The organism is Acetobacter sp. DsW_059, assembly GCF_002153695.1.
Classification (GTDB): domain Bacteria; phylum Pseudomonadota; class Alphaproteobacteria; order Acetobacterales; family Acetobacteraceae; genus Acetobacter; species Acetobacter thailandicus.
In genome coordinates, this window is the sequence record NZ_JOPI01000026.1 from 1 (window position 1) to 43,857 (window position 43,857).

Consider the following 43,857-nt stretch of genomic DNA (forward strand, 5'->3'; position numbering starts at 1 on the left):
AAAGTCAGTCTTATTCAGTGTGGGGTTCTGTCCATAGATGCCTGTCTGGTTCAGGGCGGTAATGGCCAGGGCAGCCTTGCTGACAGTATCAGTAGCCTGATAGGTGATTTGATAACCCTTTGCCGTGGCGCCGGTGCCATACATGGCCCCCGTTGTTCCGGCATTGCTCGTCGATGAGAGAAGCGGGCTATACCATTTCAGGTTGCTTGTATCCACGAGGGACGATGCGTTATTGCTGTTCTGATCTGTGAAGGTGAGACTACTGACAGAAAAGGCACTCTGCCCGTAAGTCTGTGCCCCTGTGCTGCTGATCACAATATGGGGCAGGGCGGCAAGTATCGGATAAGGCGAACCTGAAACCCAGGCACCCGGATCGGTGAAGCTGTAAGGACTGCCGCTAACCATCGGCCCTTCGGTCAGCCACTGCACAGTAGTCAGGCCTTTGCCGCCCGACATGTTGCCCTCTCCAATGCTCGCCGTGGTGCCGGAAGTACTGGTGTCAAAGTAGGCATTGCTGATCGTGCCAGAATCATTCTTACCGACCAGACCGCCGCCACTTCTGCTGCCGGTTACGTTCCCTGTTGCGTAGGCATTGTTGATCGTGCTAAACTGATTCTCACCGACAAGGCCGCCACTTGTGACGCCGGTCACGCCCCCCGTCGCGTAGGCATTGCTGATCGTGCCATAATTATTCATGCCGACCAGACCGCCGCCACTTCTGCTGTCGGTTACGTTCCCTGTTGCGTAGGCATTGCTGATCGTGCCCTCATTCATGCCGACCAGACCGCCACTTCTGCCGCCGGTCACGTTCCCTGTCGCGTAGGCATTGCTGATCGTGCCCTCATTCATGCCGACCAGACCGCCTGCGTTGTAGCCGCCGCCGTTCACGTTCCCTGTTGCGTAGGCATTGCTGATCGTGCCACTATCCTCACCGACAAGGCCGCCAGTCATGGCTATGCCGGTTACGTTCCCTGTTGTGTAGACATTGCTGATCGTACCATCACCAATGCCGACCAGACCACCTGTGTAGTTATTTGTACCGGTCACGTTCCCGGTCGTGTAGGCCTCACTGATCGTGCCCTGATTATTCATGCCGACCAGACCACCTGTCTCGTTATTTGTGGCGTTCACGTTCCCTGTCGCGTAGACATTGCTGATCGTACCAAAATTATTCGCACCGACAAGGCTGCCTGCTGTTGAGTACGCGGCTGTGTTTGTGCCGGTCACGCTTCCTTTTATAAGGCCGACATTGCTGATGGTTCCGCCCATCAGCTGCCCGAATAGCCCCACATCGTCGGCACCACTATTAATCACGAGGTTTGAGATGGTATTACCCAGCCCGTTAAAGGTGCCGTAAAAGCCACCGGGCGTCAGAGGCGTGAAATTACTGATACTGCTCATGTCGAGCGGTCTGGCCAGAGCGTAATAGCCCGATACGCCAACGGCATTCTGTAAATCGCCGGGGCTGGTAATCAGCGTGTAGCTATGACCATCGATGGTCAGCGGGCTGTTGCTCGTTGTGCTGGCGGCGGTCAGGGAGGAACTGGTGAACCGGACGCTGGAGGTGCCGAAGTTCAGAGTTCCATCTCCTGTGCCAGTGCCACCGATGTTGTTGTTGGTGGTCAGGGTCAGCTTACCCGCGCCGCCCACGGTGATATCGGCATTGAGAGTGATGGAGTGATAGGAGGACAGGATCAGGCGGGCCGCGCTGTTCCAGCTCAGAGCGGCGTTGAGCAGAATATCTCCATTGCCCGCACTGCTCGTGCCAGTGCCAGCGATGTTGCCGGTGGCGGCCGAGGTTTGCTCGGTTACATTGGTACCGCTGTTAAGTGCGCTATTGATGGTGCTGGCCGCGTTACTGTCGATCGTCAGGTCATCAGGGTCGAGCAGCCAGCTGCCACCAGGCCCGGCACTGATGGTAGCAGCTCCCACGGCCAGTGTGTGGGCCGAGGTCTCGATTGTGCCGCCAGCTCCTGTGCCTTTTCCGGTTGCTTTCAGGGTAACGCCCGAAGCCAGGGTGGTGCTGCGGGCCAGGTTGGTGCCGCCCATGCTGTCGGTGCCAACAAGGATATGCCCCCCCTTACGTCCGGCTTTGCTGGCCGAGGCATTCAGCACGGCTTTACCGCGAAGGTTCACGGCCCTGCCATTGGCGCGGATGATACCCCCTGAGCCATCGGCACTGGTGGCCTTTAGCGTTGTGCTTTCAACTGTTACTGTGCCGTGAGGTGCGCTCAGCCAGACCTGCCCGTTCACCCTTGTGGTGCCGGTGGCCTGCACCAGCCCCTCACGGTTGCCCGCCAGCGCGTAGACATTGCCACCGGCCGAGGCCAGCGTGGCGGCGGCAGCCCTGATCCGCCCGGTGTTGGTTACGTTGCCTTTTGCCTTGCTGTCTGCCACGATATAAATGCCCGACGGGCCATCGACCTCGCTCAGCACCACCTGATTGCCCGCCAGCAGAGCCGCCGTGCCGCCCGCAGCACTGACCGTACCTTTGTTGGTGACGCTGGCCCCCACCAGCACTACATTGCCGCTGGTGCTGGTGATTTTGCCCGCATTGGTGACAGTGCCGGCAGAGCTGCCGGACAGAATGACGTTGCCCCCCTTCATGAACGTACTGTTGGGCGTATCACGCGTGGAGGCGATAAAGCTGCCGCCGGTCACTACTGTTCCGCCAGGCCCTATCACTACGCCATTGGGATTGATGAGGAAGACCGTGCCGGTGGCGCCTATATGCCCCAGCAGGGAGGAAGTCTGCGCACCCGTTACGCGGTTGAGAGTGGCGCCACTGCCGTTGTTGAACCGGACCGAGGCGCCTGCTCCGACGGAGAAGCCCTGCCAGTTAATGACCCCGCGTGCGGATGACTGGTCGATTGTAGTGGTGCCCCCTGTCGTACTGATACTGCCAGCCCCCGCTACATAGGTGCCGCCCGTGGGCAGGGCCTGTCCCCAGGCAAAGCCGGGGGTGAGGGCGGTTATGCCAAGAAGAAGCGTGCGGGTTGTCAAAGTCATCAGTCAGTCTTCAGTTCTGTGGGGCTGGATATGGAAGAGGTGCTTCTGCAGAGTGGAAATGATCAACGAACCGATTTCATTAAAGATGATCGGCTAAACACAATATTTCCTTGTTTTTGATTAGTTTTTATATCGTATCAAGATTGATTTTGCGGTATCCCCAAAAATGCGACAAACGCGATGTTGGGGGCAGCAGGCAACTGACTGTGTCATCGCATGGGAAGGATAAGTGCAGAGGTGGGTATGACAGGCGATATACCGGTTTATGAAGCTCAGGCGCTCGCTGGATTGCCGCATTTCATGAAATGTCTGGCTTTCTGCAATCAGGCATTACTGAGTATTCACAAGCAGATGCCGCGTGAAGTGCGTTACGTGGCCGATGTAAGACGATGGGTTTTGACGCATGCGGCTCTTTTGTTACATTTTCAGCGACGGGTTGACCCTTCAGCTCCCCCGCTGACCGCAACCAACCTGTATGGTTTGATTGAAGATAGCAGTATGGTCAGCCCGAATACGGTTACAAATTACCTCAAGGAAGTTCAGAATTTTGGCTATATAGAAGCCATTCCCAGTCAGGATGGCCGGGTGCGCGCCTATCAGATGAGCGCTTTTTCTGAGCAGATGTTCCATGTCTATCTTAGCGTCAATTTGCAGGCGCTTGACCAGATTGACGGAGCGGGCAGGAGTGAGGTTACACGTGTAACGCCAGAAATCCTTAATCACATGCATCCGATTTTTGCCAGATTAATGCTGCAGGATGCTTTTTTAAGAGCCCCACCGCAGTCTATTGTACAACTTGTCAGCACAACGGTTGGCATGTCCGTTCTGAATGAAATGACCAAGACTGTAACAGAATCACCCGCAGGCGACATAGAACGGATAGAAATTGTCCTCGACAGTGCCAATGCTATGGCGCAGCGTTATGGTGTTTCGCGTGGGAATATCGCGCGGCTTCTGAAAAAAATCGAGGCAGAAAACGATTTCGGTAAAACAGGCCGAAAAAGCTGGATATCAGCCCGGCTTGTACGCGACTACCATCAGTGGCAGGCTCGTAAATTTGCCCATGTTTCTTACGCCTATGTTGAAGCTTGCCGGCAGTATAACACGACGAGTGCCGCAGCCTGAGGGGGAAGAGGTAAGGTCATTACTGAGAGTATGATTTTTAAACTAAAAAACATAAGCACTGTTCTTTTGTAGAAGTGTCACGATTTGTGTCGGTTAAAAATTATCCTCTGATCGGTAATCATAAGTTTTTCAAAGGCTGTTTTTCCAGAAAACAGAAGGATTTGATATCATTTGACGGAGTTCTTTGCTGACAGCCAGCATGTGTGGCTCGCGTGGTCCTTTAGCTGCACCGGTTCCACTGGCATCCACAATACCGTAACGAGCTGTAGTTAACCGGTTGAGGTGGTTCCATTCTGTAAAGCCTGAGGGGAGTACACGCGGGTCCATCCTGCATTCTTTATAAACGACGGTCGCGTAGTCGCGCCATGGCCGCCCAAGACTGATTTCCTTAACATCATTGTCGGCAGTAATGCTGCACTGATGAAACAGATAGCCGCTGGGTTGATCCGCACTACGCCGCCCCTGGGCCGTGAGTATGACAAATGGGCGTCCGAGGGCGTGTAATTCCACTCTTTCGAACCAGGCAAGAGCATCGCCAAAAATAAAATCCACTGCACCATCAATCCGGCTATCCTGATAAAGCTGGCGTGCAGGGCGGCAATCTCTGTCCTCTCTGCATCCGTGACCGGCTGCCAGAAGTGTATCCTGATAGCCTGTAAGATGCAGATCAGAAAAATGCTGACGGTCTCCTGTTGCTGAAAGAGCCAGAGCCTGGGCGTCTTTCGTAATGTCCGGATGCTTCCAGTGGAAGCGGTTAGTGATTGTCAGATGCTCGAGCGTGTCACCATCGCCTTCGGCAAAGACGATTGCAGATTTTCCGGTGCCACCACTTTCAAACGCGGCACGGTCCCCCTCAATCACTGTCTCCTCACGCGTGCGTCCCATGCCGATCAGGTGCATATCAGGGCGTGTAACATGCACTACCTCGCGATACGTGCCGGGATAGATCGCAATGGTGGCTCCATCCGGAGCTGCTGAAAGAGCATTCTGAATACTGGTAAAGCTTTTTCCACTACCGACAGTATAAATAGTTTTCGGAGAGTTTTCGGGGAATGGGACGAACTGAGCTGAGCAATCAGGGGCTCCTTCCTGTAAGGGGCCTGTATGCAGCTGGGTATTACTGATATCCCACTGGTTTTTTTCAGGAAAATGCACACCATCAAGCGTAATATCAAGCGCATGTTCCTTATCAAACCCATGCGCTACCAACTGGCCACCGTCACTCGTTACGTGTCGCAGAGTGATATCACGATAGACAGGAATAGCAGATCCGACAGCTTCTTTATCATAACTGGTATCGAAATTTACAGCCCACCGGTTTGCGCGCATGCATACATCCTCATAGAGGACGTGCTCTACCAGTCCACCTCGCGTTACATCGCTTTTAATGCGAATGCCTGAGGTTGTTCCGTCCAGTGTCAGATTGCGGACCAGAATATCATGCACACCATTTTGTGTTTCGCTGCCAATAGACATACCGTGACCCTTGTAGAAGTGGTTGTCGGTGATGGAGATGTTATGTGTTCCTCCATTTGGCCCAGCTTTAATGGCAATGTTATCATCGCCTGTACGGATAAAGCTCTGAGTGATGGTAACATCCTCAGAATTACCAGGATCAATGCCGTCGGTGTTGCGGGCGCTGGCTGGTGCGTCGATTTTTACGCCCCAGAAGGTCGCTCTTTTTACCCCATTCATAGCAACATGAAAATTAGGAGAATTGCGTAAAGTTACACGGTAGAAAGTGACATCGTGGGTGTTGTTAAGTTGAATGAGGCGTGGGGCATTCTGATGTTTATGCTCGCGTTGCGCGCGACGTGCCAGTTGCCACCATGTTTCATCTTTACCCTCTATTACCTGGCCGCCGTTACCATCGATAACCCCATCGCCATAAATGCCTCCACCGCTATAGTCCCGGAATGTCAGAAAAGGCTTGCAGCCTTTCCCTTTGTTGTCGAGGGTGCCGCATGCTCCTGTGCCACGATCATAAGCCTGAGGGTCTGAAGTGGCAGCTAAAATAACCCCTTTATCCAGCCAGAGCGACACGCCTGATTTCATTTCCAGTGGGTTACTAACAAAGAGACCTTGGGTCAGATGAACTGCCTGACCTGAAGGGCAGTGATTAATGGCTTCCTGGAGGTTGTGCGCATCGGGTATATCGTCTGATGTGAGCTTTACGCAGACATGGGCAGGCAGTTCTGGCTCACGAATGTGGCGACGATCCTGTGCATTTCCATGGCCTGGCATACCGAGTAATAGGGCCGCAAGAATAAAGAACGTAGCGTGACTTATCGAAAGGGAAGCTTTTTTCGCCATACATCACCATTTTTTAATCATCTGGCGGGAGAGAAGATCTTCTGGTTATTGTAATTTATTTCTGACATCAGAGTTATGGGAAGTTGATTTTCCTGATGGCTCTTATGAGGGTTTTTTCCGTTTAGGTGCTATAGGTTATAAATGTTAAATGTATGCCTTCTGAGTGTGGTAATCTCATGTCAAAGGAGGTCCGGGCACAGGGAGAACAGGATCTCAGTGCGTTTTGCCTATGAGTGGCATGACGAGGAAGAGCGGTGTTTCCGGTCCTATGGCAACGAGAAATAGGAATTCGATGAAAATGGCCTGATACGTCGTCGTATTGCCTTCATCAACGATCTGCCGTTCGGTATCGGTGCTCAGCTTTTTCATTGGCCGCAGGTCCCCGCAACCAAATCATATACATCAGGTACAAAATGCTCCGGTTTTAAACCTCCGGAGCAATAAACGCGTCCAACGCAATCCCCTCAGGTTATTTGCCAGATGGGCCAGAAACAATAAGGTTTAATGACCAGCACCTCGATGTCGCTATAATCTGATGCGTTCTACTTCATCAAGTGAGATATCGTCTCGTCTGCGGTCATAAAGCTGCGTCGTACGGGTGGAGGAGTGGTTGGCCATAGCGGCCGCATTTTCGAGGGTACCACCATTTTTAAGGTAAGTGGTTACGCCAGTGGCCCGAAATGTATGGTTGCCTATTGCTGTCTTGATACCGGCGGCTTTTGCCCGGCGCCTGACCATGGCGTAGGCATCAGGCTGTTCCAGGCGGTTTTGAGAAAAATGCTTTGTTCCGCGTTTAACTGTACAAAAAAGCCAGCTTTTTGGGGTATCTGACAGTCCTGTACCGTCAAGGTAAGCATGCAGATACTCTTCAAGTGTGTGGTGGCATGGCATGGCATGTTGTTTTCCACCTTTTTCGTTCAGACGTACCCACAGGCGGCGATTTTGAATAAAGACATCCTCTACCCGCATAGATAAAGCAGCACCAATGCGCGCGAATGAAAAAACCATGAGTGCAATTAAAGCTCTGTCCCGCAGGCCCGAACTGGTTGATATATCTATAGAATCCAGTAAGGCGCGTGCTTCATGAGCTTCGAGCACAGGTGTTTTACCAACGCGCACACTATGTGCAGGCCCACGTACAGAGGCTGCCGGGTTTGTTGGTATAATCTGCCCGGTTACCAGCCAGTCAAAAATATGTTTAAGGGCAGCCAGTGCCTGCTTCACACTGGGTGCTGACACTCTGCGGTTTTCCAGCTCCACCCAGGTTGCAACATGCAACGGAGTGATGTCGGGCAGATGGCGGATATGATGGTCATCACACCAGGACAGAAAACCGGAAACAGCTCTTGCATAAGCCCGCCGCGTATTAGGATTGCGTATTTGCGCGGCAAAAAATTCCATAAAGCGCTGGCGGGCACTGTCTCCCGCTGTGGCGATCAGTGCCGGCAGTACCGGACCACGAAGCGCGGGAGAGGTGGGTAGCGCCATACAGATCACATTTTCCGTAAGTTGTTATATCTGACGAAAGCATAACACGGAATGTATTCTGAATATCATTCAGTTTCAGAATTCTTCGTAAAAAGAAGGATCCTGATTAAAGGTGCGACCATCAGGGCGAGCCAGAGAAGCAATAGCCTTCATATCCTCATCAGAAAGGATGAAGTCAAAAATTGACATATTTTCAATCTGATGTTTACGACCCGAAGCTTTAGGAAGAGGAATACATTCAAGCTGATGGTGCCAGCGCAGAATAACCTGCGAAATGCTTTTATTCAGTTTTTGCGCGATAGTGTTCAGAACAGGGTTTTGCAAAATATCATTAGCACGCCCCAGGGGACTCCAGGATTGTGTGACGATATGATGTTTTTTGTGCCAGGCACGTGCTTCGGCCTGTGGAAAATAAGGGTGCAGCTCAATCTGATTAACTGAAGGGAGTACGCCTGTTTCATCCTGCAGGCGCTGAAGATGTTCCGGTAAAAAATTGCAGACGGCAATAGAGCGCACATAGCCGCGTTTTTTGGCCTCTATCAGTGCTTTCCATGCTTCGACATATTTACCCACTTTCGGGTTCGGCCAGTGAATGAAGTAGATGTCGTAATATTCAACATCAGCACGGTAGAGAGATTCCTCAATCGTTGCCAGAGCCTCATCATAGGCATGGTGCCGGCCTGGCAACTTTGAACTGATGCGGAGATCTTCACGCTTGTGCCCACACTCGCGCAAGGCTCTGCCAAGAGCACCCTCATTCTCATAGTTGAAGGCACTATCCAGCCCGGTATAACCAACATCAATAGCATTTTTCATTGCTTCAACGCCGGAGGCACCATTAAGTTTATAGGTGCCAAATACGATAGCTGGCAGTGTCGTGCCATCGCTCAGAGTAACTTGTGGCAGAGTCATTTATCATTTCCCTGAATGTGATAAGTGAGAAGTCCGGATCATCCGGTGTTATCGCCGGTTTTTCCATTCGTTGAGCTTATTCACCATAGCCTGTGCCGACATACTCCTGGCTTCGCCCAGTGCCAGCGTACCGTCACTGTTAAGCACTTTGCCAGCGGGGGTGATAACCAGAACAAGAGGAATGGCTCTAATTTTAACGCCAAATTTTGCAGCAATGTCTGTATTGTACTGAAAATGATCGACGTTAATATTTGCGATGGCAAAATTCTTATTTACCCATGGTGCAACGGATGCATTTTTTAAAGCGCCTTCAAGCATCAGGCAGTCAGGGCACCAGTTAGCACCAAAAATCAGCATAACCAGTTTGTCTGTTTTTTGTGCTTCTTCAAAGGCGTCCTTTACTGCCTGCGGTGCAGCCTCAGGAGAAGCGTAAGGATGAACTGCAGCGGCAAACTTCAGGTCGCTAATCTGCGGAACATCACCACCGCTTTCTGCATGTGCGTAAGCAGGCAGAGTTGCCTGAGCTACGACAAGAGACAGGGCTGCTGTGAAGAGTTTAATCGTTTTATGGGACTTTGAGCGTAATGGCCGGAAACGAAAACTGGACATAAAATACCTGTAAATTAAGTTGATAAGTAATTATTCAGGCTGCAGAATAAACAGGCGTGAGCAATAGGGACAAACAGTCTGCTGGTCTCCTATTTTCAGCCATACTCCAGGGTGCCCCAGAGTATCAGAGCCTCCATTGCAGTATATTTTGCGGGAATCGACAACAATAGTCTCGATATAGCCCAGTCGCGGGCGTGGTGTCTGGTTTTCTGCCTGAATAAGCATAGGGCTGTTCCTTGTCTTCTGGCCAGGCCAGATCTGTTTCTGGTATTGCACTCTTGTCTGGCATGATACCCCTGCAGACAAAATGTTTCCATTCACTCTTCTTCCCATATCCGTGAGCGAAGAGTCTCTGAGTATTTTTACAATGTTAAAATCATGGTGTCAGAGGGTCATTGCCGGCTGTGTTATGGCCTGGATGTTCATAGCGCTGAGTGGCTGCACGACAGGCGTGCCCCCTGCGCCAAAGCCTCCGCTACGCTGGCAACAGGCTGCTGTGCTTGTCGCACCGGACCATATATTTACCATGAGTGATGGCGCAGCGTTGCCGGCGCGTATCTGGAAAGCACAGGGGCAGCCAAAAGCTGTGTTGCTTGCCTTGCATGGTTTTAATGATAGTCGCGATGCATGGGAAAGCCGGGCTTCGTTTTTTACGCAGTCCGGGGTAACGGTCGCAGCTCCTGATCAGCGTGGTTTTGGTGCCGCACCACAACGTGGTGCATGGGCAGGTACTGCGCGGATGGTTGCTGATACACGAGAACTGATTGACCAGCTAAAAAAAATGTATCCCCGTACGCCTATATATCTTGCCGGTGAAAGTATGGGAGGGGCGGTGCTTATGGTGCTTATGGCTCAGCCTGATGCCCCTGCTGTTGCCGGGACAATTCTGCTCGCTCCGGCAGTGTGGAACCCGGGTTTTACAGCTGATATGCTGTTATCAGTTTTTGCATCGCTGTCGCCGCATACCCTTGTGCCTGAACAGAGTGCCTCTGTGCATGTGGTAGCTACAGATAATATGGCCGCTCTTATTCGTCTTTATTATGATCCGCTGACACTTCGTACAACACAGTGGATAGCATTGCGGGGGCTTGTAACCCTGATGCAGCAGGCAGCGGCTGCGGCAAAGCATGACCGGGGTAACATACTATGTCTCTATGGCGATAATGATCAGCTTGTGCCGGCTTTTGCTATGGCACGTGTCTGGCATGATTTATCTGTCAGGAGAGCTGAGAAAAAAGATGTACGTTTTGACATGATCCCTGGGGGACATCATCTGCTGCTCAGAGATCAGGGAGGTGAGCGTGTGGCTCATGATATGCAGAGCTGGATGACAACACCGCAGAGCTGGCTGCCTTCAGGGGGAGATGTCAGTGCAGGTGTATGGTTTGCAGAACAGAAGGGGCTGCGTGGCCCGGGTAAGGGGAGTATACCATTTTTTATACCCGCCAGGCTTGATGAGGTTGTGACGCCCTGACGTAAAGGTCTTTCCTCTGGCTGGCAGAGGAAAGACCCTGGTGTTCTGTTACCAGATTTTTACGCGCTGAGAGGGTGCGAGATAGAGCGCATCCCCTTTTTTGACATTCCATGCTTTATACCATGCATCGATGTTGTGCATGGGCAGGTTTACACGAGCTTCCGGCGGTGAGTGCGGGTCAACCACCACCAGGCTTTTAACTGTGTTTTCACGCAGTTTCTGGCGCCAGACCTGTGCCCAGCCGAGGAAGACTCTCTGGTCACCTGTCAGGCCATCAATAACCGGAGCTTTCTCACCATTCAGTGAGGCGTGATACGCATCAAGCCCCAGGGTCAGGCCGCCCAGATCAGCAATGTTTTCGCCCATAGTCAGCTTGCCATTGACATGCACACCAGGCAGCACTTCAAAGGCGTCGTACTGAGCACCCAGACGGGCTGCCAGTTTCTGAAAGCGCTCTGTGTCCTTTTTAGTCCACCAGTCACGCAGGCGACCATGTTCGTCAAACTGCCGCCCTTCATCGTCAAACGAATGGGTCATTTCATGACCGATAACGCCACCAATGGCACCGTAGTTAATGGCGGCATCGGCCTTTGCGTTAAAGAATGGCGGCTGCAGAATAGCTGCGGGGAAAACAATCTCGTTAAACAGCGGGTTGTTGTAGGCATTGACTGTCTGAGGGGTCATATCCCATTCATCACGGTCAACTGTTTTACCCAGGTGGCTCAGTTCATAAGCCCACTCGAAAGCAATGCCATTTTTGACGTTGCCGTAAAGGTCTTTCAGGTTCACTTCAAGGCCGGAATAGTCACGCCATTTTTTGGGGTAACCGACCTGAATTTCCAGGCTGTCGAGTTTGGTCAGAGCAGCCTGACGTGTTGCTGGCGTCATCCAGCTGTTGTGCTGCAGGCGGGTGTGGAAGGCTGTTTTGAGGTTTTCAGTCAGCTGCTCCATAGCTGCGCGGTCTTCTGCCGGGAAGAATTTCTCAACATAAACCTTGCCTAATGCCATGCCCATTGCTGAATTTGTAGCGCTGACACCGCGCTTCCAGCGTGCTGGCAGAGCAGGCTGACCGCTCAGAACTTTATGGAAGGTGAAGCTTGCCTGAACAAATTCGTCAGGCAGATAACCGGCAGCGTTGCTGGCGGTGTGAAATGCCTGCCATGAGCGTAGCAGTTCGGGGGCAGTGCTGGCGAGAACAGCTGCTTCTCCGGTAATGGCTGAGGGCTCCTGTACGATAATGGTGCTGGCTTCAAGGCCTTCAGCTGGCAGGCCGGCAGCAAGCATCCAGCTTTTCCAGTCAAAGCCAGGCGCGGTTTTAATCAGATCGCTGACTGTCATCGGGTTATAGGTTTTGTTTGGGTCTCGCATATCTGCGCGGGCCCAGTGTGCCTCAGCCAGTTTTGTTTCAAAGGCAATGACAGCATCTGCCGTTTTAGAGGGCTCTGGCCATCTGATGAGGGTAAGGATTTGCGTGATATAGGCCTGATACGCTTTTCTCTGTTCTGCAAACTGAGGTTTCAGGTAGTAGTCACGGTCGGGTAGTCCGAGACCGCCCTGATCAAGGTAGACTGAGTAATGCGTTGGGTCTTTTGAGTCAGGTGAAACGCTGAGTGAAAACGGAGAGGTCGTAAAAGATGTGAAAGCTGAGCCTGACAGTGTGGCAAAGCTTTGTGCATCGGTAAGAGAACGAAGGGTTTTCAGGTCTTTTTTAAGAGGGCTGATGCCGCGTTTTTCAACGGCTTTTTCGTTCATAAAGGATGCGTAAAATGTGCCGAGCTTTTCATCTGTACTATGCGGTGTTTTAACCGGGTGTGCAGAAAGTTCGTCCAGAATGCTCTGCACGCGCTGACGTGAAAGTTCAGCCAGAGCATTAAACGGTCCATAGCTGGTCATATCTGACGGAATAGTCAGATCTTTCAGGTAAGTACCATTTGCATATTCGAAAAAATTATTGCCCGGGATGATAGCGGTATCACGACCACTCAGGTTAAACCCCCATGGAGCAAATGACGAGGCCGGCATAAGCACTTCCGGCGCTGCGGGAGGCGTGTCATCAGCGTGGGCGGGAGTTAAACTACAGCCAATCCCTATTCCGACAGTGGCAAAAAGAGCCAGTTTGAGAGAGGAACGGGTATGACGCTTAAAGGCTGCCATGATATCTCCGTAAGTTAGACGCAACGTTGCATAGTTAAAATGCTTTTCACAACACGGGTTTTAAGAAAAAACCAGTCACGAAGATGTAATTTAAACATATTTCAGCGGATGTGCCTATATGATGAAAATATATTACGCCTGAGATATTAATTTTTCTGCATCGTTATTGTTTTCCCGGAGTTCGTTAAGCAACAGGGAGGGGATATGTTATCTCTTATAGTGAAAGCGGGTGGTCCCGGGTCTTTCGTGGTGTGGCAAACTATATTTAATCACCTCATGCCTGAACTGACTGTTATTGACTGGCACGACAAAACGGCTGACCTGGCCAGTATTGACTATGCTTTTGTCTGGCAGCCTGAACCCGGACGGCTTGCGCAGATGCCCCGCCTTAAAGCGATACTGAGCGTAGCAGCCGGAGTTGACCATATTCTGACAGACCCCGATCTGCCTGCAAATTTACCGGTTATTCGTATGGGAGGGGAGGAAACTGCTGCACAGATGCAGGATTATGTGCGCTGGGCTGTCTTTTCTCTTCTGCGCGAGGCACCGCGCTGGCACAGCACACAGCATAAGCAGATATGGGCGCGTCAGGGTATGCCCCCGGTGCGCCTGTCCTCTGAGACGCCGGTTGGTATTATGGGGCTGGGGGCGCTGGGTTCAGCTGTTGCACAAAGCCTGGTGCAGGCTGGTTTTCCCGTTGTCGGGTGGTCGCAGCATAAAAAATCTTATGATCATATTACCAGCTACGCCGGAACTGCAGAGCTTGAAATATTTTTGCGCAGCTGCAGCATTCTGGTGTGTTTGTTGCCCGAAACATCTTTGACCCGCGGAATTATAACCTACGATGTTTTAAAACAGCTTCAGAAACCAGCGGGGCTGATTAATGTGGGGCGTGGCCGGCTTGTCGTTACGAGTGATCTTTTGCGAGCACTTGATGATGGCACGTTGCATAATGCCGTGCTTGATGTGTTTGAGCATGAACCGCTGCCCGCAGAGTCGCCTTTATGGTCGCACCCCGGAGTGCTGATTACGCCTCATGTGGCATCAGAGGCTTCTCGCACCGCACGGGCAGATTATGTTGTCGGGGTTATTCGTGCTTTTGAGCGGGGGGAGGATGTGCCTTTGCGTTATGACCCACAAAAAGGTTATTAAAAAACTCCTGGACAGTGGATATATATGCCCGAAAGCCAGCAGAAAAGGCCGCTGTTATGACTATTGATATCCCTCTTATGCTTTCGTTTCTGGCTGCTGCAACAGTGCTGACCGTTATACCGGGTACTGATACTGCGCTGATGTTGCGCTCTGTTGCTGTGGGCGGGCGTCGTGCTGCGGCACAAACCGGGCTGGGTATTATTATCGGCCTGCTGATCTGGGGGCTGGTGGTTTCACTGGGGCTGGGCGCAGTGCTTAAAGCCTCAGAACTGGCATATGAAGGCGTGAAATGGGCGGGCGCAGCCTATCTGACATATCTTGGTGTGTTATTTTTGTTTCGCCCGCGTGAGGCCATGGCTCAGGCGGAGGGGGCTGCAAAATCCATTTCAGGTTCGGCTGGTCAGTTTTTACGTAAAGGCTTTCTGACTAATATGCTTAACCCTAAAATTGGGGTCTTTTATATTACATTCCTGCCGCAGTTCGTTCCTTCTGGTGCGTCTGTCGCAGCATACTCGCTTTTTCTTGCTCTTATTCATTGCGCCATGACAGTGCTGTGGTTTGTTGTGCTGACAGCAGCGGCTTTGCCTTTAAGTCACCTGCTTAAAAAGCCAGCTACAGTGAAAGTGCTCGACCGCATTACCGGTTGTTTGTTTATTGCATTTGGGCTTCGTCTGGCCTTGTCGCGTGCTGACTAGCGGATGGTGTTATCGTGGGTTTACCAGCCAGCTGATACGACGCGCCATAAAGGTGAAAGGCATGGCGAGAACACCCATCACGGCAAATACAATTAATAAAATCATAGGAATAAAAAAGTTTTCATCAGTTGCATTCTGTGGTGGGAATTTAAAAGAAAGAACTGAAATTAAAATCCCTGAAATTGAAAAAAAGTAAGAATAATTAAGTAATTTTCGTGTTTTTTTTAACAGTAAAATTCTTTTTTCTTTATTTTTATTCTGAATACCTCTTCTTGCTGTTATCTGTATATATCCTACAAATATTGCTGAAGCAATAATTGCAAAAAAAATAGAAAATTCTTTGTGATAATTTATAAATCTTAAGTACAGAGGTGAGATCGTAGAAATTATTCCCATTCCTAAGGGCACAGAGTATCCTATGACAAGAACACGATTTTCGTTGGGTTTTGTTCCGATCTGGTCATCAAGTAGAATGTTTTTTATAAAATAATCAAACTCTTTTATTTTCTTTCTTATGCTCATTACTGTTTCTTTGCTGATATAGCATGGAAAGAGAAATTCCTGATGTGTCTGGCAATAAGATCATTATTGCCTGGGTCAAGAGCATCATTCACCATAGAATCTACCCCATACATGGTTAATCCGGTTGGAATAACCTCACTTCTTACCGTTCTCATAACGGCTATTTGTAGAGCACGACTTGCTTTTTCTGCGCGTTGTCTTGCTCGCTCAGAAATTTCCGCATACTTTTTACTATAAGTAGCTGCGTGTGAAGCTGTTATAGCGTCTTGTGCATCGTCAGCTATACGTGCTGTTCGAGCCGCATTTTGTGCCGCAATTTTGGCTGTATTATAAGACGAAGAAGCTTGTTTCTCTGACGAAACTCTAATCATCCTGAGTGTGTCCGGGGTTTTTGTTATACCTTTATATAAAGTAGAAAATCCATCAGGCAGGGATATTATAAGTGCACCCCAGCGACTTATAGTGATAAAATTATTTTCTTTAAAGGTCGTAGCTTGTTCTTTTTTGTCAGATATTTCTAGTGCCCATATGATACCGTCTGTCCCTAATAAAATTAGACCACCCAAAAGTGCAAAGCCAGCTATAACACCTGAGCCATAGGTTACGGTAAGGCCGACTGCAACAGCGTCAAAAATTACACCAGTTGTATCGCTGCCATGTTCGTGGAGTATTTTACGCGTCAGAGGCGACTGGTTAATTGCTGATCTGATTTCGTTCTTTATTTCCTGATAGCCATCTACCTCCATTCTTGCGTTTTGCATGGTCGCTTCGCCATACAAAGCAAAGCCTTGTTTAAGTGTGTTACAGACTTTACTAAAGAAGCCGGCATGTTGAGGTGGTGACGCAGGTGGCAGAATAAGAACAGGATTCCACTCAATTACAATGCTCAGTCCGTTCCCATCCTGATCGTAGCGAGGCAGGCGTAACGGCACCAGCTGATCTTTATTGAGAGCCCAGAAAATACCTGTTGTTAAATCATGAAGGCTTTTATCTACAAAAGTTATGAGGTGCAAAGCCGCATCGTGCGGGCCAGTAAAAGGTCCCCAGAGAGATGAAAATTTTCCATCGGTCGGAGTTGATATTGGCTGGTTGGTGTTCTGCGACATGGAGGCCTGTCCTGTATTTTAATAAGGCTCACTCCGCGCATGAACACACTGGCCATGGCAGGTGATATCTCTTGTGCTGTTTACGTCATAAATGAAAATTAGTTAATGTATAAAATTATCTGGCGTAATTTTTATGATAAATGTTGAACGATTACTTTGTTTTCTAAGTGGGCAGAAGGTTACTCCTGCTCCTGTGGGTGACACATCCCGATCAGGTTAGTTATTTTGTCCGCTCTTGAAAAAAAAGAGGTTTACGATCATTGTCCGCACAATGGTGTTCCGTGAGGAATGAAAAGGGAAGAACGGTGCATGGCTCAGGCTGTTAATCCGTCGCTGCCCCCGCAACTGTAAGTGAGTTTATCATACCTCTGCTGCCGGTTTGCCGGCAGCCTCCACCGGCTGTAACAGGTGCGGGAAGGAGCAGGGTATGATGTTGGTCTGAGCTATGCGTAAGCAGGCTTTTCAGGCTGACAGCCCATAAGCCAGGAGACCTGCCATTATATAAAGCCAGCCTTGTTAATCTGGTGGTTTTATAGCGAAATCCGATGCAGTGTTACATCTGGCGGGGTGCCCGGTTTGTAACCAGTGTGTAGCGATATGCTATGCATGCTCTCAGTCTTTTTCTGTCATGACTGGGGGGCTGCTTTTTTCTGCACCCAGGTTGTGTCTGGCCCTTGCTGCGCGGGGCTGTGTGTCAGGAGACAGAATGTCAGCGTCCTCTTCATCAGCAGATATGCCGGATATCCCCATCCTGCATGTGTGCCTTACCTGTCGCCGTGGTGGCCCGGCCATGGACCGCCCGCCTGGTGCACAGCTGTACGATCGTTTGCTGGCTTTGACTGATGCAGAAAAAGTGCAGGATCCCGCATTAATTCCTGCTGCTGAAATCAGAGGTGTTGAATGTCTGGCATCGTGTGATCGCGGGTGCACAGCTGCAATTGCCATGAAAGGGCGCTGGACCTGGCTTATGGGCCACCTTGGCCCTGAAAAAGCCGAAGATATACTGACATATGCCCGTTTATATGCTGCCAGTAAAAAGGGTACGGTTATGCCATCGCGTCGCCCGGCAGCCTTGTCTGATATGGTGCTGGGGCGTGTCCCGGCGTGTCTTTATGAGAGAGAGGATGAACAGTCATGAATAAAGCACTTCCTTCGCGCGTTCCGGTTACTATCATCAGTGGTTTTCTGGGGGCAGGTAAAACCACGCTGTTGCGGCATATTTTGCAAAATGCCAAAGGGCATCGCATTGCTGTGGTGGTTAATGAGTTTGGCTCTCTTGGTGTAGACGGTGAAATTTTGCGTGGCTGCGGTATTGAAGGCTGTCGCGATGATGATGTCGTTGAACTGGTGAATGGCTGCCTGTGCTGTACCGTCGCTGACGACTTCCTGCCGGCGATGGAGGCATTGCTCGATCGTGCGGATCCACCAGAGCATGTCGTGATCGAAACTTCAGGCCTGGCACTGCCAAAACCGTTACTGAAAGCCTTTGGCTGGCCTACGATAAGAAGCCGTATGACGGTTGATGGTGTTATAACCGTGGTTGATGCGCCTGCTATTGCCACCGGCCGTTTTGCTGATGACCCGGAGGCCGTTGCCCGCCAGCGCGCAGCTGACCCGTCTCTTGACCATGACAACCCTCTGGCTGAGGTGTTTGAAGACCAGCTGAACGCTGCTGATCTGGTTGTGCTGAATAAAACAGACCTGACTGATGCAGAAGAGCTGGCAAAAGTTGAGGCAGAGATCCGCCGTCTGGCTCCGCGTCCGGTGCAGATTATCCGTGCAGCAGAGGGTCGGGTAGATCCTTCTATCCTGCTGGGTATTGGCGCTGAAGCTGAGGCAGACCTTGATGCACGTCCTTCCCATCATGATGCGGAAGAGGGTGAGCATGAGCATGATGATTTTGAGAGTTTCGTTGTTGAAGTGCCTGAGCAAAAAGATGTTGAGACATTTCTGAGTCGTTTGCAGGATGTTGCCGCGCGTTTTGATATTTTGCGTATGAAAGGTTTTGCTGCCGTGCAGGGTAAAGCCATGCGTCTGGCCGTGCAGGGTGTTGGTACGCGTTTTCGTTACGAATTTGACCGTTCGCTGCCTGCAGCTGGGGCGCGTACTGGCCAGATTGTGGTCATTGGCCAGAAAGGGCTTGAGGAAGCCGCCGTGCGCCAGGCTCTGGCAGGCGTATAATCCTTAAAGGCAGGCTGGCACGTTATGCACCTTCTTGTTCGTGAAAACCGCACACTTGATGAACAGGACCAGGCAGAAGATCTGGGGCTTGATCCCGCAGAGCTGATTGTTCTTTCGTTTACTGAGACAGATCTTCTGGGGCTGCGTGACGCGATTACCCGCCGGGCCGCGGAGCATGCCGGGCAGAGCATGCATGCCAGTATACAGGTCGTGCCACTGGCACGCCTGCGGCATCCTATGTCTGTCGATTTATTTATCGATACAACACTGAGCCAGGCGCGTTGTGTGGTTGTGCGCCTGCTTGGGGGGCTTGATTACTGGCGCTATGGTGCCGAGGAGCTTTCGGGCTGGTGCAGGGCAAAGGGCGTGCCACTTGTGTTTTTGCCTGGTGACTGTGTGCATACCCGCCGGAAAGAGGGGGAGGCAGAGGAAGATGATCCTTTGCTGGCCTCTCTGTCCACGATTGATCCGGAGCAGAGAAAACGCCTGATCGGTTTTTTTCGCTATGGCGGGCCACGCAATATGACCTGTGCGCTGGAGGTCATGGAGGCCATTGTCAGGGGCGTGCCTGATGCAGGGCAGGCGCCTGAACCGCTGCCAGACTGGGGCGTTTATCGTACTTTTCCTGCTGCTCCGTCACCGCTTCAGCTGCCGTCTGGCTGGTGTGCTGCCTTGCCGGAGGGAGCAGCAGCCAGAGTTGTCGTGGTGTTTTATCGCGCCCATTTGCTGGTGGGTGACCACAGCGCGCCTGAAGAGCTGGCGCGTCAGTTGTCACAGCATGGTTGTCGTGTCGATATGGTGTTTGTCACATCTTTGCGGGATACAAAAGTAGCCGGCGCGCTTAATGACTGGCTGGCGCAGGTACACCCTGATTGTCTGGTGAATGCTACGGTATTTTCCTCCCGTGACAGGGATGGGCAGTCTCCTCTTCTTTCAGCCGGTGTGCCTGTTATTCAGCTGTTGCAGCCTGGCACAACCCAGGGACTGTGGCAGGCAAGCGCCAGAGGGCTTTCACGTGCTGACCTGGCCATGCAGGTTGTTTTACCTGAGCTTGATGGCAGCATTGCGAGTTTTCCCGTCTCCTTCCGTGAGGAAACTGCGCCTGGTCAGCCTGCATCCCGCCAGATTTATGCTCAGGGTACAGAGCAGGCTGTTGCGCGTATTATGGGCTGGTTACGCCTGCGTTGCCTGCTGCCTGAGCACAGGCAGGTCGGGCTTGTGTTGTCTGACTATCCTGGTGGTGGTGTGCCTGGTGCGCAGGGCTGTGACACAGGTCACACTGCTCATGCCGTCGGGCTTGATAGTTTCGCCAGCCTTTCTTCCATCCTGAGGCTGATGCAGGCTGAGGGGTATGAAACAGGCATACTGCCCACGCAGGCAGAGCTGGTGCAGATGATGACACAACAGGCACCCCGGCCTGTTCTTTCTCTTGATCAGTACAGGCAGCTGACAGAAAAACTGCCGCCGGCCTTTATGCAGAGTGTCTGTGCGGCCTGGGGTGAACCGGAAGATGATTCCGCGGTGCATCAGGGTGTGTTTTATCTGCGTGTTGTGTCATTCGAAGCGATTACACTGGCCGTGCAGCCTGACAGAGGACGCGCGGCTGACCGTAAAGCGCAGTATCACGACCCTGATAGTCCGCCTTGTCATGCTTATATCGCGTTTTATCTGTGGTTACGTGTTTGCCGCCATCTTGATGCCATGGTGCACCTGGGTACACATGGCACACTTGAGTGGCTGCCAGGTAAAGCGGCAGCGCTCTCGCCCTCTTGCTCCTCTGCGGTGCTGACAGGTGGTCTGCCGGTTATTTATCCGTTTATTGTCAATAACCCTGGTGAGGCAGCTGCAGCCAGACGGCGCCTTGGGGCAGTAACAATCGGACATATGACGCCGCCGGTGATGCAGGCTGGTCTGTCAGAAGATATGCAAATCCTGGAAAGGCTGATTGATGAGTATGCTGAGGCTGACGGGCTTGATTTCAGGCGCGGGGCCTTGTTGCGACAGGAAATTCTTGAGCGCGCAACCCGTACCGGGGTCCTGGCAGAGAGTGGCGTACGTCCCGGGGATGAAGACGAAGACGAAGCACTTGCCCGCCTTGATGCCTATTTGTGTGATGTCAAAGATTTGCAGATCCGTGATGGTCTGCATATTTTTGGTCAGCGTGCACCTGGTTATGACACTCTGGTCGATACGATTTCGCAGGCCTGTGGTCAGGGGTATGACCGTGACGATATTGCCCGGCGTGTGGCTTTAAGTGCAGAAGCAGAGGCGAATGCTCTGCGTGATGCGCTGGCAGGGCGCCTTGTGCCGGCGGGGCCGGCTGGGGCGCCAACGCGCGGGCGGGCTGATGTGCTGCCCACCGGGCGAAATCTTTTTACTCTCGACCCGCGTGCCCTGCCCACACCCTCTGCCATGCAGCTTGCTGCAAAAATGGAAAAATTGCTGCTTACCCGTCATTTGCAGGAGCAGGGTGAGTCGCTGACGCATCTGGTTATGGATTTATGGGGGTCTTCTTCTTTGCGTACAGGAGGAGAGGATATGGCTCTGGCCCTGCGTCTGATGGGGGTTGAAATAACCCGTAAAACCGGCACGGGGCATGTGCAGGGGTTTGAAATTATACCACTGGCGGTGCTCGATCGCCCGCGTGTTGATGTTACATTGCGTATATCAGGTTTGTTTCGTGATGCTTTCCCTGATCAGATTGCTTTGTTTGACCAGGTCGTTTCTGCTGTTGCCGCGAGAGATGAGGCCGCTGAGTGGAACCCGCTTGCCGCTTCGGTTAAAGGGCTTGAGGGAGATGCCATGAAGCAGGCAGGTGCCCGTATATTTGGTGCGGCTATGGGGAGCTATGGCACTGGTGTCGAAGCGCATCTGCATAATGGTACATGGGGCAAAGCCGATGAGCTTGGGCAGGCCTGGCTGAAGGGCTCCGCCTGGACATATGGCGGCGGGCGTGATGGCCAGCAGAATATTGAAGGTCTGGCTGCTTTGTTGCAGCGTGCGAATGCTGTTTTGCATGTGCAGGATTACGCTGAAACAGATATGCTCGAAAGCCCTGAAAATGCTGCACATGAGGGCGGACTTGCCGCAGCGGCGGCATCACTCGGGGCGCGGCCGGCATTGTGGCATGGTGATACGTCCCGGCCTGATGCTCCCCGCCTGCGCGCGACTGAACAGGAAGTTGCCCGTATTGTCAGAGGCCGGCTTGCTAACCCGCGCTGGATAGAAGGCATGCAGCGGCACGGATATGCCGGAGCGGCCGAGATGACACGCGGGGTCGAGGCATTGCACGGTTTTGCAGCAACGGTGCCGGCACGCTTTGACAGACAGTTTGACCTGGTCTTTGCCCGGACTTTAGGTGATGAGAGTTGCAGTGCCTTTTTACAAAAGGTTAACCCTGCTGCGTGGGAGGCTATGCGAGCATGGTTTACGTCAGCCATGCAGCGTGGATTGTGGCACCCCCGCTCTAATAGTGTTGCTGCCGCGCTCGAGGGTTCAGGAGAAAGTTCCATATGACAGTACGTGCCCTCATGGTGGCTGCTCCACGTTCAGGAGGGGGTAAAACAACACTGACAGTTGCTCTGCTGGCGGCTTTTAAGCGCAGAGGGTTGCGGGTGAGTGCGATTAAAACAGGTCCTGATTATATCGACCCTGCTTTTCATGCGGCTATTACGGGCCGGTATGGCCTCAACATTGACAGCTGGTGTATGCCTCCTGATTTACAGGCCTGCCTGCTGCAGGCAGCAGGACATGACGCTGATCTGGTTATTGTTGAATCAGCTATGGGGTTGTTTGACGGTCTGACCGGGCCGGAGGGCGCACGTGGCTCCCCTTCAGATATCGCAGCACGTTTTGGTATTCCTGTTTTGCTGGTGCTTGATGTGTCAGGGCAGGGGCAGTCTGTCGGGCCGATTGCTAAAGGCTTTGCTTCATGGCGCCCCGATGTGACAATTGCCGGTGTTGTTCTTAATCGTGTGGCATCGCCGCGTCATGTCAGGCTGACGACAGGCGCGATCGAGGCCGCTGGTCTGGCAGCATGTGGTGCGCTGATGCGTCAGGCTGGTCAATCATTACCAGAGAGGCACCTTGGGCTGGTGCAGGCGCGTGAGCATGGTGCCCTGACAGACTGGATTGAAAAACTGGCAGATAAAGCGGAGCAGGAGCTGGATCTTGATTCTGTGCTGGCTCTGGTTGCCCCGGTGGCTGCAATGCCTGTGACTGCTGAATTGACACGGCATGCTGTTTTATCGCCGCCAGGGCAGCGTATTGCTGTGGCGGAGGATGATGCATTTTCTTTTCTCTACGGTCATCTGGCCATGTTCTGGCGTCAGGCAGGGGCAGAGCTGGTGCCTTTTTCGCCGCTGGCAGATGAAGCACCTGATGAGAGCTGTGACGTATGCTGGCTGCCTGGAGGATACCCCGAGCTGCATGCCGGAGGACTTGCGCAGGCCAGACATTTTATAAGTGGCCTTCAGCATTTTTCTCGCACCCGCCCGGTGCATGGTGAATGCGGTGGTTATATGGTGCTGGGGCAATGCCTTGAAGATGCAGAAGGAAAAAAGCACGCTATGTCTGGTTTGCTTGCGCACAGTACATCATTTGCACGGCGCAAATTAAATCTTGGGTATCGGGAGGCAACATTGCGGGCAGACACGGTGCTTGGCAAAGCTGGCAGCCGTTTGCGAGGGCATGAATTCCATTATGCTTCTGTGCTGGATGCGGGAGAGGATGCCCCGCTGGCTGATCTGGTAGCAGGCGATGGCACACCACTTGGTGCATGCGGAGGCAGGCGAGGTCTGGTGTCCGGATCATTTTTTCATGTGCTGGCCTGCAATGACACGGCTTTCTGATGATCGGCTCTGCATGATATGATGCTAGCATAGACCGCACATCCGGCTGGTTGTTATGATCGTGGCAGAATGAAGTGTGTCTGTAGCAGAAAAGCAGATCATTTTTATTCTGACACAGAGGTTGTAGCAGGCAGGAAAATCCTGAGGAGAAAGAGTGTGCAGCGTTTTTCTGTGTTACTGGCCCGGCATGCCCCCGTTATGGTCGCAGAGGGTATGTGCTATGGTCGTCAGGAGGTGCCTCTGCGCCCCGGCTGGGAGAGGCTGACTGCTGGTTTGTCTGTGCTGGCTCAGGGGGCTTCGTGTCAGGTGGTATACAGCTCACCCGCGGCCCGATGCCGTGATATGGCTGAGAAGCTCGTCAAAACTACCTGTATGGAGCTGCGCATTGACCCGCGTCTGGCTGAACTGGATTTTGGTGAGTGGGAAGGACAGTGCTGGAGCGAGATCAGCCGTATACAGCTGGATGCATGGGCCGCTGATCCGGCAGGTTTTGCACCCCCCGGGGGCGAGAGCGGGTTATCCCTGATGCAGCGCATAACCGCAGTCTGGCAGGATATTAAAGAAAGTGGTGTTTCATCATGCATTTTATCCCACGGTGGCCCTTTGCGTCTGCTGACCGGACTGGCTGCGGGAGAAAAGCCACAACTGCTTTCGCCATCTATACCACAGGGCTTTGCAAGGTTGTTCAGTGTGATTTAACGATGTATAGTCCTTGAAATCTATAAATTTCCGGGAAAAGAGTATTTATGAGTAATCTTTCTTTTTCTGTTGTTTCAGAAAATATTTTATTAAATAAATAAGATCAGGATTTACTATGACTCAGACGCTTTCGTCTTCATTGCAGGGTGCAGAGGCACATCACCGTGAAAAAATGCGTAAGCGTAAAGAGGTTCAGGACCGTGAGGTAGCGTCAAAAACTCTCGAAAAAGGGTTGCTGATGGTGCATACCGGGCCGGGTAAAGGTAAATCAACGGCAGCGTTTGGTATGGCTTTGCGGACACTGGGTTACGGGCGCCGTGTTGCTGTTGTGCAGTTTATTAAAGGCGCCTGGGATACGGGAGAGAGGCGTGCTCTTGAACGTTTCGATCCCCTTGTTTCCTGGCATGCGCCGGGTGAAGGATTTACCTGGGAGACGCAGGATAAGGCACGTGACATTGCAGCCTGCGAAGAAGCCTGGCGTTTTGCGGCTGATGCGCTTGCTAACGCTGATGTCGGGCTCGTTGTGCTTGATGAGCTGAATATTGCCCTGCGTTATGAGTATCTCTCTTTGCCTCATATTCTTGATGTGCTGAAGGCGCGGCCGGAGGGGCAGCATGTCGTGATAACGGGGCGCAATGCCAAACCTGAACTGACCGAGGCTGCGGACCTGGTGACCGAAATGACTCTTGTTAAACATCACTTTCGCAGTGGCGTAAAAGCTCAGAAGGGAGTGGAGTTTTGACAGCGCGTGTTCTGATGATTCAGGGAACAGGGTCAGGGGTTGGAAAATCAACATTACTGGCTGGTCTGGCACGGGCTTTTACCCGCCGTGGGCTGAAAGTTTTGCCCTTTAAACCGCAAAATATGTCGAATAATGCAGCCGTGACGGCAGATGGCGGAGAAATAGGGCGGGCGCAGGCCCTTCAGGCGCTGGCGTGCGGTGTTCAGCCCGAAGTGGATATGAACCCGGTTTTGCTCAAGCCTCAGGGGGAGACAGGCGCGCAGCTTGTTGTGCATGGGCATGTGCTTGAAACAGTAGAAGCGCGTCAGTATCAGTCCCGTAAAGACCGGCTGATGCCTGAGGTGCTGAAAAGCTTTTGGAAGCTGGCAGCGCAGGCTGATCTTGTCCTGGTTGAAGGTGCAGGATCTGCATCCGAAGTGAATTTGCGGATAACTGATATTGCCAATATGGGTTTTGCGCAGGCCGTGCAGGCGCCGGTTGTTCTGGTTGGCGATATAGACAGGGGAGGCGTAATTGCAAGCCTCGTGGGGACACAGGTTGTGATTGCTCCGGAGGATGCTGCGCTAATTAAAGGCTTTATTGTCAATAAAATGCGCGGAGATACTTCGCTGTTTTATGACGGCATGGAAGTCATTTGCGGGCACACAGGCTGGGCCGCTCTCGGGCTTGTACCTGATCTGCCTGCTGTGCGTTATCTGCCTGCTGAAGATGCTTCTGATCTGAATACGGATCAGAGCAGAGAGGATATCCACACTGAGGAAGGCGGTGGAGAGGGTTATACTGTTCCCCGTTTAAGAGTGGTTGTGCCTTTGCTCCCTCTTATTGCAAATTTTGATGATCTGGATCCTCTGCGTGCAGAGCCTGCTGTTGATCTGATAATGGTCAGACCAGGGACACGTTTGCCTGAGTGTGATCTCGTAATTTTGCCCGGTTCTAAAGGGAGTTTGTCTGACCTTATGGTGTTCCGTTCAGAGGGCTGGGAGCATGATTTGCAGGACCATCTCGCCCGTGGCGGGCATGTGATGGGTATTTGTGGCGGGTATCAGATGCTGGGCCACCATATTGCCGATCCGAAAGGCGTTGAGGGGGATGTTGAGACAGTTGCAGGGCTGGGGCTGCTTGATGTGGAAACAGTGCTGACAGAATCTAAACATCTTGTTGAGAAAAAAGGTATTGTGAGTGGTATGCAGGCCAGCGTCTCGGGCTACGAGATGCATCTGGGTGAAACAGATGGTGCTGGTTGTCGTCGTCCTTTGCTTGAGCTTGACGGACAGCCTGAAGGAGCCGTTTCAGCCAGCGGACAGGTTTATGGTACTTATCTTCATGGTATTTTTGGTAGCAGAGATGGCCGCATGGCGCTTTTATCACGTGCCGGAGGCGCAGATTTTACGCCAGGTGGTTTTTGGTATGAACAGGAAGATGGTTTTCAGAAAATAGCGCATCATGACATGATAGTCGAAGATGCTCTGAATAGTCTGGCGGACCATCTGGAACATTTTATTGACCTTGATGCATTGCTTGACCTGGCTTCGTACCCGGTTACGGCACTGCAGAATAGAAATTTTTCTTAAATTCTATGTGAAAACAGCCGAAATCTGCCTCTTTCAGAGAGGGGTAAGTAAATCGGCTGTATATATCGCAAGTGTAATTTTTTATTGTTATAATACTGGATGTTGCGGCTTAAATATAATGTCATAATCCTGACTGGTGTATTATTTTTCAGGCCAGCTTTTCCAGGTTTTTCTGTTGCGTCTTAACCTGTCTTTCCAGCCATTTCTGAGCAGATACTTTGCGTGATGCATCAAGCATACGGTACAGACCAATCATGTCATGCTCATCAGGAGAGACAACAAGCGGAATGTCGATCTGCGTATGGCCGGTTAAAAAAATCTCCGGGTCAACACCAAAAAGTTCAGCAAGTTTGGGAATATGTTTGCGAGCACTGCCTTCCCGTCCGGTTTCCCAGAAAGCGATAGCAGGGCGGGATACACCAAGGGAATCTGCAACCTGCTGCTGTGTCATGCCTGAAGCTTTGCGAAGAATTTTCATTCTCTGGCCGAGGTCATTCCCAGGTGAGATGATCTGTTGTTTAATATCTTGATTATTCACGGTTTTTTCTGCTTTATTTCGTTTATGAAAAATGTTTACAGGCTTTTTTCGCTGGCGTTTTTTACAGCGGGCTAGAATGTGTCATATAATTCTATTTAATACAAGCTTATGATTTCTTTTAATTTTCTGGCCGTGTTAAGAAAATAATAAAAATAATATTTTTAATTTTAATATGTATTTATACTTATATAAATTTTTGGTTTTTTACTTATATTCATTATTATTTTTATTTAAATTATTATTTTTATTTGTTTTTTATTATATCTGTATTTATATATTGTAAATATTTGTGTTTGTTTTTGAAAAATAAAAAACAAACACAAATAAACGTTCTTTTATATTTTAGAAGTTTTGAGAAATTCCTGTAAGAATAGTACGGCGCAGACCATATTGAGGTGCGCCAACGCCAATGCCACTCCCGTCGCGCAGCATATAGGTTTTGTCAAACAGATTTAAAACATCAAGCCTTATCTGCGTATTGCCTGCAAACCGGTAGCCAAACAGGTTTTTAAGTGTTTGCACGGCTGAGAAATTAAAAGTGACATATTGTGGCAAAGAAACACCGTTCGGTACAGTTGCTCCGTCAGCTCTTAACCCGCTTCCATATACCATGCTTGAGCTAAGCAGCAGAGGGTGCCAGCCGTGACTGAAGAAAGTGTATGAAGCACCGGCAGACGCTGTCCAGCGCTGGTCATGATCCAGATGAATCCAGCGGCTGCGTATATAGGCAAGGTCATCAGGGTCAAAATTAAACTGGGCGCTGGTAATGTCTTTGCCAATGGCGCGTGACCATGCAAAATTACCATAAAGAGACAGTGCGCCTCTGGTATAGGAGGTGCTGACCTCGTAGCCGTTGACCTGTCCGCGGCGATAGTTAAAGCTGCTCAGAATAATAGGCGCACCAAACTGCCCGTCATCAATCAGATTATGTGCTATTTTATAGTAAGCATCAAATGAAATGCGCCAGCCTGGCAGAATAGTTTGTTGAAATCCTGCATCGAAATAATGGTCTCGCTCAGCTTTGACGGCATTATTCAGGATGCCAGGTGAGGCACCACTGGTTCCGGCAAATTTCTCAACAGAGAGGGAGCTGACATTTTCAGCCGGCGGGGGGGTGAAGTAGCGTGAATACCCGGCATGGAGTACACCGCCGCGCCATGGTTTCCATACAATGTTCAGGCGCGGGCTGAATTGTGTCGCACTCGAATAAAAACTCATGCCATCAAAACGCATACCGTAATTGATAGTCAGATTTTTAAGAGGGGTCCATTCATCCTGAAGATACAGGCCATACTGAATGCCTGTTTTGCCACTGCCATCATAAATGGTGGAAGGAGAGGAGGAGTAAACAGGGCTTCCGTCAGCATCTGTTCGGGTTGCTCTGAATACTTTAGAATCTGTTTTTGAAACTGAACGGCCTGCAAAAATCTGAAAGCCGAAGCGTATGGTGTGCTGAGGAGCGGCATGCCAGGTCACATCATGCTGCGTGCCGCTGTTGAAAACAGAGCGTGCTGCTCGCTGAGAAATACCATTAAATACGAGGTCTCCCAGCGGATCAGGAGAATAACGCAGGCTGCTGTAACTTGTGAATGCTGAACTTTGCAGAGAAAAAGCACCAATATCTTTTTGTAAAGAGAGAATGGCGAAGTCAGTTATCTCTTTCTGGTGTTCATCCAGGTTGCTGCTGTCTGTGCTGCCGCGTAACTGTGAGGCGAGGTTACTGCTGCTATAGTCCGGGTTGGCAAACTGGGTTTGCTGGCCGGGGTTGTTGGGGAGCTGGTATTCAGCGTTTGATACCCCGGCAATAAGGCTGATACGTGTTGTGCTGTCAGGCGTGTATCTCAGGTGTCCCAGAAAATGATACTGGTTGGTCAGATCATGGATCGCGTTGAAGGAGCGTGTGGTGTTTTCAATACCAACCCGGTTATGCACGAAGTCAGCCGTCGCGAAGTAATCCCACTTTCCTGAATGACCACCATATTGCACGGAGGGGAAGAAATAGTCACGCGCGCCGCCATAAATGGAAACATTACCGCCTGAGTTTGTTCTGCCGTTTTTCGTTGTAATGTCGATCACCCCGGCCTGGTTAAAGCCAAATTCACTGGGGAGAGCGCCTGTAGTCAGTGACATGTTATTTGCAAAGCGGGTCATCAGTGTCTGTCCAAAGACACTCAGACCTTCGGGTAGCTGTACGCCGTCCAGTCTGAACTGAACGGAGTTATGGTCGCCGCGTACGTGAATCTGACCATAGCTGTCCTGTGCAACGCCCGGTGCCTGCAACAAGACCTGGTTGAGTGGTGCGTTATCGCCACCAGGAATGGTTTCCAGTGCTTTGCGGCTGAACTTATAAACAGTTGCGCCGGTGTCGGGCTGTAGTTCAGAGCGTGCCTGGTCAAGGTGAGCCGTAACAGTAACATACTCAGAGTGTTGATCTTGACTGATTTTTTTTGTTACAGTCTCAGGCTTTTTTCTTGTTTTCTTACATGTTTTTTGTGTTTCGCAGAGTGGGTGAAGAGAAGGTGTCAGCTGTGCAGGCTGACTTTTTGCGGCGCCTGTCATCCACAGGATGTCAGTCGTTATGAGCAGGCAGGAATACAAAAGCGCGGATTTCCGCATGCCAGAAACACTTTCAGTTTTATAAAGAGTTGAGATACATAACCGACTAAAGAATGTTATGTTATAACATATTGTTTAAAGGGGCAAATTTTTATCATCATTTGCCTCTTGCCTTTTTGTGGGTGCTCTTTTAAATCAGAGCTGCCTTTAGTCCCGTTCGTCTAGGGGCCCAGGACACCGCCCTCTCACGGCGGCAACACGGGTTCGAATCCCGTACGGGACGCCATTGATTTTGTTGGGTTTTCTATATTCCTAAAATTCTCATAAGTGTTCATCTGAACATTTAGAGGCATTAGAAGTCTAACGTCCCCGCGATCCCTTTCAGGTATTCTGGGTCAAATTTCCGGTAAACCCTTCTTAGGGTCACTGGGTCTGTAGCAAGCCAATCTGCGGCTTGATCTATCGGCACCCTATCCATTGCAAACCATGATGCAATGCTGTGCTTGAGGATGTGGGGTGTTGGCACCCACGTCAGGCCAGCCCGCTGGCAAAGGCGCTTGAACGACCAGCGAAGCCCAAAGGGGACGGGCTTGCCGTTGAAATGGACAACATACTCACCATCCCGCATGCGGAATGCTGTCTCCAGCACCTCCCTTAGCGTGCGGCTCATAGGGACAATTGATCGCCTCTTTGATGTGAGCTTTCTTCCGGGCTCTTGGAAGTCGATCATGCCCGTTGCGAAATTTACGCGATCCCATGTGAGTGCCAAAATCGACCCTTTGCGCGCCCCGGTGAACATAGCCAGAGCGGTAAATGTCTTCACGTGAGGTGTTTCACATGCGGCCAATAACCTCTTAGCTTCCTCTTTGGTGAGGTATTTGTCGCGTGGAGCGCTGTCTCTTGGCGCTTCGATTGTTGGTGGCCGCGCGAGCTTGCCATCCTTCCACGCTTGCCTCAGGGCCGCCCGCAGGACATTAAATTCCCGCCTCAGCGTTCCATCGGAAACGAGAACGAGCTTATGCTCTTTATCTGGGTGGCTGCGCGGGTTTCGCTTCTTAAAGCGCCCCTTGGCATAAGCGTCCCATTGATCCTGATTGACTTGATCAACGCGCAGATGGCCGATGTTCTCCGATAGCCTCAGTGAGGCCTCGACCATTCTGCCGAGCGCCTCAACCTTTCCTGTGCGGACGGAAACATATCGCTCCAGTGCATCCCGCAGAATATAATCCGTCCCTTTTGCCTCAAGCGCCTTATTGAAGTCGATCAGAGCGCGTCGAGCGCGCTCCTCATCCGAGCTGCCTGTAGAGCTTCTTTTGCGCTTTCCGTTTTCATCAAACCATACGATGCACCATTTCTCTCGGTAGAGTTCGAGGAATGGTTTCTTTGGTCTTTCGCGGGGCATAGGTACCTGTTCAGATATTCAGAGATTGCGCTCTCTGTGATGCGGATGGATCTTGAAAATCGGTAAACGGAAATTTCACCCTCCCTTATTGCCTTTCGGACTGTCTGGGGGTGCATGCTCATAATCTGAGCTGCTTCCGTTACTGTTAAAAGCCTGTCGAGAACCTCACCCATGCCGACCCTCCTTTTTCAGTAATTCTGAAGCAATAGCCGCATACCCGCACATATCAACAGCATGGCTTTCGTCACCAGTTTCGGTAATACCTTCCAGAAATCTAACCATTTTCAAATCTGCCATCATCAGAGCGACCTGGTGCGGTTTGATTTCAGTGCCTACGGTCAGAGACCAGCGTTTTGCAATGTGCTCAAATGACCTTTCAGGCGCACCGTTTTTTGTTTGCCTTCTACCTGACACGATAGCTTTGGCCTGGTCGAGAATATCCGCAGCGTTTCGGTCTATCATCACGCACCTTCTTTCAGGGCTGCATCGATATAATCTACCAATGTTTCAACAGGATTAGCCCATACAGTGCAGACGATGCTTTTTGCGTTCAGATCCGAGGTTATCGCGTCACGCACCACAACAAGTGCTTCTCGCAAGCGCACCATCTCCTCATCACGCGCGATATCAATAGACCTCCAGCTTACTTCGTCTGCCGCTGAGAGAATTTCTGTCGCCCATTGCGGAATAGTTCTCATCGGATATGCAGTCGCGGGGTCTTTAAGCCTTCTGAGAGCCCGTGCAGCCGCTTCTATTCTAGGGTCAGTCATGGGTAATCCTCATCAATTTTTCTGCTTGTCCAGCGAATTATTATAGTTGGTGTAACTATATACTCTTTATCGCATGAACCGCATGTCATTTCAGTTTCATCATCTTCGGCGTGACTTATTTCGTAGGTATCGGTCTGTGTATGCCCACAATGTGGACACGTAGGAAAACTGCACAATACAGCGTCTATATCTCCCATCACCCCACCTCCCGCGCTGCGTCTATGGCAGCGCGTAAGTCATAACTTGATGCAAGTTTATCGCCCATGCAGTCGTTGACTACTCGCAAAGGCCTATCACCTAAGCCGTGGTTTTCGAACTGGCACTGGTTATTAGCGACCCAATCCAGCCGCTCACTATCTTTCCCGATCTCATCCCGCACCCTCTGTTCTGCTTCGGCAAGCCATTGCTCAATAATTTCGGCATCAGGGGCGTCGTTCGATATTCCAAGAGTGCCGCAAAAATCCTCTATGTCGGCCATTTGCTCTTTTCTGGTTCTCATGGGGCGTCTCCTAGGTTACGGATTTGTGCAGCCACTCCATTGCAGGCTAAATATTCAAAATCATGCCCTGATTTTTCATAAGCGTCCTCGCAGAGTTTCGCACACCGTTCCCTTTCCTCTCTCCTCACTTCCTTGATTTGATCTGGAGTTAAAACCGGGCCGATATATGAGTGAGATGCGGTATCTTCTGTTATTTCAGGAATAGTCCAGTAATATCTCTGACTTTTGTCCCACCAAAGTTCGCTTTCATGATTCCAAAAAAGTAAGAATGGAGAATAAATATTCACTACATGCCATCCATCACGATCAGGAAACATGGGAAAGCCAGGACGTGCAGGATCAGGCCAGTTGTTTGTGGTCATGGCGCACCTCCTTTCAGAGCTTTTATTTCAGAGCGAATTACTTCAAGAGCCTGACGCTTCATTTCTCTGGCTGGTATTCTCCTGCCATCGTCATCCTCATCCTCATCCTCATCAGAAAGCGCATCAATACCAAGTTCAATCTCTGCGAGGGCTTCCTGTAATCTCGCAATCTTTACGTCTCGTTCAGCTAGTATGGTAAGTGCTTCTGAAAGAAGAACTGTTTCGGGAAATTCAGAGCAGACACGATCTATTGCCTCATCCCATCCGTAACCCATTGCTTCGTAACGATTATGTATGCCGCGATCTTCAAGCCCGCATCCCATTCCCTGCTCATGGTAATCAGGGGCATAATCTGAATAATTAACTACCTCAAATTCGCTATCAATAGTTTTCAGTTCGCTCATATCACTCACCCTCCAGCACTTCACGAAAGTGGATTAATCTGACGCATCTATTCGCTTCACGAATAACTTCAGCTTTTTCTTTTGTATTCATCGGGACGCCGAGTAGATCTCCATTTTCAAATTGAGGGAGCCACACTTCACGCAGTACACGAACCTCACGCGCGTTCATGAGGTCATAGTTCCTTGACATTGTCTTTGTAACACCATCCGACCCAGCAATGACAATCAGCTCCATATCGCCATCTTGAGCTAAGCCAACGATAGGCGGTATTCCTTTCCGATCCGTACAGAGAATCCGAACTGATTTACCGTCTCTCGTACAAAACGGCCCCTCATGCTCTGGCGTATATGGTCCGATAATCTCAAGTTTCGTGGTCATGCGGCGGCTCCTGAAGACTTCAGATGAAAAAATAAACGAGCGCATGCCCGAACATCAACAAGAGCGTCATGTGCTCCCTCAAGCTTTTCTCCGAAAAAGTGCTCTATACACTCCTCGAGTTTTGGTGCTTTTGGCTTATTAATACCGGCTCTGACCATCCGGGGTGTTGGTGGCAAATCAACAATCGGAGCTGATACCTCCATCGTGTCACAGGCAGGTTTATCAAATACCCAGCCACGCTTCAGGCGGCTGAACATAATTCGTATAATTTGCCGGTCGAACTGTTCATTATGAGCAACGACAAGATCCGCTTTATGAAGAAGGTCATAAAAGGCTGTTGCAACAACGGCCTCTCTGATTCCTATTTTCTTTGCTGTTTCTGTAGTGATGCCATGCACAGCTGCTGCACCAGCAGGGATAGTCCAGCCGTCAGGATGAACAACAAGATTAATACATGACTGCTCAACGCCTTTATCATCTGTAAGAATTGCCGCAAGCTGAACGCAACGTGGCTGCTTAGGATCATCCAGACTACAATATTTGTCCGGAAGGCCGGTGGTTTCTGTATCGTAAAAAAGAATCATGCCACCACCTCTTCAATCTGTTCTTCTGCTACCTGCTCTGAAAACTCCGAGCGTTTATCGCCAATCATATCAAACACGGTTGACTGAATTTCAGGCGCAATCGGCCGCCCGGCTTCTTCTGCCTTCTGAATGGTTGACTCCCATATTGACCATTCATGATCAACGCCACTCGCGTGCACACACTTATCCAGACGGCCAGAGAAAATCTTTATGTAGTCAACAGGGGCCTGTATCTGCTTTGCAGGAGCACGTTCCGGAGTAGTGTCCTCACTCCTAATGCTTTCGGATGGAATATCCTGCGCTTCCTCAGCGGTTATCAAGCCGCGCAAAACATCAGGAAAAGCATCACGCAACGCAAAGCCACGGGCGCGCATCTGGAGCATGCGGGACGGGTATTGTTTCCATGGTCCGGTCTTACCCCACAATCCGGCACTCTTCGCATCCTGAATACTAAATCTGGATGTGACAGGAGATTTTCCTTTTCGTTTTGCAACGCAAATAGCGACCATATTATCGCCATCACCTTCTATGCTCTCAATGACATCATCACAGACCGCAGAGGCTTTTACGAGGCCAAGCAAAGCATCGCCCCATATACTCGGGCGCCCATTAATTACAGCAATATTCTGCAAAGACTGAAGCGGTGCCAGACCAAGCTCTGATCCCATCTGCACAGCAATGAATACAGCATCTGGCTTATTAATGTATTGCGTTGGCACCATGCCACTTTTTGACGCGATCTGAGCAAATCTCTGGAGCTGATCAAAGCTCGTGATTTGAATCGCTGTAGAGTTACTTCCTTGTGTTACCAGTGTTCCGCTCATCTCACACATCCTTCCTAGCACTCACACGGAGAACCGGAGCACCACCATTCGATAAGCTAACGCCAGGTAAAGAACCTTTACGGGCCAGCTTGTTTAATTCGGTTCTGTTGAGCTTGTCTGGCTGGGGTTCCCACAACTCGGGATGCAGGATCTTGAGCGCAGACTCATCCGTTATCGTCGCGGTCTGAGGAGATCTGGCTAAACTACCGACCCACACATCAGACTGCATAGCAACAACACCATCCTCCTGCATTTGCCCGCCAAGTTTTTCACGCAGTATTTCAGCTGCACGCTTAGTATGCTTTGTAAGGCTCTCAAGAGTTCCGATCAGATCCAGCGTATCATTGTCTGTTCGTGCATTTTCTGAACGAATAGAAAGCATCGTTTTATTTATTGCCGACAAATCAGCTTTGAGGTGGTCTGCGTAAACCTGATTGACAGCAGTTAACATAGGATCAGACACAGCTCACGCCCCCAACGTAATCACGCACTTCCCTGCGCAGGTCAGGATTTTTCCTGAACAGGTCACGAACCTCCTGACGAAGGTTATGCAGCTCGTTAAAATTGCGCTGCACACTTCTGAGATTTAGCGTGCTGAAATCTGCCATTGAGCAAAATGAGTCCAGCAGACTATCTGTGCCCCGCTGAAAATCCTGCAGCTCACCTTCAAGTAAAAGCTGCGTACATTTAACCAGGCGCTGCATACGCTCAACGCACTCAATTGCCTGCTTGAGGCTCATGACAACACCCCGCGTCCGATATCAAAAAATACTGAAATTATCGACAACAATGCGGCGATCAGATCACCTGTTACGGCCTCTCCGGTCTCTGTGAACATCATCCACAGGGTTATGCAGAGCATAAATGCAATACCGAACAATGCCTGCACCAGTTCATTATCAGCGGCGCGACAGAACGCATTGACAACACAGCCAGCTATCCAGCCAGCCATTGCGCGAAAATTATGCGAGTTCACAGGCATTCTCCCGTGCGAGTTCATGGATTTTCTCAACATCATCGCGCTCTATTTCCTGAGCGAGTGCTTCCAGATCAGGAGCGACTGCGAGGACAGCCAGATCCCCGTTACATTCCAGCTTGCGCGTCAGGCCTGCGATCTTCTGAGAGGCCTCTCGCAAAATGCTGACGATCATTGCAATCGTAGCGTTATCTCGTGTCGGCGATACATTGTGCCGGATAGGTGCATAGATCGGGCTGCCCGGTACTGATCGTATATTGTCAGGGTAGTTCATGGCCCATCTCCTCAGTGAAGCTGTAAGCGAACAGCAAGGCGCGCCATTCCACGTGGTGTGACAAACACCTGCTGGGTGCTGGTTTCTTCACCTGATGAATTTTTAAATGTTGTGTATTTCATCTCGACATATCCGCGGTCTATTGCGCCGGAATATGCTTTCCAGATGCCGCGTCCGTCTCTGTAGATCCACTTAACTTCACGAAGAAGCTCAATACCCCGCGTAGAGCCGATTTTTAGTTCCTTACCAACTTCACGAAGGTTCGTGCGACCTTTTGAGTTAGCCAGGCGTTCAAAGCCTTCCACCTTCGGTGCAGCTTCTGCTTTCTCCGCTTCAAGAGCGAGAACCTTTTCGGTATAGGTCAGCAGCGTACCACGAAGAAAAGCTGGATCGTTAAGCTGATCTACTGCTGGCGCAGCATGAACCTTGCCCGTTACCAGCACATCGAAAGCCCTGATTACCTGAAGGTGAAATGCCGGGCTGATCCACATTGCGTAAGCGTAGACCAGTTCTTTGCAGGCGAATGTTCCGCCATTTCTGCCTTCGATTGTTTTAACTGCTACCTGAGTAGCAGTTTCAATTTCAGATATAAGTTCCTGTGTTGGGCCAGCAGAAAGCCAGTTACCGGGGCGCTTACTTGCTTTAGTCCCAGAAGCCTTATGACAATCATTCAGGCAGTAACGACCTTCATCGTCCTGACGAATGGAGTTTCCAAGAATTAAAAGTGAGGACACAAACCCATCTCCTTTCGGTTGATGAGGTATTGTTAGATTATCCAACATATAGCAGTCAACATAAAAGTTGGCATAACCAACATTTTTGTCCCGAAAAATTACATTTCAATGATTGTCGTAACTTAACAATGTTGACGTTCACCTTTTGTTCTCATAATCTTTTAAATGTTCCGGGAGGTTGGATTCGTGCAAAAACAAAAATTAAGCTGCGTTTTTGGCGATAATCTGAGCCCGCAAGAGAACCATGAGAGACCGGCGCTCTTCCTCGCCTATAGTGCGCCAGAGATGAAGGAGGACTCGCTCCTCTTCATTATGCGCGACATTATCAGGATAAGTAGAAAGATCAGCGCAGTCCCCAAGAAGATAATCTGATGAGAACCCGTAGAAGTTCGCAAGGGCTCGCATGGTGTCTCTGCCTGGCGCGTCATGGTCGCCCTCATAAGCAGCCAGCGAGCTTCTTTTGATTCCTACTGCATCAGCCACCTCAGCTTGGGTGACACGTCGACCTTCCGACTTCCCCTTTTCTGATCGAGCCAGCTTTAAACGTTGTCCAACAGTGCTTGTTTCTTTCATTAAATCACTAAACCACAGGTTATAAAGTCGAGTGATGGTTTATCCAACATTTTCCTTGCTAAATAATGTTGGATAAACTAACCTTATGCTATGTCGATTGTTGATATAGCCATTGAGGCAGCTGGCGGCGCTTCCGAACTAGGTAAGAAGTGCGGTCTGCACAGAACATCCGTCTTATTTTGGCGGAAATTAGGACAGATCCCCATTAAGCGGATCGAAGCTGTTGAAAACGCAACAGGGATCCCAAGGGAAGCATTGCGCCCCGACATCTTCACCAGAAAACCAGTAAAAACGAGGGGTAAGAAATGACCACTCAAATTATGCCGTTTCATATTGAGAAGCAGTCTGATGGAGAATTGCGCATCAGTGACATCGAGTTGGCTGGGAAGCTCGGGTATAAAGAGGTGAAAGCATTTCGTAGAATAATAAGAACGCATGAGAAAAAACTCAATAAAATCAGCCAAGTGCTTTCGGAGCACTTGGTGAATCACCAGGGAGGAGGACGCGACGGAAAGCGTTTCTGGCTTACTGAAGCTCAGGCTCTTTTTATGATAAGCCGCTCTGACACTGAAGTTGCTACCGATATTATGGTGGCAGTTTCTGTTTCCTTCGTTGAAATGCGCAAGCGTTTCACCAATACGGCTCCAGCTCTCACAAAAGAGCTGCTGGCAATGAACATACTCTCTCCTGAGGTCAGAGTGTGGGAGAAGAAATTCGAACCGCCATTCTTTGAAAAACTGCATCGTGTTCTTGGGGTTCGTCCTTCTCATCGCAATAATCACCCAAACTGTGGAAAGTTTATCAACAAATACGTTTATGAGTTCCTGTTTGGTGACCTTGGGCTTGAGATAATACGCGACGCCAACCCGTCCAACACTGAATACCATCGTGCTTTCAAGCATCACCAGATGCTGAAACCAGAGCATGATGAGCCATTCAGAACGCACATAAAAATGCTGACTGCCCTGTTGTCTGTTGCTCAAAGCCAGAAGCATTTCAATGACATATTCAATACGGCATTTCCTAAGAAACAAACCCAGATAGGCATGATGTTCAACGAAATATCGCAGCGGGTTTCCTCTCCTGCTCTGGAGCATGTTCTATGACAATCACCCTGGAGAAAACTTCTGCAGGGCGTCCTCGGTCCTGGACCCGTAATGAGGATATCGCGCTGGCATGGTCCATTTACCGCAACCAATCTATGGCTGGCGTGTTGCGCGAAATTGGTCGGAGTGCAACACGATGATCGTCACCCGGCAGAAAACAATCCCATGCGGGTTTAAGGCTGCGTTTTCTAAGCCAGATTATGCCCGCGAATGGACAGCGTTTGGCAATCAGAAGCGCAATCCTGATCATCTGATAAATCAAGCCTCCCTCGACCCTGATATTCTCGTGGTTCGTCAGGATGGCATGCAGACGATTTATCTGAGGCCCTGAGGTCACGAAATGCTGTCCACACCCAGCAACTGCGCCACCTGCACCAGTAATTTCCTACGTTCCTCAAGCGTAGCAAACGGGTGCAGGAACGACCACAACTCGGCGGTATCAACCAGAGAATGTGCCAGAAATGGCGTGCCGATTAATGTGTTCGGATCAGCGCAGTCGTATGAGTGTGGATCAGTATCACACAAGGTTTGTCTCCGTATTCGTTCTCACAAAACAGAATATGGAGGAAAACAATGTGGAATAATCGGGCAATTCCTGCCCTTAAACAGTCAAAAAGTGACCGAAAGTTTCCGCAAATGATGGGCGCGATTAATACGCCTGTCCGTGACCGGCTCTTAAACATGATCAGACGTGAGTTTGAGCCTCTCCGATTTGCCGCTGAAATGCTGGCCCGATCGGCGATGAAAACGCCACGGGCGGCCCGAAACTGGCTGTCAGGCACGAATGCCCCAGATGCTGAGGCACTCATTGAACTGATGGCTTCATCTGACTCTATCGCAGCCGAGGTAAATGCCCTCGTGCAGCAGCGCCGCAAAGAGCGCGAAGGAGAGAAATGCCGTGGATTAAACTAAGGCTATGCCGTTTTGCATGGTTTAAAACGCATAGCGGACCTCCACCCTCAGTGCATGTAACATGGGTTCATGTTTCATGGTTTGACTGGGATATCTGGCAGGACAAAATGGAACGTGCGCTTCGTGCAGCGCGGGAAGAACTGAAGAAATGACTCCATTCCCTGTTGAAGAAATACGCGAACGGCTGGCTGATGCTGTCGAAATGGCAGGAGGTCAGCGTGCGCTTTCTCGTAAAATCAGCATACCGCAGCCAGTGATATCAAAAGTGTTATCAGGCGCGACTGAAACAATACCTGAAAGCTTAATTAACGCCCTTGGATATATCGTGCTGCCCATGTGTGTGCCGGCCCGAAAAGGAATGAACCGATGAGTGATATTGGCCACAACAGCGAAGCCACGACCGGCGGGATTGCAGCTGATCGTCTGCGTAGTATCATAGAAAGAATTGAGAGGCTGGAAGAAGAGCGCAAGGCTCTTTCAGGCGATATTAAGGATATTTTCACAGAGGCAAAATCCGCTGGCTTTGATGTGAAGGTGGTGCGCCAGATCATCCGCCTCCGCAAGCAGGAACCGGCAGAGGTGGAGGAGCAGGAAACTCTGCTCGATATCTACAGACGCGCTTTGGGGATGTGATGATATGGCTCGCATCATCTCCTTCACACTCCCTGCGCCATACCCTCTGCTTAATCACTCGATTGGGCAGAGCAGGTTTGCTCTTACTAATATGCGCCGAAGCATGGCCAGATCAGTTGCAGCCGCCACGGCAGGTCAGAGACTGTCAGAGCCAATGCAGCGGGCGCACGTAACGATTGAGCGTCACTCAGTAGGGCAGCCAGATCATGACGGCGTGGTTGGTGGGGCAAAGTTTCTCATCGACTGCCTAACAACCCCGCGCCTGCTCAATGTGCGTAAACCCGGGGCGCGTCAGCGTGTCCGTAACAAGCGTGGTCTCGGCTTCATCCTGGACGATAGCCCTAAGCATATCACGCTCGATATTCAGCACGTCAAAAGCAGACTCTGCGACCAGAAAACCGTCGTGACGATCAGGGAGGTTACAGAGTGAAAAATACCACTGAAAACATGGATTTTCCGCACGTTTCACCGTACCCATACGAAACGGCATGCTCTAAAACGACGAAAGCCGCCGGTGCTAGAACACCAGGCAGCTTTCTGACCAATGCTTGAGGAGGCAAGTAATGGCTGATGTCATTTCTATCAGAAAAAATACGAAATTACCAGGCGAAGGATGCCTGCTATGAGCAAAACCAAGACGTGGATGCCTGTGTATATCGGCGATTATTTAGCCGACACAATGCGACTTTCTACGCAACAACACGGTGCATATTTTTTGATTATGATGGAGTATTGGAGGCAAGGTCCATTGCCCGACGACATGGACGAGCTTGCTTCTATTGTCAGAGCTGATCGCAAGACGTGGGACAAGTCTATCTGGCCGACAATAAAACGCTTCTTTTTCAAGGGTGAAGACGGTTTTTGGCATCAAAAACGCATTGATAAAGAACTTGAGCATGCGCAAGCTGTAAGCAACAAAAGAAGAGACGCAGTCCTACAAAGACGTGACAGAAGCTCTACAAAAGAGCAACAAAACACATACAAAAGTTCTACAAATGAAGGTACAAATGTACCTGATTTGAACATACAAAACGCTTACAAAGAGGGTGATACGTGCGCGTCACGCGCGTCCGCGTCACCTTCACCTTCACATAGTTATACATCCTCACTACGTTCGGATGGCGCGGCGATGCCGCCCCGAGACGTTTCAGCACCCGGCGAACCCATTGCTCCTGAGCCGTCACCGGATGTGAGAACGCAGCTCTTCAGCGAGGGGCTGCGCAGGCTGAGGGGAATAACCGGGCAGTCCGAGGGGAAGTCGCGCGCCCTGATTGGCCGATGGCTCAAAGCGAAACACGACGATGCCAGCGAAGTTCTGCGAGCCATCAGGGAGGCGGCTGACCTGCGGCCCTCGGATCCGGTTGCGTGGATGGAGGCAGCAATGCGACCGAAGCCCAGGGCCATGACCCGAGACGAACAGGTTCGGGCAACCTGGGGCAATATCGAAATCATACCGGGAACCTGACCGATGAGCACCGTTGCAAAAATTCAAAACGCTAACTCCGCCCTGGTTGCAGCAATGCCGGCTCCTTCAGCCAGTCTCGATGCGATGCTGTGGGCCATGCGCTCAGGCATCCCGACGATTGCCCGCGACCTCACCAGCGAGCGTGTGCAGGAAGCCCGCGCTATCGTTGCCGCCGGATGCGGACCGGCAGACCCTCGCGTTGTGCTCTCATGGCTGACAAACCTCGCCGCAACCATCGTCAACGCTCCGGTTTTCGAGAACGCGCCGGAGAAGGTCAGCGCCATTCTGGAGGTCTGCGAGGATCTGCCCGCCGGTGTCTGGACGCGCGAAACCCGTCTGGCATGGGTGCGTCAGGGCGAGCGGGGTAAATTCTGGCCAGCCCCCGCCGAGCTGTATGCGCATCTCAGGCCGTATGCCGATCGCATCACGCGCCAGTTCGAAGGCTGCCAGCGAATTGTGAGGATGGCAGAGCAGCAGATGCGCACTAAGAGCCGCGAGGTTTAGCAGAGAGCGCGATGAAACGTGCGGGACTATACATCGCACATAAAAGCACAAAAAACGCATGTGCGATTAAATATGAAGGAGTTAAAAATGACTGACAGCACCCCTCATCACGAACAAATTTTCATAGTTGATCGTTACTGGACAGAGTTTGGTAACAGAGGACTAACCTTGTATGTGTCCGCCAAGCCAGAATTTATCCCATCCGGCGACTTTGTCGGGATATTGAGCAACAGTCCCCGCATTGAAGTCACCTTCAGGGAATTAGGCATCATTAACCGACAAAGAGTTTTTCAAGCCATTGGAAGCCATGTGGAAGGGCAGCAATCCCCGCCTTCGTCGCTTCCGTTAAGGCCGCTTGTAACACGACAGTAGGACATTTCGAAATTGCCTCTTTTAACTTGCTTTTTGCTTCTTCTGTCGCATCGGATTGCTCAGCCTTAGCAATCAGCAACGCTCTGAACTGGTCTTCATCAAATTTGACCGTCAGGGTTCTTTTCTCAGCGGTTAACCCGCCATCTGCCGAAAGCCAATCAAGTCCCTGCGTTGTGATACGAACCGGCTCCGCCCAATGCCAGTGCATATCATAGTGCTGTTCCAGATATGCAGGCTGACAAAGCCCGTGGTCAGCAAGATACTTTATATCACTGAACACCTCTTTAGGTATGCTGCCGTCAGGGTTCTTGGGCCCCTCTGATATTGGATATCCTTTATGCGCTTCGATATCGGCAATCCACGTCAACAATTCTTTTAGACGCTGTTTACTCGGTGCAATCATACGACTCCTCCTTCCTTACGAAGCATGCCCGTACGGCGGACGGTTGGGGAGTCAGAAGGGGATTCCAGCGTCAGACCTATCCACCAATAAATCTTCATCTTTGTAAGAAGCTTCCCACGATTGATCGGATAGTCCGGAATTGCGCAATATCTCTTTCATAACTCGTGCGCAGCGTAGGCGATCAGAAGATTTGCATTCACGCCATATTTTTAACAAATCTTCAATTTTTGGCCACAAAACATCAATGTTTTCTCTCTTTAGATAGAGTAAATTATTGGTGGAAGAAAAATAATTCCAATGTATTTTTATAAAATCTAGTAATTCATCTTCATCGAATGTTGGGTTTGTATCAGAATCCATAGCTAAGCGGATAGATCTAACTCCATCGCATACGTCCCAATAGTGAAGCCAGTTCTTATTATCTCCAGTATAAGTAATTTCCGCAGCATCTGTCACGGCACGCTCGATTACCTTTGTAATTGTCTGCCCCTTTAGGCGCGCGACAAATTCCAGAGCAAAGCGCATTTTGGGATCAAGCCGTATTGTTAGGCTTTCAGACTTTTGATTTTTTTTTCGTTTTGCTTGCGTTGTCATTTTTTATCCCCGGCAATAGCCGATAACTACACGCACAAAAAAATAAGTGCAAATAACTATTGCCATAACAATTTCAATGAAGCATAAAAGTAATGCACAATCAGTGCATGAACATAAAAAGAGTTACGTAAATGCCCAAAATTAAACCACTGCAAGAAAAGGCTTACGACATATACAAAGAGGCTCGGCGTAAAGAAGCGAAAGAACGCCTGGTTATCGTGATGCCTGTTACGGAAGTTATGAAAATTGATGCTTGGGGCGTTCCGAATGGAATGGAAAGCCGAACATCTGCTATCCGCCACCTACTTGATTTTGCATTAAAAACAAAAAAGGCATCAGACATCGCCCTAGGAAAGCAGTCTGATGCCTCTGACAGTGAATAGGAAAACAC

General features: G+C 50.5%; 52 protein-coding genes, 1 tRNA gene, 2 pseudogenes and 1 riboswitch. Of the genes and pseudogenes, 25 read left to right on the plus strand and 30 right to left on the minus strand.

Features of this window, described 5'->3' with window-relative positions:
- Positions 1 to 3,009 (minus strand): GLUG motif-containing protein (locus tag HK25_RS06645; RefSeq protein ID WP_143295968.1); only part of this gene is annotated, 3,009 nt, incomplete at its 3' end.
- A 243-nt stretch (positions 3,010 to 3,252) separates the two neighbouring features.
- On the opposite strand from HK25_RS06645, the gene HK25_RS06650 reads away from it, so the two are divergent.
- Complete coding sequence (locus tag HK25_RS06650) at positions 3,253 to 4,134, plus strand: hypothetical protein (protein WP_143295969.1); 882 nt, start codon at positions 3,253 to 3,255, stop codon at positions 4,132 to 4,134.
- A gap of 129 nt (positions 4,135 to 4,263) precedes the next feature.
- Here the strand turns inward: HK25_RS06650 and HK25_RS06655 are convergent, their stop codons facing one another.
- Positions 4,264 to 6,447, minus strand: a complete 2,184-nt coding sequence (locus tag HK25_RS06655; protein WP_086635715.1) for a pectinesterase family protein — start codon at positions 6,445 to 6,447, stop codon at positions 4,264 to 4,266.
- 192 nt (positions 6,448 to 6,639) lie between these two features.
- On the opposite strand from HK25_RS06655, the pseudogene HK25_RS06660 reads away from it, so the two are divergent.
- Positions 6,640 to 6,891, plus strand: a pseudogene (locus tag HK25_RS06660) (DUF1348 family protein); the annotation flags it as partial.
- A gap of 81 nt (positions 6,892 to 6,972) precedes the next feature.
- Here HK25_RS06660 and HK25_RS06665 read toward each other — a convergent pair.
- The 4 genes from HK25_RS06665 to HK25_RS06680 all read right to left on the minus strand — a co-directional run bounded on the left by HK25_RS06665 (position 6,973) and on the right by HK25_RS06680 (position 9,681).
- Positions 6,973 to 7,935 carry a tyrosine-type recombinase/integrase gene (locus HK25_RS06665; RefSeq protein WP_086635716.1) on the minus strand — a complete coding sequence of 321 codons (963 nt, stop codon included), beginning with the start codon at positions 7,933 to 7,935 and terminating at the stop codon, positions 6,973 to 6,975.
- A gap of 75 nt (positions 7,936 to 8,010) precedes the next feature.
- Positions 8,011 to 8,847 (minus strand): aldo/keto reductase, encoded by an 837-nt coding sequence (locus tag HK25_RS06670; protein ID WP_086635717.1) that lies wholly within the window; start codon positions 8,845 to 8,847, stop codon positions 8,011 to 8,013.
- Between the two features lie 48 nt (positions 8,848 to 8,895).
- Complete coding sequence (locus HK25_RS06675; protein ID WP_086635718.1) at positions 8,896 to 9,456, minus strand: thioredoxin family protein; 561 nt, start codon at positions 9,454 to 9,456, stop codon at positions 8,896 to 8,898.
- Positions 9,457 to 9,486: 30 nt separating this feature from the next.
- Positions 9,487 to 9,681: a zinc-finger domain-containing protein gene (locus HK25_RS06680; RefSeq protein ID WP_086555142.1), complete on the minus strand. Its 195-nt coding sequence runs from the start codon at positions 9,679 to 9,681 to the stop codon at positions 9,487 to 9,489.
- Between the two features lie 184 nt (positions 9,682 to 9,865).
- On the opposite strand from HK25_RS06680, the gene HK25_RS06685 reads away from it, so the two are divergent.
- Positions 9,866 to 10,930, plus strand: a complete 1,065-nt coding sequence (locus HK25_RS06685) for an alpha/beta hydrolase (RefSeq protein ID WP_233127730.1) — start codon at positions 9,866 to 9,868, stop codon at positions 10,928 to 10,930.
- 48 nt (positions 10,931 to 10,978) lie between these two features.
- Here the strand turns inward: HK25_RS06685 and HK25_RS06690 are convergent, their stop codons facing one another.
- Positions 10,979 to 13,084: a M13 family metallopeptidase gene (locus HK25_RS06690; RefSeq protein WP_086635719.1), complete on the minus strand. Its 2,106-nt coding sequence runs from the start codon at positions 13,082 to 13,084 to the stop codon at positions 10,979 to 10,981.
- 204 nt (positions 13,085 to 13,288) lie between these two features.
- Here HK25_RS06690 and HK25_RS06695 point away from each other — a divergent pair, with 204 nt between their 5' ends.
- Together HK25_RS06695 and HK25_RS06700 are read left to right on the plus strand one after the other, a co-directional pair.
- The gene (locus HK25_RS06695) at positions 13,289 to 14,236 is read left to right on the plus strand and encodes a glyoxylate/hydroxypyruvate reductase A (RefSeq protein WP_086635720.1); all 948 of its coding nucleotides are present in this window, start codon (positions 13,289 to 13,291) and stop codon (positions 14,234 to 14,236) included.
- A 56-nt stretch (positions 14,237 to 14,292) separates the two neighbouring features.
- Entirely contained in the window at positions 14,293 to 14,931 is a 639-nt protein-coding gene (locus tag HK25_RS06700; RefSeq protein ID WP_086555154.1) for a LysE family translocator, read from the plus strand.
- 9 nt (positions 14,932 to 14,940) lie between these two features.
- Here the strand turns inward: HK25_RS06700 and HK25_RS06705 are convergent, their stop codons facing one another.
- A complete protein-coding gene (locus HK25_RS06705) occupies positions 14,941 to 15,453 on the minus strand; it encodes a hypothetical protein (protein ID WP_086635721.1) in 513 nt (170 codons plus the stop codon).
- Positions 15,453 to 16,559 (minus strand): hypothetical protein, encoded by a 1,107-nt coding sequence (locus HK25_RS06710; RefSeq protein WP_086635722.1) that lies wholly within the window; start codon positions 16,557 to 16,559, stop codon positions 15,453 to 15,455. The genes HK25_RS06705 and HK25_RS06710 overlap by 1 nt, the downstream gene beginning before the upstream one ends.
- Before the next feature lie 255 nt (positions 16,560 to 16,814).
- A riboswitch (cobalamin riboswitch) is annotated at positions 16,815 to 17,073 on the plus strand.
- Positions 17,074 to 17,265: 192 nt separating this feature from the next.
- Between HK25_RS06710 and HK25_RS06715 the strand changes: the two genes are divergently transcribed.
- The 7 genes from HK25_RS06715 (at position 17,266) to HK25_RS06745 (ending at position 26,602) form a co-directional block, all read left to right on the plus strand.
- Positions 17,266 to 17,697, plus strand: coding sequence for a DUF1636 domain-containing protein (locus HK25_RS06715; protein ID WP_173559681.1), 432 nt, complete (start codon positions 17,266 to 17,268; stop codon positions 17,695 to 17,697).
- Positions 17,694 to 18,740: a cobalamin biosynthesis protein CobW gene (gene cobW, locus HK25_RS06720; RefSeq protein ID WP_086635723.1), complete on the plus strand. Its 1,047-nt coding sequence runs from the start codon at positions 17,694 to 17,696 to the stop codon at positions 18,738 to 18,740. The genes HK25_RS06715 and cobW overlap by 4 nt, the downstream gene beginning before the upstream one ends.
- 24 nt (positions 18,741 to 18,764) lie before the next feature.
- On the plus strand, positions 18,765 to 22,256 hold the full coding sequence (gene cobN, locus HK25_RS06725) for a cobaltochelatase subunit CobN (protein ID WP_086635724.1): 3,492 nt from the start codon (positions 18,765 to 18,767) through the stop codon (positions 22,254 to 22,256).
- Positions 22,253 to 23,590: a cobyrinate a,c-diamide synthase gene (locus tag HK25_RS06730; protein ID WP_086635725.1), complete on the plus strand. Its 1,338-nt coding sequence runs from the start codon at positions 22,253 to 22,255 to the stop codon at positions 23,588 to 23,590. The genes cobN and HK25_RS06730 overlap by 4 nt, the downstream gene beginning before the upstream one ends.
- A 156-nt stretch (positions 23,591 to 23,746) precedes the next feature.
- Positions 23,747 to 24,289 carry a histidine phosphatase family protein gene (locus tag HK25_RS06735; RefSeq protein ID WP_086555150.1) on the plus strand — a complete coding sequence of 181 codons (543 nt, stop codon included), beginning with the start codon at positions 23,747 to 23,749 and terminating at the stop codon, positions 24,287 to 24,289.
- A gap of 115 nt (positions 24,290 to 24,404) precedes the next feature.
- Positions 24,405 to 25,031 (plus strand): cob(I)yrinic acid a,c-diamide adenosyltransferase, encoded by a 627-nt coding sequence (cobO, locus tag HK25_RS06740; protein WP_086555151.1) that lies wholly within the window; start codon positions 24,405 to 24,407, stop codon positions 25,029 to 25,031.
- Between the two features lie 14 nt (positions 25,032 to 25,045).
- On the plus strand, positions 25,046 to 26,602 hold the full coding sequence (locus HK25_RS06745; protein WP_086635752.1) for a cobyric acid synthase: 1,557 nt from the start codon (positions 25,046 to 25,048) through the stop codon (positions 26,600 to 26,602).
- Positions 26,603 to 26,750: 148 nt separating this feature from the next.
- Here the strand turns inward: HK25_RS06745 and HK25_RS06750 are convergent, their stop codons facing one another.
- Together HK25_RS06750 and HK25_RS06755 are read right to left on the minus strand one after the other, a co-directional pair.
- A complete protein-coding gene (locus tag HK25_RS06750; protein ID WP_255375977.1) occupies positions 26,751 to 27,140 on the minus strand; it encodes a helix-turn-helix domain-containing protein in 390 nt (129 codons plus the stop codon).
- A gap of 342 nt (positions 27,141 to 27,482) precedes the next feature.
- Positions 27,483 to 29,699, minus strand: a complete 2,217-nt coding sequence (locus HK25_RS06755; protein ID WP_086635726.1) for a TonB-dependent receptor — start codon at positions 29,697 to 29,699, stop codon at positions 27,483 to 27,485.
- Positions 29,700 to 29,906: 207 nt separating this feature from the next.
- Between HK25_RS06755 and HK25_RS06760 the strand changes: the two genes are divergently transcribed.
- A tRNA-Glu gene (locus HK25_RS06760) sits at positions 29,907 to 29,982 on the plus strand.
- 66 nt (positions 29,983 to 30,048) lie between these two features.
- On the opposite strand, the gene HK25_RS06765 is transcribed toward HK25_RS06760, so the two are convergent.
- The 16 genes and pseudogenes from HK25_RS06765 to HK25_RS13490 form a co-directional block, all read right to left on the minus strand.
- Entirely contained in the window at positions 30,049 to 31,098 is a 1,050-nt protein-coding gene (locus HK25_RS06765; RefSeq protein WP_086635727.1) for a site-specific integrase, read from the minus strand.
- Positions 31,099 to 31,115: 17 nt separating this feature from the next.
- Positions 31,116 to 31,271 (minus strand): annotated as a pseudogene (locus HK25_RS13550) (helix-turn-helix domain-containing protein); the annotation flags it as partial.
- The gene (locus HK25_RS06775) at positions 31,264 to 31,560 is read right to left on the minus strand and encodes a DUF6378 domain-containing protein (RefSeq protein ID WP_086635729.1); all 297 of its coding nucleotides are present in this window, start codon (positions 31,558 to 31,560) and stop codon (positions 31,264 to 31,266) included. The pseudogene HK25_RS13550 and the gene HK25_RS06775, both read right to left, overlap by 8 nt.
- The gene (locus HK25_RS06780) at positions 31,560 to 31,868 is read right to left on the minus strand and encodes a hypothetical protein (protein WP_143295970.1); all 309 of its coding nucleotides are present in this window, start codon (positions 31,866 to 31,868) and stop codon (positions 31,560 to 31,562) included. Before HK25_RS06780 ends, HK25_RS06775 begins: the two co-directional genes overlap by 1 nt.
- 196 nt (positions 31,869 to 32,064) lie before the next feature.
- Complete coding sequence (locus tag HK25_RS06785) at positions 32,065 to 32,367, minus strand: hypothetical protein (protein ID WP_086635731.1); 303 nt, start codon at positions 32,365 to 32,367, stop codon at positions 32,065 to 32,067.
- Positions 32,364 to 32,729 carry a hypothetical protein gene (locus HK25_RS06790; protein WP_086635732.1) on the minus strand — a complete coding sequence of 122 codons (366 nt, stop codon included), beginning with the start codon at positions 32,727 to 32,729 and terminating at the stop codon, positions 32,364 to 32,366. The genes HK25_RS06785 and HK25_RS06790 overlap by 4 nt, the downstream gene beginning before the upstream one ends.
- A complete protein-coding gene (locus HK25_RS06795) occupies positions 32,726 to 33,133 on the minus strand; it encodes a hypothetical protein (protein ID WP_086635733.1) in 408 nt (135 codons plus the stop codon). Before HK25_RS06795 ends, HK25_RS06790 begins: the two co-directional genes overlap by 4 nt.
- Before the next feature lies 1 nt (position 33,134).
- Entirely contained in the window at positions 33,135 to 33,512 is a 378-nt protein-coding gene (locus tag HK25_RS06800; protein ID WP_086635734.1) for a hypothetical protein, read from the minus strand.
- Positions 33,509 to 34,096, minus strand: a complete 588-nt coding sequence (locus HK25_RS06805; protein WP_086635735.1) for a 3'-5' exonuclease — start codon at positions 34,094 to 34,096, stop codon at positions 33,509 to 33,511. Before HK25_RS06805 ends, HK25_RS06800 begins: the two co-directional genes overlap by 4 nt.
- Positions 34,093 to 34,920, minus strand: coding sequence for a recombinase RecT (locus HK25_RS06810; RefSeq protein WP_086635736.1), 828 nt, complete (start codon positions 34,918 to 34,920; stop codon positions 34,093 to 34,095). Before HK25_RS06810 ends, HK25_RS06805 begins: the two co-directional genes overlap by 4 nt.
- A 1-nt stretch (position 34,921) precedes the next feature.
- A complete protein-coding gene (locus tag HK25_RS06815) occupies positions 34,922 to 35,383 on the minus strand; it encodes a hypothetical protein (RefSeq protein ID WP_086635737.1) in 462 nt (153 codons plus the stop codon).
- Positions 35,376 to 35,660 carry a hypothetical protein gene (locus HK25_RS06820; RefSeq protein ID WP_086635738.1) on the minus strand — a complete coding sequence of 95 codons (285 nt, stop codon included), beginning with the start codon at positions 35,658 to 35,660 and terminating at the stop codon, positions 35,376 to 35,378. Before HK25_RS06820 ends, HK25_RS06815 begins: the two co-directional genes overlap by 8 nt.
- Positions 35,657 to 35,896 carry a hypothetical protein gene (locus HK25_RS06825; protein ID WP_143295971.1) on the minus strand — a complete coding sequence of 80 codons (240 nt, stop codon included), beginning with the start codon at positions 35,894 to 35,896 and terminating at the stop codon, positions 35,657 to 35,659. Before HK25_RS06825 ends, HK25_RS06820 begins: the two co-directional genes overlap by 4 nt.
- Complete coding sequence (locus tag HK25_RS06830) at positions 35,883 to 36,170, minus strand: hypothetical protein (protein WP_086635740.1); 288 nt, start codon at positions 36,168 to 36,170, stop codon at positions 35,883 to 35,885. Before HK25_RS06830 ends, HK25_RS06825 begins: the two co-directional genes overlap by 14 nt.
- A gap of 11 nt (positions 36,171 to 36,181) precedes the next feature.
- Positions 36,182 to 36,904: a phage antirepressor KilAC domain-containing protein gene (locus HK25_RS06835; protein WP_198945956.1), complete on the minus strand. Its 723-nt coding sequence runs from the start codon at positions 36,902 to 36,904 to the stop codon at positions 36,182 to 36,184.
- 201 nt (positions 36,905 to 37,105) lie between these two features.
- Positions 37,106 to 37,477, minus strand: coding sequence for a helix-turn-helix domain-containing protein (locus HK25_RS13490; protein WP_086635742.1), 372 nt, complete (start codon positions 37,475 to 37,477; stop codon positions 37,106 to 37,108).
- A 90-nt stretch (positions 37,478 to 37,567) separates the two neighbouring features.
- On the opposite strand from HK25_RS13490, the gene HK25_RS13555 reads away from it, so the two are divergent.
- Genes HK25_RS13555 through HK25_RS06855 form a run of 4 tightly spaced genes read left to right on the plus strand, consistent with a single transcriptional unit; the run spans position 37,568 to position 38,914 of the window.
- Positions 37,568 to 37,786 carry a YdaS family helix-turn-helix protein gene (locus HK25_RS13555; RefSeq protein WP_086635743.1) on the plus strand — a complete coding sequence of 73 codons (219 nt, stop codon included), beginning with the start codon at positions 37,568 to 37,570 and terminating at the stop codon, positions 37,784 to 37,786.
- On the plus strand, positions 37,783 to 38,583 hold the full coding sequence (locus tag HK25_RS13380) for a P63C domain-containing protein (protein WP_233127732.1): 801 nt from the start codon (positions 37,783 to 37,785) through the stop codon (positions 38,581 to 38,583). The genes HK25_RS13555 and HK25_RS13380 overlap by 4 nt, the downstream gene beginning before the upstream one ends.
- Positions 38,580 to 38,723 (plus strand): hypothetical protein, encoded by a 144-nt coding sequence (locus HK25_RS12945; protein ID WP_158092929.1) that lies wholly within the window; start codon positions 38,580 to 38,582, stop codon positions 38,721 to 38,723. Before HK25_RS13380 ends, HK25_RS12945 begins: the two co-directional genes overlap by 4 nt.
- On the plus strand, positions 38,720 to 38,914 hold the full coding sequence (locus HK25_RS06855) for a hypothetical protein (RefSeq protein ID WP_086635744.1): 195 nt from the start codon (positions 38,720 to 38,722) through the stop codon (positions 38,912 to 38,914). Before HK25_RS12945 ends, HK25_RS06855 begins: the two co-directional genes overlap by 4 nt.
- Positions 38,915 to 38,916: 2 nt before the next feature.
- Here HK25_RS06855 and HK25_RS12795 read toward each other — a convergent pair whose 3' ends face one another.
- Positions 38,917 to 39,108 (minus strand): hypothetical protein, encoded by a 192-nt coding sequence (locus HK25_RS12795; RefSeq protein ID WP_143295972.1) that lies wholly within the window; start codon positions 39,106 to 39,108, stop codon positions 38,917 to 38,919.
- Positions 39,109 to 39,264: 156 nt separating this feature from the next.
- Here HK25_RS12795 and HK25_RS06860 point away from each other — a divergent pair, with 156 nt between their 5' ends.
- The 7 genes from HK25_RS06860 (at position 39,265) to HK25_RS06885 (ending at position 42,097) form a co-directional block, all read left to right on the plus strand.
- The gene (locus tag HK25_RS06860) at positions 39,265 to 39,495 is read left to right on the plus strand and encodes a hypothetical protein (RefSeq protein WP_143295973.1); all 231 of its coding nucleotides are present in this window, start codon (positions 39,265 to 39,267) and stop codon (positions 39,493 to 39,495) included.
- Positions 39,477 to 39,647 (plus strand): hypothetical protein, encoded by a 171-nt coding sequence (locus HK25_RS13240; protein ID WP_198945957.1) that lies wholly within the window; start codon positions 39,477 to 39,479, stop codon positions 39,645 to 39,647. The genes HK25_RS06860 and HK25_RS13240 overlap by 19 nt, the downstream gene beginning before the upstream one ends.
- Complete coding sequence (locus tag HK25_RS06865; protein WP_233127733.1) at positions 39,644 to 39,865, plus strand: hypothetical protein; 222 nt, start codon at positions 39,644 to 39,646, stop codon at positions 39,863 to 39,865. Before HK25_RS13240 ends, HK25_RS06865 begins: the two co-directional genes overlap by 4 nt.
- On the plus strand, positions 39,862 to 40,128 hold the full coding sequence (locus tag HK25_RS06870; protein ID WP_086635746.1) for a DUF2312 domain-containing protein: 267 nt from the start codon (positions 39,862 to 39,864) through the stop codon (positions 40,126 to 40,128). Before HK25_RS06865 ends, HK25_RS06870 begins: the two co-directional genes overlap by 4 nt.
- Before the next feature lie 4 nt (positions 40,129 to 40,132).
- On the plus strand, positions 40,133 to 40,558 hold the full coding sequence (locus HK25_RS06875; RefSeq protein ID WP_233127734.1) for a hypothetical protein: 426 nt from the start codon (positions 40,133 to 40,135) through the stop codon (positions 40,556 to 40,558).
- Positions 40,559 to 40,750: 192 nt separating this feature from the next.
- Positions 40,751 to 41,593, plus strand: coding sequence for a DUF1376 domain-containing protein (locus HK25_RS06880; RefSeq protein WP_198945958.1), 843 nt, complete (start codon positions 40,751 to 40,753; stop codon positions 41,591 to 41,593).
- A gap of 3 nt (positions 41,594 to 41,596) precedes the next feature.
- Positions 41,597 to 42,097, plus strand: coding sequence for a hypothetical protein (locus HK25_RS06885; protein ID WP_086635747.1), 501 nt, complete (start codon positions 41,597 to 41,599; stop codon positions 42,095 to 42,097).
- A 271-nt stretch (positions 42,098 to 42,368) separates the two neighbouring features.
- On the opposite strand, the gene HK25_RS06890 is transcribed toward HK25_RS06885, so the two are convergent.
- A complete protein-coding gene (locus HK25_RS06890; protein WP_086635748.1) occupies positions 42,369 to 42,872 on the minus strand; it encodes a hypothetical protein in 504 nt (167 codons plus the stop codon).
- A 51-nt stretch (positions 42,873 to 42,923) separates the two neighbouring features.
- A complete protein-coding gene (locus tag HK25_RS06895; RefSeq protein ID WP_086635749.1) occupies positions 42,924 to 43,466 on the minus strand; it encodes a hypothetical protein in 543 nt (180 codons plus the stop codon).
- 131 nt (positions 43,467 to 43,597) lie between these two features.
- Here HK25_RS06895 and HK25_RS06900 point away from each other — a divergent pair, with 131 nt between their 5' ends.
- The gene (locus HK25_RS06900; RefSeq protein ID WP_086635750.1) at positions 43,598 to 43,849 is read left to right on the plus strand and encodes a hypothetical protein; all 252 of its coding nucleotides are present in this window, start codon (positions 43,598 to 43,600) and stop codon (positions 43,847 to 43,849) included.
- Positions 43,850 to 43,857 lie beyond the last annotated feature (8 nt).

Excerpts from the sequence above, each read along its gene's own strand:
- HK25_RS06650 (WP_143295969.1), top strand. The coding sequence starts at position 3,253 with ATGACAGGCGATATACCGGTTTATGAAGCTCAGGCGCTCGCTGGATTG.
- HK25_RS06655 (WP_086635715.1), bottom strand. The coding sequence starts at position 6,447 with ATGGCGAAAAAAGCTTCCCTTTCGATAAGTCACGCTACGTTCTTTATT.
- HK25_RS06665 (WP_086635716.1), bottom strand. The coding sequence starts at position 7,935 with ATGGCGCTACCCACCTCTCCCGCGCTTCGTGGTCCGGTACTGCCGGCA.
- HK25_RS06670 (WP_086635717.1), bottom strand. The coding sequence starts at position 8,847 with ATGACTCTGCCACAAGTTACTCTGAGCGATGGCACGACACTGCCAGCT.
- HK25_RS06675 (WP_086635718.1), bottom strand. The coding sequence starts at position 9,456 with ATGTCCAGTTTTCGTTTCCGGCCATTACGCTCAAAGTCCCATAAAACG.
- HK25_RS06680 (WP_086555142.1), bottom strand. The coding sequence starts at position 9,681 with ATGCTTATTCAGGCAGAAAACCAGACACCACGCCCGCGACTGGGCTAT.
- HK25_RS06685 (WP_233127730.1), top strand. The coding sequence starts at position 9,866 with ATGGCCTGGATGTTCATAGCGCTGAGTGGCTGCACGACAGGCGTGCCC.
- HK25_RS06690 (WP_086635719.1), bottom strand. The coding sequence starts at position 13,084 with ATGGCAGCCTTTAAGCGTCATACCCGTTCCTCTCTCAAACTGGCTCTT.
- HK25_RS06695 (WP_086635720.1), top strand. The coding sequence starts at position 13,289 with ATGTTATCTCTTATAGTGAAAGCGGGTGGTCCCGGGTCTTTCGTGGTG.
- HK25_RS06700 (WP_086555154.1), top strand. The coding sequence starts at position 14,293 with ATGACTATTGATATCCCTCTTATGCTTTCGTTTCTGGCTGCTGCAACA.
- HK25_RS06705 (WP_086635721.1), bottom strand. The coding sequence starts at position 15,453 with ATGAGCATAAGAAAGAAAATAAAAGAGTTTGATTATTTTATAAAAAAC.
- HK25_RS06710 (WP_086635722.1), bottom strand. The coding sequence starts at position 16,559 with ATGTCGCAGAACACCAACCAGCCAATATCAACTCCGACCGATGGAAAA.
- HK25_RS06715 (WP_173559681.1), top strand. The coding sequence starts at position 17,266 with ATGTCAGCGTCCTCTTCATCAGCAGATATGCCGGATATCCCCATCCTG.
- cobW (WP_086635723.1), top strand. The coding sequence starts at position 17,694 with ATGAATAAAGCACTTCCTTCGCGCGTTCCGGTTACTATCATCAGTGGT.
- cobN (WP_086635724.1), top strand. The coding sequence starts at position 18,765 with ATGCACCTTCTTGTTCGTGAAAACCGCACACTTGATGAACAGGACCAG.
- HK25_RS06730 (WP_086635725.1), top strand. The coding sequence starts at position 22,253 with ATGACAGTACGTGCCCTCATGGTGGCTGCTCCACGTTCAGGAGGGGGT.
- cobO (WP_086555151.1), top strand. The coding sequence starts at position 24,405 with ATGACTCAGACGCTTTCGTCTTCATTGCAGGGTGCAGAGGCACATCAC.
- HK25_RS06745 (WP_086635752.1), top strand. The coding sequence starts at position 25,046 with ATGATTCAGGGAACAGGGTCAGGGGTTGGAAAATCAACATTACTGGCT.
- HK25_RS06755 (WP_086635726.1), bottom strand. The coding sequence starts at position 29,699 with ATGACAGGCGCCGCAAAAAGTCAGCCTGCACAGCTGACACCTTCTCTT.
- HK25_RS06765 (WP_086635727.1), bottom strand. The coding sequence starts at position 31,098 with ATGCCCCGCGAAAGACCAAAGAAACCATTCCTCGAACTCTACCGAGAG.
- HK25_RS06775 (WP_086635729.1), bottom strand. The coding sequence starts at position 31,560 with ATGATAGACCGAAACGCTGCGGATATTCTCGACCAGGCCAAAGCTATC.
- HK25_RS06780 (WP_143295970.1), bottom strand. The coding sequence starts at position 31,868 with ATGACTGACCCTAGAATAGAAGCGGCTGCACGGGCTCTCAGAAGGCTT.
- HK25_RS06785 (WP_086635731.1), bottom strand. The coding sequence starts at position 32,367 with ATGAGAACCAGAAAAGAGCAAATGGCCGACATAGAGGATTTTTGCGGC.
- HK25_RS06790 (WP_086635732.1), bottom strand. The coding sequence starts at position 32,729 with ATGACCACAAACAACTGGCCTGATCCTGCACGTCCTGGCTTTCCCATG.
- HK25_RS06795 (WP_086635733.1), bottom strand. The coding sequence starts at position 33,133 with ATGAGCGAACTGAAAACTATTGATAGCGAATTTGAGGTAGTTAATTAT.
- HK25_RS06800 (WP_086635734.1), bottom strand. The coding sequence starts at position 33,512 with ATGACCACGAAACTTGAGATTATCGGACCATATACGCCAGAGCATGAG.
- HK25_RS06805 (WP_086635735.1), bottom strand. The coding sequence starts at position 34,096 with ATGATTCTTTTTTACGATACAGAAACCACCGGCCTTCCGGACAAATAT.
- HK25_RS06810 (WP_086635736.1), bottom strand. The coding sequence starts at position 34,920 with ATGAGCGGAACACTGGTAACACAAGGAAGTAACTCTACAGCGATTCAA.
- HK25_RS06820 (WP_086635738.1), bottom strand. The coding sequence starts at position 35,660 with ATGAGCCTCAAGCAGGCAATTGAGTGCGTTGAGCGTATGCAGCGCCTG.
- HK25_RS06830 (WP_086635740.1), bottom strand. The coding sequence starts at position 36,170 with ATGAACTACCCTGACAATATACGATCAGTACCGGGCAGCCCGATCTAT.
- HK25_RS13490 (WP_086635742.1), bottom strand. The coding sequence starts at position 37,477 with ATGAAAGAAACAAGCACTGTTGGACAACGTTTAAAGCTGGCTCGATCA.
- HK25_RS13555 (WP_086635743.1), top strand. The coding sequence starts at position 37,568 with ATGTCGATTGTTGATATAGCCATTGAGGCAGCTGGCGGCGCTTCCGAA.
- HK25_RS13380 (WP_233127732.1), top strand. The coding sequence starts at position 37,783 with ATGACCACTCAAATTATGCCGTTTCATATTGAGAAGCAGTCTGATGGA.
- HK25_RS12945 (WP_158092929.1), top strand. The coding sequence starts at position 38,580 with ATGACAATCACCCTGGAGAAAACTTCTGCAGGGCGTCCTCGGTCCTGG.
- HK25_RS06855 (WP_086635744.1), top strand. The coding sequence starts at position 38,720 with ATGATCGTCACCCGGCAGAAAACAATCCCATGCGGGTTTAAGGCTGCG.
- HK25_RS06860 (WP_143295973.1), top strand. The coding sequence starts at position 39,265 with ATGATCAGACGTGAGTTTGAGCCTCTCCGATTTGCCGCTGAAATGCTG.
- HK25_RS13240 (WP_198945957.1), top strand. The coding sequence starts at position 39,477 with ATGCCGTGGATTAAACTAAGGCTATGCCGTTTTGCATGGTTTAAAACG.
- HK25_RS06865 (WP_233127733.1), top strand. The coding sequence starts at position 39,644 with ATGACTCCATTCCCTGTTGAAGAAATACGCGAACGGCTGGCTGATGCT.
- HK25_RS06870 (WP_086635746.1), top strand. The coding sequence starts at position 39,862 with ATGAGTGATATTGGCCACAACAGCGAAGCCACGACCGGCGGGATTGCA.
- HK25_RS06875 (WP_233127734.1), top strand. The coding sequence starts at position 40,133 with ATGGCTCGCATCATCTCCTTCACACTCCCTGCGCCATACCCTCTGCTT.
- HK25_RS06880 (WP_198945958.1), top strand. The coding sequence starts at position 40,751 with ATGAGCAAAACCAAGACGTGGATGCCTGTGTATATCGGCGATTATTTA.
- HK25_RS06885 (WP_086635747.1), top strand. The coding sequence starts at position 41,597 with ATGAGCACCGTTGCAAAAATTCAAAACGCTAACTCCGCCCTGGTTGCA.
- HK25_RS06890 (WP_086635748.1), bottom strand. The coding sequence starts at position 42,872 with ATGATTGCACCGAGTAAACAGCGTCTAAAAGAATTGTTGACGTGGATT.
- HK25_RS06895 (WP_086635749.1), bottom strand. The coding sequence starts at position 43,466 with ATGACAACGCAAGCAAAACGAAAAAAAAATCAAAAGTCTGAAAGCCTA.
- HK25_RS06900 (WP_086635750.1), top strand. The coding sequence starts at position 43,598 with ATGCCCAAAATTAAACCACTGCAAGAAAAGGCTTACGACATATACAAA.